The organism is Saccharopolyspora karakumensis (genome assembly GCF_004349225.1).
In the GTDB taxonomy this organism is placed as follows: Bacteria; Actinomycetota; Actinomycetes; order Mycobacteriales; family Pseudonocardiaceae; genus Saccharopolyspora; species Saccharopolyspora endophytica.
Window position 1 is genome coordinate 57672 of the sequence record NZ_SMLA01000015.1, and the last position, 56023, is coordinate 113694.

Annotated in this window: 48 protein-coding genes (1 of these 48 running past the window's edge); 30 read left to right on the forward strand and 18 right to left on the reverse strand. The window is 70.3% G+C overall.

Going from position 1 to position 56023, the window contains the following annotated elements; translation table 11 throughout:
* Window positions 1-65, forward strand: partial view of a LytR C-terminal domain-containing protein gene (locus tag E1202_RS13020; RefSeq protein ID WP_132683285.1) — the end only. 595 nt of this gene lie to the left of the window's left edge; only the last 65 of its 660 coding nucleotides appear in the window; its start codon lies off the left edge, out of view; the stop codon is at window positions 63-65.
* A 187-nt stretch (window positions 66-252) separates the two neighbouring features.
* Here the strand turns inward: E1202_RS13020 and E1202_RS13025 are convergent, their stop codons facing one another.
* The 5 genes from E1202_RS13025 to moeA all read right to left on the reverse strand — a co-directional run bounded on the left by E1202_RS13025 (window position 253) and on the right by moeA (window position 8245).
* Window positions 253-2463 carry an AAA family ATPase gene (locus E1202_RS13025; protein WP_132683287.1) on the reverse strand — a complete coding sequence of 737 codons (2211 nt, stop codon included), beginning with the start codon at window positions 2461-2463 and terminating at the stop codon, window positions 253-255.
* A gap of 134 nt (window positions 2464-2597) precedes the next feature.
* Window positions 2598-3530, reverse strand: a complete 933-nt coding sequence (gene pssA, locus E1202_RS13030; protein WP_132676642.1) for a CDP-diacylglycerol--serine O-phosphatidyltransferase — start codon at window positions 3528-3530, stop codon at window positions 2598-2600.
* Window positions 3527-4240: a phosphatidylserine decarboxylase gene (locus E1202_RS13035; protein ID WP_132683289.1), complete on the reverse strand. Its 714-nt coding sequence runs from the start codon at window positions 4238-4240 to the stop codon at window positions 3527-3529. The genes pssA and E1202_RS13035 overlap by 4 nt, the downstream gene beginning before the upstream one ends.
* A 702-nt stretch (window positions 4241-4942) precedes the next feature.
* The gene (locus E1202_RS13040) at window positions 4943-6901 is read right to left on the reverse strand and encodes a M48 family metallopeptidase (RefSeq protein ID WP_132683291.1); all 1959 of its coding nucleotides are present in this window, start codon (window positions 6899-6901) and stop codon (window positions 4943-4945) included.
* Window positions 6902-7000: 99 nt separating this feature from the next.
* Window positions 7001-8245: a molybdopterin molybdotransferase MoeA gene (moeA, locus tag E1202_RS13045; RefSeq protein ID WP_132683293.1), complete on the reverse strand. Its 1245-nt coding sequence runs from the start codon at window positions 8243-8245 to the stop codon at window positions 7001-7003.
* Window positions 8246-8440: 195 nt separating this feature from the next.
* Here moeA and E1202_RS13050 point away from each other — a divergent pair, with 195 nt between their 5' ends.
* The 5 genes from E1202_RS13050 (at window position 8441) to E1202_RS13075 (ending at window position 14963) form a co-directional block, all read left to right on the forward strand.
* On the forward strand, window positions 8441-9124 hold the full coding sequence (locus tag E1202_RS13050) for a TIGR00266 family protein (RefSeq protein WP_132676650.1): 684 nt from the start codon (window positions 8441-8443) through the stop codon (window positions 9122-9124).
* A 316-nt stretch (window positions 9125-9440) separates the two neighbouring features.
* Window positions 9441-9644 (forward strand): cold-shock protein, encoded by a 204-nt coding sequence (locus E1202_RS13055; protein WP_132623257.1) that lies wholly within the window; start codon window positions 9441-9443, stop codon window positions 9642-9644.
* A 117-nt stretch (window positions 9645-9761) separates the two neighbouring features.
* On the forward strand, window positions 9762-10958 hold the full coding sequence (locus tag E1202_RS13060) for a serine/threonine-protein kinase (RefSeq protein WP_132683295.1): 1197 nt from the start codon (window positions 9762-9764) through the stop codon (window positions 10956-10958).
* 231 nt (window positions 10959-11189) lie between these two features.
* Window positions 11190-12824 (forward strand): chaperonin GroEL, encoded by a 1635-nt coding sequence (groL, locus tag E1202_RS13070; protein WP_132623251.1) that lies wholly within the window; start codon window positions 11190-11192, stop codon window positions 12822-12824.
* 141 nt (window positions 12825-12965) lie between these two features.
* Entirely contained in the window at window positions 12966-14963 is a 1998-nt protein-coding gene (locus E1202_RS13075; protein WP_235878208.1) for a beta-N-acetylhexosaminidase family protein, read from the forward strand.
* Window positions 14964-15204: 241 nt separating this feature from the next.
* Here the strand turns inward: E1202_RS13075 and E1202_RS13080 are convergent, their stop codons facing one another.
* Window positions 15205-15771 carry a suppressor of fused domain protein gene (locus E1202_RS13080; protein WP_132683297.1) on the reverse strand — a complete coding sequence of 189 codons (567 nt, stop codon included), beginning with the start codon at window positions 15769-15771 and terminating at the stop codon, window positions 15205-15207.
* An 86-nt stretch (window positions 15772-15857) separates the two neighbouring features.
* On the opposite strand from E1202_RS13080, the gene E1202_RS13085 reads away from it, so the two are divergent.
* From E1202_RS13085 to E1202_RS13115, 7 genes are all read left to right on the forward strand, one after another.
* On the forward strand, window positions 15858-16721 hold the full coding sequence (locus E1202_RS13085) for an AAA family ATPase (RefSeq protein ID WP_132683356.1): 864 nt from the start codon (window positions 15858-15860) through the stop codon (window positions 16719-16721).
* Window positions 16722-16874: 153 nt separating this feature from the next.
* The gene (locus E1202_RS13090; RefSeq protein WP_132683298.1) at window positions 16875-18023 is read left to right on the forward strand and encodes a vWA domain-containing protein; all 1149 of its coding nucleotides are present in this window, start codon (window positions 16875-16877) and stop codon (window positions 18021-18023) included.
* 57 nt (window positions 18024-18080) lie between these two features.
* Window positions 18081-19196 carry an XdhC family protein gene (locus tag E1202_RS13095; RefSeq protein WP_132683300.1) on the forward strand — a complete coding sequence of 372 codons (1116 nt, stop codon included), beginning with the start codon at window positions 18081-18083 and terminating at the stop codon, window positions 19194-19196.
* Window positions 19197-19307: 111 nt separating this feature from the next.
* Window positions 19308-19874 carry a (2Fe-2S)-binding protein gene (locus E1202_RS13100; RefSeq protein WP_132683302.1) on the forward strand — a complete coding sequence of 189 codons (567 nt, stop codon included), beginning with the start codon at window positions 19308-19310 and terminating at the stop codon, window positions 19872-19874.
* Entirely contained in the window at window positions 19871-22303 is a 2433-nt protein-coding gene (locus E1202_RS13105) for a xanthine dehydrogenase family protein molybdopterin-binding subunit (protein WP_132683304.1), read from the forward strand. Before E1202_RS13100 ends, E1202_RS13105 begins: the two co-directional genes overlap by 4 nt.
* Entirely contained in the window at window positions 22300-23154 is an 855-nt protein-coding gene (locus tag E1202_RS13110) for an FAD binding domain-containing protein (protein WP_132683306.1), read from the forward strand. Before E1202_RS13105 ends, E1202_RS13110 begins: the two co-directional genes overlap by 4 nt.
* 215 nt (window positions 23155-23369) lie before the next feature.
* Window positions 23370-24164: an SRPBCC family protein gene (locus E1202_RS13115; protein WP_132683307.1), complete on the forward strand. Its 795-nt coding sequence runs from the start codon at window positions 23370-23372 to the stop codon at window positions 24162-24164.
* Between the two features lie 5 nt (window positions 24165-24169).
* On the opposite strand, the gene E1202_RS13120 is transcribed toward E1202_RS13115, so the two are convergent.
* From E1202_RS13120 to E1202_RS13130, 3 genes are all read right to left on the reverse strand, one after another.
* Window positions 24170-25150: an o-succinylbenzoate synthase gene (locus tag E1202_RS13120; RefSeq protein ID WP_132683309.1), complete on the reverse strand. Its 981-nt coding sequence runs from the start codon at window positions 25148-25150 to the stop codon at window positions 24170-24172.
* 147 nt (window positions 25151-25297) lie between these two features.
* Window positions 25298-25891 (reverse strand): suppressor of fused domain protein, encoded by a 594-nt coding sequence (locus E1202_RS13125; RefSeq protein ID WP_132683311.1) that lies wholly within the window; start codon window positions 25889-25891, stop codon window positions 25298-25300.
* Between the two features lie 120 nt (window positions 25892-26011).
* Window positions 26012-27673: a DNA repair helicase XPB gene (locus tag E1202_RS13130; RefSeq protein ID WP_132683313.1), complete on the reverse strand. Its 1662-nt coding sequence runs from the start codon at window positions 27671-27673 to the stop codon at window positions 26012-26014.
* 342 nt (window positions 27674-28015) lie between these two features.
* On the opposite strand from E1202_RS13130, the gene E1202_RS13135 reads away from it, so the two are divergent.
* The 3 genes from E1202_RS13135 (at window position 28016) to mdlC (ending at window position 30939) form a co-directional block, all read left to right on the forward strand.
* Window positions 28016-28567, forward strand: coding sequence for a DUF4334 domain-containing protein (locus E1202_RS13135; RefSeq protein ID WP_132683315.1), 552 nt, complete (start codon window positions 28016-28018; stop codon window positions 28565-28567).
* Window positions 28568-28625: 58 nt separating this feature from the next.
* Window positions 28626-29270: an LppU/SCO3897 family protein gene (locus E1202_RS13140; protein WP_132683317.1), complete on the forward strand. Its 645-nt coding sequence runs from the start codon at window positions 28626-28628 to the stop codon at window positions 29268-29270.
* A 73-nt stretch (window positions 29271-29343) separates the two neighbouring features.
* Window positions 29344-30939, forward strand: coding sequence for a benzoylformate decarboxylase (mdlC, locus tag E1202_RS13145; protein ID WP_132683319.1), 1596 nt, complete (start codon window positions 29344-29346; stop codon window positions 30937-30939).
* A 263-nt stretch (window positions 30940-31202) separates the two neighbouring features.
* Here the strand turns inward: mdlC and E1202_RS13150 are convergent, their stop codons facing one another.
* The 5 genes from E1202_RS13150 to E1202_RS13170 all read right to left on the reverse strand — a co-directional run bounded on the left by E1202_RS13150 (window position 31203) and on the right by E1202_RS13170 (window position 36222).
* Window positions 31203-32024 (reverse strand): ABC transporter ATP-binding protein, encoded by an 822-nt coding sequence (locus E1202_RS13150; protein WP_132683321.1) that lies wholly within the window; start codon window positions 32022-32024, stop codon window positions 31203-31205.
* Between the two features lie 5 nt (window positions 32025-32029).
* On the reverse strand, window positions 32030-32836 hold the full coding sequence (locus E1202_RS13155) for an ABC transporter permease (protein ID WP_132683323.1): 807 nt from the start codon (window positions 32834-32836) through the stop codon (window positions 32030-32032).
* A gap of 88 nt (window positions 32837-32924) precedes the next feature.
* Complete coding sequence (locus E1202_RS13160) at window positions 32925-33692, reverse strand: ABC transporter permease (protein WP_132683325.1); 768 nt, start codon at window positions 33690-33692, stop codon at window positions 32925-32927.
* A gap of 7 nt (window positions 33693-33699) precedes the next feature.
* Window positions 33700-34713, reverse strand: coding sequence for an ABC transporter substrate-binding protein (locus tag E1202_RS13165; protein ID WP_235878220.1), 1014 nt, complete (start codon window positions 34711-34713; stop codon window positions 33700-33702).
* 495 nt (window positions 34714-35208) lie between these two features.
* Window positions 35209-36222: an ABC transporter substrate-binding protein gene (locus E1202_RS13170; RefSeq protein WP_132683327.1), complete on the reverse strand. Its 1014-nt coding sequence runs from the start codon at window positions 36220-36222 to the stop codon at window positions 35209-35211.
* A 598-nt stretch (window positions 36223-36820) separates the two neighbouring features.
* Between E1202_RS13170 and E1202_RS13175 the strand changes: the two genes are divergently transcribed.
* The 4 genes from E1202_RS13175 to E1202_RS13190 are packed head-to-tail and all read left to right on the forward strand — an operon-like array spanning window position 36821 to window position 41957.
* Window positions 36821-40129 carry a sensor histidine kinase gene (locus E1202_RS13175; protein ID WP_132683329.1) on the forward strand — a complete coding sequence of 1103 codons (3309 nt, stop codon included), beginning with the start codon at window positions 36821-36823 and terminating at the stop codon, window positions 40127-40129.
* Between the two features lie 20 nt (window positions 40130-40149).
* On the forward strand, window positions 40150-40557 hold the full coding sequence (locus tag E1202_RS13180; RefSeq protein WP_175548002.1) for a roadblock/LC7 domain-containing protein: 408 nt from the start codon (window positions 40150-40152) through the stop codon (window positions 40555-40557).
* A 31-nt stretch (window positions 40558-40588) separates the two neighbouring features.
* Window positions 40589-41377: a DUF742 domain-containing protein gene (locus E1202_RS13185; protein ID WP_132683331.1), complete on the forward strand. Its 789-nt coding sequence runs from the start codon at window positions 40589-40591 to the stop codon at window positions 41375-41377.
* Window positions 41358-41957: a GTP-binding protein gene (locus E1202_RS13190; RefSeq protein WP_132683333.1), complete on the forward strand. Its 600-nt coding sequence runs from the start codon at window positions 41358-41360 to the stop codon at window positions 41955-41957. Before E1202_RS13185 ends, E1202_RS13190 begins: the two co-directional genes overlap by 20 nt.
* Before the next feature lie 203 nt (window positions 41958-42160).
* Here E1202_RS13190 and E1202_RS13195 read toward each other — a convergent pair whose 3' ends face one another.
* On the reverse strand, window positions 42161-44413 hold the full coding sequence (locus tag E1202_RS13195; protein WP_132683335.1) for a helicase-associated domain-containing protein: 2253 nt from the start codon (window positions 44411-44413) through the stop codon (window positions 42161-42163).
* Window positions 44414-44679: 266 nt separating this feature from the next.
* On the opposite strand from E1202_RS13195, the gene E1202_RS13200 reads away from it, so the two are divergent.
* The 4 genes from E1202_RS13200 to E1202_RS13215 all read left to right on the forward strand — a co-directional run bounded on the left by E1202_RS13200 (window position 44680) and on the right by E1202_RS13215 (window position 48200).
* Window positions 44680-44865 carry a hypothetical protein gene (locus E1202_RS13200; protein WP_132683336.1) on the forward strand — a complete coding sequence of 62 codons (186 nt, stop codon included), beginning with the start codon at window positions 44680-44682 and terminating at the stop codon, window positions 44863-44865.
* 265 nt (window positions 44866-45130) lie between these two features.
* Window positions 45131-46585, forward strand: a complete 1455-nt coding sequence (locus E1202_RS13205) for an NAD-dependent malic enzyme (RefSeq protein ID WP_132683338.1) — start codon at window positions 45131-45133, stop codon at window positions 46583-46585.
* A gap of 150 nt (window positions 46586-46735) precedes the next feature.
* Window positions 46736-47221 (forward strand): cyclic pyranopterin monophosphate synthase MoaC, encoded by a 486-nt coding sequence (gene moaC, locus E1202_RS13210; protein WP_132683340.1) that lies wholly within the window; start codon window positions 46736-46738, stop codon window positions 47219-47221.
* Window positions 47222-47273: 52 nt separating this feature from the next.
* A complete protein-coding gene (locus E1202_RS13215) occupies window positions 47274-48200 on the forward strand; it encodes a molybdenum cofactor biosynthesis protein MoaE (RefSeq protein WP_132683342.1) in 927 nt (308 codons plus the stop codon).
* A gap of 353 nt (window positions 48201-48553) precedes the next feature.
* On the opposite strand, the gene E1202_RS13220 is transcribed toward E1202_RS13215, so the two are convergent.
* The 3 genes from E1202_RS13220 to moaA all read right to left on the reverse strand — a co-directional run bounded on the left by E1202_RS13220 (window position 48554) and on the right by moaA (window position 51266).
* Window positions 48554-49156: a LysM peptidoglycan-binding domain-containing protein gene (locus tag E1202_RS13220; protein WP_132683343.1), complete on the reverse strand. Its 603-nt coding sequence runs from the start codon at window positions 49154-49156 to the stop codon at window positions 48554-48556.
* 737 nt (window positions 49157-49893) lie between these two features.
* Window positions 49894-50202: a MoaD/ThiS family protein gene (locus E1202_RS13225; protein WP_132683345.1), complete on the reverse strand. Its 309-nt coding sequence runs from the start codon at window positions 50200-50202 to the stop codon at window positions 49894-49896.
* A 5-nt stretch (window positions 50203-50207) separates the two neighbouring features.
* A complete protein-coding gene (gene moaA, locus E1202_RS13230) occupies window positions 50208-51266 on the reverse strand; it encodes a GTP 3',8-cyclase MoaA (RefSeq protein ID WP_207918610.1) in 1059 nt (352 codons plus the stop codon).
* 160 nt (window positions 51267-51426) lie between these two features.
* Between moaA and E1202_RS13235 the strand changes: the two genes are divergently transcribed.
* From E1202_RS13235 to E1202_RS13260, 6 genes are all read left to right on the forward strand, one after another.
* Window positions 51427-51828 carry a TOBE domain-containing protein gene (locus tag E1202_RS13235; protein ID WP_132683347.1) on the forward strand — a complete coding sequence of 134 codons (402 nt, stop codon included), beginning with the start codon at window positions 51427-51429 and terminating at the stop codon, window positions 51826-51828.
* Window positions 51829-52584: a molybdate ABC transporter substrate-binding protein gene (gene modA, locus E1202_RS13240; protein WP_132683348.1), complete on the forward strand. Its 756-nt coding sequence runs from the start codon at window positions 51829-51831 to the stop codon at window positions 52582-52584.
* Window positions 52581-53375, forward strand: coding sequence for an ABC transporter permease (locus tag E1202_RS13245; RefSeq protein WP_132683349.1), 795 nt, complete (start codon window positions 52581-52583; stop codon window positions 53373-53375). The genes modA and E1202_RS13245 overlap by 4 nt, the downstream gene beginning before the upstream one ends.
* Window positions 53372-54463 (forward strand): sulfate/molybdate ABC transporter ATP-binding protein, encoded by a 1092-nt coding sequence (locus E1202_RS13250; RefSeq protein WP_132683350.1) that lies wholly within the window; start codon window positions 53372-53374, stop codon window positions 54461-54463. Before E1202_RS13245 ends, E1202_RS13250 begins: the two co-directional genes overlap by 4 nt.
* 26 nt (window positions 54464-54489) lie before the next feature.
* Window positions 54490-55254 carry an HAD-IIA family hydrolase gene (locus tag E1202_RS13255; protein ID WP_207918615.1) on the forward strand — a complete coding sequence of 255 codons (765 nt, stop codon included), beginning with the start codon at window positions 54490-54492 and terminating at the stop codon, window positions 55252-55254.
* 109 nt (window positions 55255-55363) lie between these two features.
* Window positions 55364-56023, forward strand: a 660-nt coding sequence (locus tag E1202_RS13260; protein WP_165943847.1) for an AMP-binding protein, incomplete at its 3' end; no start/stop codon positions are given.

Below are 56023 nucleotides of genomic sequence, written 5' to 3' on the forward strand. Positions count from 1 at the left end.
ACGCCACGCCGGGCCTGATCGCCATCATCACCAACGACTACAAGGGTCCTTCAACAGGAAAGTGATCTTCGGTCGTGTGGCGTGGCGGAACCTGACACGCCGCCTGGACTCCGTGCGCCACTCCTGATGCACGCCGATGCACGGCGTCGCGGCGTACTCGCCAGAGGACGTGTCAGAACCCGCGGCGGCGGTGCCGGTTGCCCGGGTGGGGCGAGGAGGAAGCGGCTCCGCCGCTTGGCGGTCGCCGACCCGTCAGCGGTGGTTCTCGGCGTAGGCGGCGAGGGTGTCGAGCTGGGCCTGGTCCAGGGACGGGCGGACCGCCTCGCGGGCGGTGGCGAGGTGAGTGGCGGTGACCTCGGCCGCGGTGATGGATTCCCGCATGGCCGTGAGCGCTGCCTCGCGGACCAGGGCCGTGCAGTCGGCGGCCGAGTAGCCGTCGAGGGTTCCGGCCAGCTCCGCGAGGTCGACGTCGTCGGACAGCGGGGTGTTCTTCGCCGCCGCGGTGAGGATGGCCTGGCGGGCCTCGGCGTCCGGCGGCGGGACGTAGACGAGGCGTTCCAGGCGGCCGGGGCGCAGCAGCGCCGGGTCGATGAGCTCCGGGCGGTTCGTGGCGGCCAGCACCACGACGTCGCGCATCGGTTCCACGCCGTCGAGCTCGGTGAGCAGGGACGCGACCACCCGGTCCGACACGCCTGAGTCCGAGGACTGGCCGCGTCGCGGCGCCAGCGCGTCCACCTCGTCGAGGAAGACCAGCGCGGGCGAGGCGCCCCGGGCGCGCAGGAACAGCTCGCGGACGGCGCGCTCGGACTCGCCGACCCACTTGTCCATCAGCTCGGCGCCCTTGACGGTGAGCACGTTGAGCCGGCCGCTGCCCGCCAGCGCCCGCACGAGGTAGGTCTTGCCGCAGCCGGGCGGGCCGTAGAGCAAAACACCGCGCGGAGGCTCGACTCCCAGGCGCGTGAAGGAGTCCGGGTACTGCAGCGGCCACAGCACCGTCTCGGTGAGGGCCTGCTTGACCTCGGTCATGTCGCCGACGTCGTCGAAGGTGAGCCCGCCGGTCTGCAGGTTGTCCGATGTGGACATCGAGATCGGCCGCACCGAGGTCAGGGCGTCCAGCAGGTCCTGGCGGCGGATTCGCGGGTCGGCGGGGTCGTCTCGGTGCCGCAGCGCGGCGCCCAGCGCGGCTTCCCGGCCCAGCGCCAGCAGGTCGGCGGCGACGAAGCCCGGTGTGCGCTCGGCGATTTCGGCGAACCGGATGTCCTCGTCGAGCGGGGCGCCGCGCAGCAGCACGCCGAGCAGGTCGGCGCGGGTGGTGTCGTCGGGCAGTCCGATGGTGAGCTCGCGGTCGACCAGGCCCGGTTCGCGCAGCCGCGGATCGACCGACTGCGGGTTCGAGCTGGTGACGATCACGGCCAGCTCGTCGCGGCCGATGGCGTCGCGGATCGTCTCCAGGGCGACGGTGGCCAGCGGCGGCGGGTCGGACTCCGGCAGCAGCGCTTCGACGTCGGTGAGCAGCAGGACCCCGTCGCCGGAGGCGGCGGTGGCGCGGTCGACGGCGTCCCGCAGCCGGGTGGCGGCGGTGCGCGCCTCCAGGGCGGCGATGGTCGGGGCGGCGACCTCGACGAGCTCCGCGCCGATCTCAGCGCACACGGCGCGCACCAGCGTGGCCTTGCCGACTCCGGGCGGGCCGCTGATGAGCGCGCCCAGCCGGGGTTCGGCGCCGAGCCTGCGCAGCAGCTCGGGCTGGTCGAAGGCCAGCCGGAGCCATTCGGTCAGGCGGCGCGCGGTGTCGCGCGAACCCACCAGGTCGGTCACCGGCACGGGGGCGTGCGGCTCATCGGCGGGCTCGGGTGCCGGGGACTGCGCTGGGGACTCGGTTGCGGCGGAGTTGTTCTCGGACTTCGCGCCGTCGATCCACTCGACCACTGTGGACGATTGGACGGCCACGGCTCCGGCGGGCTCGGTCGCGGCGACGGTGATCAGCTCGTTGGTCCAGGTCAGGCCGATGGCGGCGGACATCTGGCGCCGCACCTCACCTGCGCGGGACGAGGAGGACGGGGAGAGGTCCTGCGGCAGCAGCGACACCGCGTCACCGAGGGAGAAGACCTTGCCGGTCAGCGCCAGCCGGGCGGTCTCGGGCGAGACGGTCGCTCGCGCCATCCGCGACCCGGTGATCGAGACCCGCTTGGCGACCTCCACCTGCGCCGGTGCGACGGCCACGGACGAGCCCTCGGTGACCCCGAGGTTGAGCAGCGCGACGTCGTCGAGCAGCAGGAACCCGGTGGGTGAGGTGCTCTCCGCGGCGGCGGCAAGGGCGACGGTCTCGCGCGCGCCGGTGAGGCGCACCGCGCTCCACGGTCGCAGGTCCAGGGCGTCCAGCACCTCGGGGTGCAGCCGCACGACCCCGCGCCGGGTGTCGCGGGCGGACGTGGAGACGCGGGCGGTCAAGCTGATCGAAGCCACCCCACCGACCCTAGCCGCTCGCAGCGGAAGACGACGGGGTCAGCGGTGGTGGGGCGAGGGGCGGTTCTGGTCCGAACCGCCCGTGATCGATGTTCTCGTCGCCTGGGCGGTTCGGACCGGAACCGCGGCGTGGCTCAGTAGTCGTCGCGGTTGCGGCGGAGTTCGAGGCGGCGCCAGCTGCGCCGCGGGTGCCCGGGTCCGGTGGGGCGGCGGGGGAGTCGCACGCGACGCGCGGCACCGGCCACGCTGCGGCGCAGCGGAGGGCGGATGCCCAGCCGGCGCTGGGTGTTGCGGCGGATCGCCCGGCGCTCCCGGGGAGCGGCGTCCCACGCCTCCGGGTGCCGCGAGAGCCACTGGTAGCGGTAGACCGCGTAGGGCACGTGCAGCAGGTACAGCACCATCGCGACGGCCAGCGAGATCAGCGGGAACACCACGACCAGAGCGGCCAGCAGCGCGACGCCCACCAGCAGCGGGGCCACGAACTTCGGCGGGACCTTCACCGTCTTCAGCGACAGCGTGGGCACCCGGCTCACGGCCAGCGCGGCGATCAGCACCATCCACACCATGACCACGCTCTGGTTGGCCCACCAGCCCGGGTAGCCGAAGTGCGCGGTCAGGGCGAGCGGCAGCAGCGCCAGCAGCCCGGCCGCGGGGGCGGGCACGCCGACGAAGAACTCCTTGGTGAACGGCGGCTGCTCGGCGTCGTCGAGCAGCGTGTTGAACCGGGCGAGCCGCAGCACCATGCAGACCGCGAAGATCAGCGACACCACCCAACCGGCCCGGTTGTCCTGCATGTGCCAGGCGTAGAGCGTCAACGCCGGGGCCACGCCGAAGGACATCGCGTCGGCCAGCGAGTCCAGCTCGGCGCCCATCTTGGAGGTGGCGTCGAGCAGCCGGGCGATCCGGCCGTCGAGGCCGTCGAGCACCGCGGCGACGGCGACGGACCCGATCGCGAAGGTCAGCTGCCCGTTGAGGGCGAACTGGATCGCGGACAGGCCCGCGCACATGGCCAGCACGGTGATCGCATTGGGCAGCAGCCGGACGCCGGGGGTGGTCCGCATGCTCATCGGTCGCGCTTCCCCCTGGGCAGTTCGGCGAGCGGGGTCTCGCCGCCGATGGTGCGCTGGCCGGGCTCGACCAGGACCTTGCTGTCGGCGGGGACGTAGAGGTCCACGCGGGAGCCGAACCGGATGAGGCCGTAGGTGTTGCCCGCGGTCGCGGTATCGCCCTCGGCGACCTCGCAGACGATGCGGCGGGCGACGAGCCCGGCGATCTGCACGACGGCGACGCGGGTGCCGTCCGGGGTGCGGATGGCCATCGAGTTGCGCTCGTTGTCCTCGCTGGCCTTGTCCAGGTCGGCGGAGAGGAACTTGCCCGGCCGGTAGACGATCTTGTCGATCTCGCCGCTGACCGGGACGCGCTGGACGTGCACGTCGAAGATGGTCAGGAAGGTGCTGATGCGGATCATCGGCGTCTCGCCGAAGCCGAGCTCGGCCGGCGGGACGGCGCTCTCGACGTGCGCGACGGCGCCGTCTGCGGCGGCCACGGCCAGGCCCTCGCGGGCCGGGGTGGTGCGGGCGGGCTCCCGGAAGAACCACGCGCACCAGGCGGTGAGCACGGCGCCGATCACGCCCAGCGGGCGCCAGATGCGGCGGAGCACCAGCGTGGCGACGGCGGCGCCGATGACGAACGGCCTGCCTGCCGGGTGCATCGGCGGAACGGTGTCCTTGGCCAGCGCGATCAGGTGCGCCAGCGGGCTCTCTTGGGTGCTGCTCATCGAGGTAGTCGCGCCCCTGCGTCGGAGGTCATGTCAGCGCGGCGCGGTAGTCCTGCCTGCGCCGCAGACGTACAGCATCGCGGACGCCTCGTTCCCACCGTCGCCAGGGGGCGCAGTCGATCAAGAACAACCCACATGACCTGCACGTATCTCAAACGGAATGCTACCGCCCGCCCGACCAAGGGTCACACGTACGGGTGAAGCATCCCAACCGTCGGGCAAGCGGCGAAGCCGCTTTCTCCTCCACCACCCTCGCAGTCGGCACCGCCGGGGTTCTGAGCGGCTTCGTGGCGAGCACGCCGCGACGCCGCCGTGCATTGGCCATACATCAGGAGTGGCGCGCGGAGTCCACGGAGCCGCTCAGGTTCCCCCACCCGCACCGCCAAGCAGTAAGGACCAGAACCCCTACAAGAGAACAAAGAGGCCGTTCGGCGCCTCCCCGTAGGTGCCGAACGGCCTCTTTGATTTCGGGTCCGTGCGCCCCCCGACGGCGCACGGCCCTCTTTTCGCGGTCCGCGACACCCGGCAAGCGAGGGTGCCGTTGCGGACACGAAGGAGACGGAGGTGATCAACGTTTCGTGACGCGGTTTCTAGTGTAATTGAGTTCACAGCATCTCCGTAGCCGCTAACGGAGGACGTTGGGAACGCATTCAGTAACTCCGCGTCAACAAGACGCCTGGGGCCTCCACGTCAGGGTGGCGGTCATTCCAGGGGCAGGGCGGGCTCGTCCAGCTCCATGCGGGCTCCCATCAGCTCGTCCAGCCCGTGGTACGGATCTCCGTGCTCGACGCCGTCGGCGGTGCTGTGCAGGGTCAGCACGGACACGCCGTCGTCGTTGCCCGGGGCCACGCGCACCTCGTCGAGCGTCGACATCGCGTACTCGTCGAGGTAGAGGTCCATCTCCAGCGACCAGCCGGCCTTCTCCTGGTGCAGGCGGGCGCTGGCCACGTCGCGGCTGTCCACCCACTGCGCTCCGGAGCGCTCCAGCAGCTCGTTGACCGGCTGCGAGGCCAGCTCGCTGAGCTGCTCCTGCTCCGCCTCCCTGAGCCGGGCCAGGGTGCCCGCGAGCAGCCGCTTCGCGGCGCTGGCGTCGCTGGGCAGCAGCAGCAGGCCGCGGTCGCTGACCAGCAGGTCGTAGGCCTCGCCGGAGCACTGCACCGGGCTGACGATCCCGGCCAGCGAGGGTTCCGGCTCCTCGGCCGGCTCGCGGGTGTGGTGCAGCGGGACGCCCAGGTCGACCAGCACCCGGTGCAGCCCGGGGATGAGCCGCGGGTCGGCGACGGCGGGGCGGACCAGGCGGTCGGGGTCCAGCGGACGCCCGTTGGCCAGCCGCACCGCGGGCGGGCCGCCCCAGTCCAGCTCGTGGTGGGCGCGGCGGGCGCAGATCAGCGCGTCGATGACGGTGCATCCGAGGAGTTCGGTGAGCGTGTCCTCGGCGGTCTGGTCGATCATCGACGGGTGCAGGCCCGGGTTGAGCACGGGGTTGATGAGGTCGCGGCCGTGGCCGCGGTGGATGGCGGCGAGGATGCCCTGGATCGTCGGGTCCGCGCCCAGCCCGCACTGGTGGGCGGCCGCGCTGAGCTGCGCGGCCTTCTCGGCGGCCTGCGCCGCTCCGGCCTGCCGGACGACCTCCGGCCACTGCATCCGGGGCCCGAGCGAGTCGACCAGCAGCCGGTCCTCCAGCTCGGGAACGGCGTGGCGCGGCTTGCGCAGGATCGCGAACGCCGGGCGTTCGTCGGCCTCCTTGTCGGCGGCCTTGAGGCGCTTCATCAGCTCGACCCTGGCGCGCACCGGCAGCTCGCCGCGCTCCTCGGCGATGGTCTGCTTGGCGCGCTCGGCCAGCGCGGGCTTGCGCGCCGGGTGGTCCATGAAGCTGCGGAAGCCCAGCAGCACGTCGGGTGCGTGGCCGATGCCGGCGGCCATGCTCAGGTACGCGTCGGCGTACTCGCGCCAGCCGATCTCGACCGCGACGGACTTGCGCAGCGCCATCACGGCGGTCCGCTTGCCCGCGACGCGCACCGCGGCGGCGTCCCCGGCGAGCACGAGCTCCTTGGTGGTGGTGACCGCGATGGCGGTGAACAACCGCGCGTACCCGACGAACAGCCACTTCACCGGGCCGGTGGTGAGCCCGTCGACGGTGCGCTGGACGCTGGCCAGCACCCGATGAGCGGTCACCGTCAGCTTGCTGCGGCCGGTGAGGCGACCGACCGCGTGCGCCAGCGACGCACCCAGTTCGGAGGTGGTCAGCGCCGCCAGCATCGGCAACCCGATCTCCAGGTACCGGGTGCGGGTGCGCAGTCCGAGCAGCGCGGTGTTCTCGCGGATGGCCACACCCGGCTCGGAGGTGATGCGGATCTCGTCGGGCAGCGGGGAGTCGGTGGCGTCGACGAGCTGGTCGATCGTGCGCCACAGGTTGGGTTGGGAGACCCGGTCCACGGGCACGCCGCGCGGGCGGACCCGGTTGCGCAGCACCGCCCGCAGGCCGATGACGAAGATCGCGCCGACGACGACGGCGGCGATGGCGACCTTCAACCCTCCGACGGTGTCGCGGCGGAAGGTCATGCCCGCCATCATCAGCAGGCCGGCGACCAGGCCGAGGGACACGACGAAGAAACCGATGTGCAACGCCAGCGCCAAGGCGGCGCGCCAGGGGCCACGCACGTGCAAAACTCCGGAGGGGAAGTGGAAGGTCGGACTCGCAGTCTTCGCGACCGGAAGTCGAACCGTCAACGATGGTGGGACAAGCGATATCGACTTGATCTAGTCCAGCAACACCACGTCCACAGTGGACCCAGCGGGCATTTCGGTCACGTCCTCCGGGATCGCCAGCAGGCAGTTCGCCCTCGCGAGGCTACCCAGCAGGTGTGAACCCGGAGCTCCCTGCAGGCTGACCTCGCCCGATGCCGGGTCGAACACCCCGCGCCGGAACTGCCGCCTGCGCGAGGGAGCGACCAGCGACTCGGCCAGCACGGCCTGCCGCCGCTGCCGCGTGGTCGTGGCGTGCCCGGCCGCGGCCAGCATCGCCGGGCGCACGAAGACCTCGAACGAGACCATCGAGCTCACCGGGTTGCCGGGCAGCGTGACGACCGCGAACGCGTCCCGGTAGCGGCCGCAGCCCTGCGGCATCCCCGGCTGCATCGCGACCTTGGTGAACTCCACGCCGTTGCCCGCCAGGGCGTCCTTGACCACCTCGTACGCCCCGGCGCTGACGCCTCCCGAGGTGATCAGCAGGTCGGCGGAGTCCAGGTGTGCCTGCAGGACCTCGTGGAAGGCGTCGACGTCGTCGGGCACGAAGCGCAGCATCGTCGGCTCACCACCGGCCTCCTGCACGGCGGCGGCGAGCATCAGCCCGTTGGACTCGTAGATCTGCCCGAGCTGCAGCTCTTCCCCGGGCGCGACCAGTTCGGAGCCGGTCGAGAGCACCAGCACCCGCACCGGCCGGTGCACGGGCAGCTCGGCGATGCCGACGGCGGCGGCCACGCCCAGCTGCGCGGCGCCCAGCCGGGTGCCCGCGGTGAGCACGGTGGTTCCCGCGGCGACGTCCTCGCCCGCGCGGCGCACGTGGGCGCCCGGCTGCACGGAACCGAACAGCGCCACCGTCTCGGTGCCCGCGTCGGTGCGCTCCACCGGGATCACCGCGTCGGCGCCCGGGGGCAGCTGCGCGCCGGTCATGATCCGGTGCGCGGTGCCGGGCTGCAGCGGCGGCACGTCCACGCGGCCGGCCGGGACGTCCTCGGAGACCGGCAGTTTCACCGGCTCGTCCTGCGTCGCCTCGGTCAGATCGACCGAGCGGACCGCGTAGCCGTCCATCGCGGAGTTGCTGAACGGCGGCAGCGAGATCGGGGCGACCAGGTCCTCGGCCAGCGCGAGGCCGAGGCAGTTCTGCAGCGGACGGGTCTCGACCGGCGTGCGGGTCAGCAGCGAAGCGACCTTCGCCCGGTGATCGGCGACCGACGTCAGCTCGTGGGCGGGGTTGTTGGACGACACGCACGCATCATCTGTCATGAGCACCCGTCGTGTCGCCATCGGCGTGGGATTGGTCGCTCCGCGGTGCGATGGCACAATGCCCGGTTCGCCCGACGCCCGTGCCCTCCAGCGCCGGTTCTCCGCGTGGTGGCGCGGAGATCCCCGGTCTCGGTGCCACCTACATAGAATCGCCGTGCCCGCGCCGACCGGTGGGGCCCTGAAGGGGGTTGTGCTGTGCAGGTCCGTACTCGTCACACGCCGTCGTACGGGGTCGCCCGGTTGATGCTGGCACCGGGGGAACCGGTGCGGGTGGAGTCCGGTTCGATGCTGGCCACCAGCTACGGGGTGACCGTCGAGTCGCGCGCGCAGGGCGGTTTCTTCAAGTCGCTGGCCCGATCCGCGCTGGGAGGGGAGTCGTTCTACGTCTCCACCTACACCGCGCCGCAGCAGGGCGGCTGGGTCGACGTGGCGCCGACGCTGCCCGGTGATCTCAACGTGCTGGAGCTCGACGGCCGGGTCGGCTGGTGCGTGACGAAGGGCTGCTGGCTGGCCTCGGCGAGCACGGTGCAGGTCGAGACCCAGTGGGGCGGCTTCCAGAACCTCTTCGGCGGCGAGGGCGGGTTCCTCACCCGGCTCAGCGGGCACGGCTCGGCGGTGGTGGCCTGCTACGGCGCGCTGGACGTGGTCACCCTGCAGCCCGGCGAGTACATCACGATCGACACCGGTCACGTCGTCGCCTACGCCGACACGGTGCAGAGCCAGCTGCGGCAGATGAACCAGGGCGTGGCGCAGTCGCTCAAGAGCGGCGAGGGCCTGGTCTTCGACTTCGCCGGGCCGGGACAGGTGCTGACCCAGACCCGCAACCCGCGCGGACTGGTCGGCTGGTTGCGCGCGAATGGTCTCGGACCGCGTTCCTGATTCGCTCGGTGGAAACGATCGCGCATTGCGCCGGACACAATTGGTCTGACCCAGTCGCCGCGGTCGTGATCGCGAGCGGGTTTCTCGTCCGGCGCATTCGTCGCCGGTTTTGATCGGGGTTTGAAAGCGATTGCGGCAGTCGGGGGAATTAGCACCCGTTGATGACGGAACGTGTCCGGAGCGGCCACCCGTTCGGCCCAGCGTTTAACGGAAAAGTCGTATTGCCGGACCCGCGACGAGCCCGATTTTCCGGAGTAGTGTGGCCGATGCTCCAGCGGCGCTAGCGTCGTGCATCACATTTCTTGAGGAGGACGCCGTGGCGGTCGGCACGGTCAAATGGTTCAACTCGGAGAAGGGCTACGGATTCATCGCGACGGACGGTGGATCCGATGTGTTCGTCCATTACTCCGCAATCGACATGTCTGGTTTCCGCACCCTTTCTGAAGGGGATCGGGTCGAATTCGAGGTGAAAGCCGGCCGCGATGGCCGAACTCAAGCCGACGGCGTTCGCAAGGTCTGAAGAGAACTTCGCACCAGGTCGTCGTGCGGCCCGGTTCTCCTGGCGGGGGACCGGGCCGCAGCGCGTCATCCCGCGAAACCTGCACCCGCAGGTGATCAGCCGGTTAGGCTTCGGGACGTGTCGGAAGATTTGACCGGTCGTAGGCTCGGCCACTACAAGATCGACGGCGTGCTCGGTCGCGGTGGGATGAGCGTGATGTACCGCGCCACCGACGTCCGGCTCGGCCGCAAGGTCGCGTTGAAGGTGATGGGGGAGCACATCACCGGCGACGCGGAGTTCCGCGAGCGCTTCGTCGACGAAGCCCGCAACACCTCGGCGATCGACCACGCGAACATCGTGCCGCTGTACGACTTCGGCGAGGTCGACGGCATGCTGTTCATCGCGATGCGGCTGGTCGAGGGCACCGATCTGGCGGGGCTGATCTCCGACGGGCCGATCTCGCCGAAGCGCAGCCTGGAGCTGCTCGGGCAGATCGCCGAAGCGCTGGACATGCTGCACGAGCGCGGTCTGGTGCACCTCGACCTCAAGCCGGCCAACGTGCTGGTCACCTCGCGCGAGTCCTCGCACGAGCACGTCTACCTCGCCGACTTCGGGCTGACCCGGCGCGGCGCGACCGGCCACCGCACGTCCTCCGGGGACTTCCTGGGCTCGCCGACCTACGCCGCCCCCGAGCACTTGCGCGGCGAGCCGGTCGACGGCCGCACCGACCAGTACGCGCTGGCCTGCATGCTCTTCGCCTGCCTGACCGGGCGTCCGCCGTTCCCGGGCTCGGTCCAGGAGGTCATCCAGGGGCACCTGGGTGCCGAGCCGCCCACGCCCGGATCGCTGGTGCTGCTGCCGCCGCCGATCGACGAGGTGCTGCGCCGGGGCATGTCCAAGCGCGGCGACCAGCGCTACGCGAGCTGCCAGGACCTGATCGCCGCGGCCCGCGCCGCGCTCGGCCCGGCCGCCGGGGAGGCGCCGGCGCCGCCGCGCGTCGCGCAGCAGCCGGTGCCGCAGCCCGCGAACCCCGCGTCCCAGCCGTTCCCGCAGCAGATTCCCCAGCAGGCCGGGCCGTACCCGCAGCAGTCGTACCCCGGCTACCAGCAACAGCCGGTGCGGCTGCGCCCGCCGATGCCCGCCGGGTCCTCGTCGTTCACCAAGACCTCGTCGGGCGGTGCGGCGAAGTGGATCGTGCCGGTGCTGGTGGGCGTCGCGCTGCTGGTGATCGTGCTGCTGTTCGTGGCGATGGCCACGTCCGGGAGCGGTTCGAGCTCCGGGAGCACGCCGTCGACGGCCGAGCTGCCCACGTCGGTGCCGACCGCCGGAGGGTGAGACCGAGGCAGGTCGCTTGCACTCGCCACCGGTGAGTGCTAAACACGGTACTGGCACTCATCAAGGTTGAGTGCCAGGTCGGGACGGTGAGGTCGTTCCGGCGGCGCCACATGACGGCGTCGTCGCGCGATCGTCCGTCGCGGGCACCGAGCCTGGCCGAGCAGAGTCCTGCCGTCGTGCACGCCCCAGTGTGCACCGTCGGCGTCCAGACAGGTGGAGGACCACACCGCAATGGCCAAGATGATCGCGTTCGACGAGGACGCCCGCCGCGGTCTTGAGCGCGGCATGAACACCCTCGCCGACGCCGTCAAGGTGACGCTCGGCCCCAAGGGCCGGAATGTCGTGCTCGAGAAGAAGTGGGGCGCGCCGACCATCACCAACGACGGCGTCTCGATCGCCAAGGAGATCGAGCTCGAGGACCCGTGGGAGAAGATCGGGGCCGAACTGGTCAAGGAGGTCGCGAAGAAGACCGACGACGTCGCGGGTGACGGCACCACCACCGCCACCGTGCTCGCCCAGGCCCTGGTTCGCGAGGGTCTGCGCAACGTCGCGGCCGGCGCCTCCCCGATCGCTCTGAAGAAGGGCATCGAGAAGGCCACCGAGGCGATCGCCGAGCAGCTGCTCAAGAACGCCAAGGAAATCGAGACCAAGGACCAGATCGCCGCGACCGCCGCGATCTCCGCCGGCGACCGCCAGATCGGCGAGCTCATCGCCGAGGCGATGGACAAGGTCGGCAAGGAAGGCGTCATCACCGTCGAGGAGAGCAACACCTTCGGGCTCGAACTCGAGCTCACCGAGGGCATGCGCTTCGACAAGGGCCTCATCTCGATGTACTTCGTGACTGACACGGAGCGCATGGAGGCCGTCCTCGACGACCCGTACATCCTGCTGCTGAGCAGCAAGATCTCCAACGTCAAGGACCTCCTCCCGCTGCTGGAGAAGGTCATGCAGGCCAACAAGCCGCTGCTGATCATCGCCGAGGACGTCGAGGGCGAAGCCCTGTCGACCCTGGTGGTCAACAAGATCCGCGGCACCTTCAAGTCCGTCGCCGTCAAGGCCCCGGGCTTCGGCGACCGCCGCAAGGCGATGCTGCAGGACATGGCCATCCTCACCGGTGGTCAGGTCATCAGCGAAGAGGTCGGCCTCAAGCTGGACACCGCTGACCTGAGCCTGCTGGGCCAGGCCCGCAAGGTCGTGGTGACCAAGGACGAGACCACCATCGTCGAGGGTGCCGGCGACGACGAGCAGATCGCCGGCCGGGTCAACGAGATCCGCGCCGAGATCGAGCGCTCGGACTCCGACTACGACCGCGAGAAGCTGCAGGAGCGCCTGGCCAAGCTGGCCGGCGGTGTTGCGGTCATCAAGGCCGGTGCGGCGACCGAGGTCGAGCTCAAGGAGCGCAAGCACCGCATCGAGGACGCGGTCCGCAACGCCAAGGCCGCGGTCGAGGAGGGCATCGTCGCCGGTGGTGGCGTGGCTCTGCTGCAGGCCGCGCAGACCGCTTTCGACGGCCTCAAGCTCGAGGGCGACGAGGCGACCGGTGCCAACAGCGTCAAGCTGGCCGTCGAGGCTCCGCTCAAGCAGATCGCGGTCAACGCCGGTCTCGAGGGTGGCGTCGTCGCGGAGAAGGTCAAGAACCTCACCTCCGGCCACGGCCTCAACGCCGCGACCGGCGAGTACGAGGACCTGGTGCAGGCCGGCGTCATCGACCCGGCCAAGGTCACCCGCTCGGCGCTGCAGAACGCCGCGTCGATCGCCGCGCTGTTCCTGACCACCGAAGCCGTGGTCGCGGACAAGCCGGAGAAGGGCGGGGACGCGGCTGCCGCCGCCGACCCGACCGGTGGCATGGGTGGCATGGGCTTCTGAGTCCAGCCCCGAGCTGAGGAGGGCCGTCCCCGTCGGGGGGGCGGCCCTCCTGCTTTGCCTCAACCGGGCAGGTGACCCGGTCGGGTCATCTCCCGGTGTGTTGAACTGGGGTCGTCGCCGGTGGATTGGATGGGGAGCTCGATGCGCGGTTTGTCCAGGTCGTTCGCGGTGTGCGTGGCCGGGATCATGGCCTTGGCCGGGTGCACCAACACCGCGCCTCCACCGGAGCAGCCGGCCCCGCAGAGCTCCGACGCGCTGCCCGGTGAGGGCGTGCCCTCGGTGGTGCCGCAGCCGGAGCTGATCGACAGGCTCGGCGACGACGTCGCGGTCCGCGGCAAGGTCGAGGTCGTGGTGGACCCGCTGGTCGACCAGCAGACCAAGGACCTCGCCAAGCAGGTGCTCGAACTCGCCGGGGCCGATGAGGTCGCGATCCGCGAACCCGGCGCTCCCGCCTCGGATGCCTCGCTGCGGGTGCGGATCGGCGAGCGCACCTCGCCGACCGTGGTCAAGGGCCTGCAGGAGACGGGTATGAACGCCCCGGTTCCGATGGACGAGGAGGCGTACGTGCTCGCGGTGCGCCCGGACACCGAGTTCGAGGTGTTCATCGGCGCCTCCGACCCCGCCGGGGCCTACTACGGCGTGCAGACGCTGCGGCAGCTCATCTCGCCCGGCCGCATCGCGGGCGTGACCGTCCTGGACCGGCCGGCGATGCCGCTGCGCGGTGCGATCGAGGGCTTCTACGGTCCGCCGTGGACGCACCAGGAGCGGATGGACCAGCTGGCGTTCTACGGCGACGTCAAGCTCAACACCTACATCTACGCGCCCAAGGACGACCCGTACCACCGCGAGAAGTGGCGCGAGCCCTACCCGGCGCAGGAGCTCGGGGAGGTCCGCGAGCTGATCCGGCAGGCCGGTGCGCACCACGTGAAGTTCACCTTCGCGCTCTCGCCCGGCAACTCCATCTGCTACAGCGATCCGCGCGATTTCCAGGCGCTGCAGGCGAAGTTGCAGGCCATGTACGACGAGGGCATCCGCGACTTCTCGCTGCCGCTGGACGACATCTCCTACACGCGCTGGAACTGCGCGGGTGACGAGCGCGCCTACGGCCGTCCCTCGGAGGGCTCGGCCGGGCGGGCGCAGGCCGACCTGCTCAACAAGGTCCAGCGCGAGTTCGTCGACACCCACCCCGGGGTGGCGCCGCTGCAGTTCGTGCCGACCGAGTACTCCGATGTCGAGGACTCGGAGTACAAGACGGCGATCCGCGAAGCGCTGGACCCGAGGGTGCTGGTGATGTGGACCGGTGACGGCGTGATCCCGCGCCAGATCACCGTTTCCGACGCCAAGCAGGCCGAAACCGTGTGGGGTCGCAAGGTTTTCCTGTGGGACAACTACCCGGTCAACGACTTCAACGGCTCGCGCGGCCGGATCATGCTCGGCTCCTACGACAAGCGCGAGCGCGGGCTCAGCGATCAGCTGGCCGGTGACGTGGTCAACCCGATGAACCAGGCGGCGGCGAGCAAGGTCGTGGAGATCGGTGCGGCCGATTTCGCCTGGAACGACGAGGACTTCGACCCGCAGCGGGCCTGGCGGGCCGCCGCCGAATACCTGGCGGGCAAGCGGCTCGCCGGTGATTCCCCCGGCGTGCAGGCGGATCCGGCGACGGTGGAAGCGCTGCTGGCGTTCTTCGACCTGGAGCACATGGCGCCGGTCGCCAACGGTTCGGCCTGGCTGCCGCCCGCTCCGGAGCTGTCCCGGCGTCTCGACGCGTTCCGCGCGGCGTGGGCGGGTGGCGACCGCCGCGCGGCGGTGCGCGACCTGCGGGCCTACGCGGAGCTCGTCGCCAACGCCCCGGAGCGGATTCGCGCGGGGGCGCCGAGGGACTTCGTCACCGACACCGATCACTGGCTGACCGCGACCGACCAGTGGGGTCAGGCCCTGCTCGCGACGGCCGACGGACTGCACGCCCGGGCTTCCGGCGACGAGGCGCTGGCCAACGCGCGCTTCGACGAGGCGCGCTGGGCGGTGGACGCGGCCAAGCGCATCCGCTCCACGACTGCGGAGGTCCGCCCGGCGGGTCAGGTCCTGGTCGCCGACGGAGTCCTGGACACGTTCCTGGCCGAGGCCCCCGGCCTGCGGTAGGTGCCGACCCGTCCGCGATCAACCCGGTCGGTTCGGACGAAGGGCTGTTCACGAATGAGGCGGAGCCGCTGTTTCAGGTGTGGGACTCAGCTCGCACCGCCGCAGGTTCTTCAGCGGTTTCGTGGCGAGTGCGCCGCGACGCCGTGTATTGGCGTACATCAGGAGTGGCGCACGGAGTCCGCGGAACCGCTCCAGGTCCTGCCACCCGCACCGCTACGCAAGACAATTCCTCAACAGCTTCCTAGAACTGGCCGCTGCCGGCATCGTCTCGGTAGATGTCGACCAGGTCTGTTCCCCGGGCTTCCCAGCGGTCGTAGAGGGCGTCGCGGCCGAAGCGCGCCACGAGCTGCGACTCCGCGCGGGTGATCGGGACGAGCGTGATCAGCTGCAGGACCGGCACGCCCTCGTCGAGCAGGACGTCGAACTCGTCGCCCAGGTACGGGTGCGGTGCGGCCATCGCGCCCGCGATCGCCGTGTCCGGCAGCAGGATGCGGTCGTTCATGATCAGCGCGCCGTAGCCCACGCGCGCCTGCGATTCGGTGAGCAGCTCGGCGACCACGCCCACCAGGTGCTTGGCGTAGACCTCCTGATCGCGGCGCAGCGTGCACAGCAGCTCCTGCGGCAGCGGTGCCCCGGCGGTGTGCTCGCGGAGCCCGCTGGTCAGCACGGTCACGTGCGTGCCGTCGGCGTGGTCGCAGTACACGAGGTTGTAGGCCCGCTCCCGCCCACCGGCGCTCCGGCTGTCGGCACCCCGAATGCGTCCGACGTGCTTCTCCACGTGCGCCGGGAACCCCTTGAACCTGCTCATGCCCCACCTCTAGTTCGACCGACGCGCATCCTATGGGGTCGGTGCGTCCGGTCGAATAGGCTCGGGGGGTGGCTGACGCTCTCGAGATGAAATCACCGGCCGAGGTCGCGGCGGCGCTGGACGAGACCGGTTACCTGCCGGACGACGGGATCGCGACCGCGGCCTTCCTGGCGATGCGGATGCGTCGCCCGCTGCTGACCGAAGGCGAACCGGGCACCGGCAAGACGGCGCTCGCGCAGGCCCTGGCGGCGGCGCTCGGCGTGAACCTGATCCGCTTGCAGTGCCACGAGGGCATCGACGCGGCCCAGGCGCTCTACGACTGGGACTTCCCGCGCCAGCTGCTGCACCTGCGCACCCTGGAAGCGGCCTCCGGCGGCGAGCTCGACGCCGACGCCGCCGAGTCGTCCCTCTACACCCCGCGATTCCTGCTGGCCAGGCCGCTGCTGCGCGCCTTGCAGGAGGCGCCGTGCGTGCTGCTGGTCGACGAGATCGACCGCGCCGACGACGAGTTCGAGGCGTTCCTGCTGGAGGTGCTCTCGGAGTACGCGGTCAGCATCCCGGAGTACGGCGAGGTCCGGGCCGAGGAACCGCCGATCGTCATCCTCACCTCCAACCGCACCCGCGAGGTCCACGACGCCCTCAAGCGCCGCTGCCTCTACCACTGGCTGGAGCACCCGGACCTGGAACGGGAGGTCGCCATCCTGCGCCGGCGCCTGCCGGGCGTCGACGGACGCCTGGCCGAGCAGGTCGCGGCATCCCTCCAGCGGATGCGCCAGATGGAACTCCTCAAACCCCCGGGCGTCGCCGAAGCCATCGACTGGACCCAAGCCCTCCAAGCTCTGGGCACGGAGTCCCTCGACACCGAGACCGCCGCTACCACCCTCGGCGCGGTCCTCAAGTACCGAGAAGACGCGGAACGAGTTCGCTCAGCAGGCATCCTCACCCCCTGATCGAACCTCAGCGGAACCCGGAAACCGGACTTCAGCGGAACCCGTACCCCCGATTTCAGTGGAAGTCCGGTTCCCGGTTTCGGTGGAAGTGGGGGACCGGGTTTCCGATGAAGTCCGGTGGAGGGGTGGTGACCTGCGTTGGGAGGTGCGGTGATGGCGGAGACGGTGACCGGGCTGGTGGGGTTCGCGCGGGCTCTGCGGCACTCGGGGATGGCCGTGGGGCCGAACCGGGTGCAGAGCTTCCTTGCTGCGGTGGAGCAGGTGGGACTCGACGAGCGGGAGGGCGTGTACTGGGCCGGGCGGTTGACCTTGTGCTCCGAACCCGATGACGTCGCGCGCTACGACGCCGCGTTCGAGACCTGGTTCAGCTCGGAACCGATGCAGGTGGGGCAGCCGGGGAAGCCGGTGTCGCGCCCCGCGAAGATCGCGGCGCTGACCGCCGAGACGTCCGACGGCGAGGGCGAGGGGGAGTCCGAGGACCCGCTCGCGGCGGCCGCCAGCACCGCGGAGGTGCTGCGCAACCGCGACGTCACCGAGCTCAGCGCGGCCGAGCGCGACCACCTCCGGCGGATGCTGGCCGTGCTGCGCCCCGAACCCCCGACGCGCCCGGCGTTGCGGCGCCAACCCGGCAAGCGCGGAGCGCTGAGCCCGCGCGCCACGCTGCGCGCGATGCTGCGGTCCGGGGGCGAGCCGGTGCGCCTGCCCCGCCAGCACCGCTCGCGGCGGGCTCGCCGCGTCGTGCTGCTCATCGACGTCTCCGGCTCGATGAGCCCGTACTCCGACGCGCTGCTGCGCTTCGCGCACGTCGTGGTCCGCCGGGCTCCGGCGAGCACCGAGGTCTTCACGCTCGGCACCAGGATGACCCGCGTGAGTAGGCAGTTGCGCCAGCGCGATCCGGAATCGGCGTTGCAGGCGGCTTCTCGCGCGGTCCCCGACTTCTCCGGCGGCACCCGATTGGGCGAGACTCTCCGAGTGTTCTTGGACAGGTGGGGGCAGCGCGGCATGGCGCGCGGCTCCGTGGTGGTGCTGTTCTCCGACGGGTGGGAGCGCGGCGACGCCACCGACCTGGCCGAGCAGATGCGCCGGCTGCGCAGGTTGGCTCGCGGCGTGATCTGGGCGAACCCGCACGCGGGCCACGACGGATATCAACCCGTGCAATCCGGAATTGTGGCGGCCCTCCCGCACGTTGACCGAATGGTGGCCGGTCACAGTCTGCGGTCGCTGGAGGACATCTGGTCATGGGTTCGCAGACTGTCCCGGTCCGGGGAGCAGCTCCCCGGCGTTCCGGTCGGTTTCGCCTGACGCCGACCCGGGTGGATGCTTGGAGGGGCCAGGACGGCCCGTGGAGGTAGGTGCACCGTGCGTGACGTGTTGGATGACTTGACCAAGCGCTGGGAGGCCGGCGAGTCCGTCGGGCTGGGCACCGTGGTGGCCACGTTCCGCTCCGCCCCCCGCCCGCCGGGTGCGTCGATGCTCGTCACGCAGGAGGGCGAGGCCGTGGGCAGCGTCTCCGGTGGCTGCGTCGAAGGCGCGGTCTACGAGGAGGGCTCCACGGTCCTGCAGGGATCGGATCCGGTGCTGCGCCGCTACGGCGTCAGCGACGACGATGCCTTCGCGGTGGGCCTGACCTGCGGCGGGATCCTCGACATCTTCGTCGAGCGCATCGACCGCGAGACCTTCCCCGACCTCGACGAGGTCGCCGCCTCGGTGCGCGCGGAGGAGCCGGTGGCGGTCGCGACCGTCATCGAGCACCCCGAGCAGACCAAGGTCGGCACCCACCTGCTGATCTGGCGCGAGCGGGTGCGCGGCACCCTCGGCGCGTCGCGGGTGGACGACGCGGTGATCGACGACGTGCGCGGCATGCTGGCCAGCGGTCGCAGCGGCGTCATCGAGTACGGGCCGGAGGGGCAGCGCCGCGGCGAGGGCATGCGGGTGTTCGTCAACTCCTTCGAGCCGCCGCCGCGGATGCTCGTCTTCGGCGCGATCGACTTCGCCGCCGCCATGGCCCGGATGGGTGCTTTTCTCGGCTACCGGGTGACGGTCTGCGATGCGCGTCCGGTGTTCGCCACCACCAGCCGGTTCCCGGGGGTCGACGACGTCGTCGTGGACTGGCCGCACCGCTACCTCGCCCAGGAGGCGGAGGAAGGGCGCCTCGACGAGCGCACGGCGGTCATGGTGCTCACCCACGACCCGAAGTTCGACGTGCCGGTGCTCAAGGAAGCCCTGCGCATGAACGTCGGCTACATCGGCGCGATGGGTTCGCGCCGCACGCACGAGAACCGCTTGACGCGGCTGCGCGAGGAGGGCGTCAGCGAGGAGGAGCTCTCCCGCGTGTCCTCGCCGATCGGTCTCGACCTGGGTGCCAGGACCCCGGAGGAGACCGCCGTGTCCATCGCCGCGGAGCTGATCGCGCTGCGGTGGGGCGGCCGCGGTGTGAGGCTCTCGGACGTGGAGGGCCCGATCCACCACGACTGAGCCCGCTTGCTCTCGCCGGGACGGAGTAGGACCCTCTAGCGGAGTGACATCCGTCACTCGGCGGATAGTCGTGTTCCCGAACGTCCGCGCTCCTGGCGAGGAGGCCGTTCCATGTCCCGCATCACCGTCAACGTAGACGGCACGAAGTACACCGACGAAGTGGAACCCAGAACGCTGCTCGTGCAGTACCTGCGCGAGCGGCTCGGCAAGGTCGGCACCGTGGTCGGCTGCGACACCAGCAACTGCGGTGCCTGCACCGTCCACATGGACGGGCACAGCGTGAAGTCGTGTTCGGTCCTGGCGGTCCAGGCGGACGGCCACGACGTGACCACCATCGAAGGACTGGCCCAGGACGGCAAGCTGCACCCGATGCAGGAGGCCTTCCACGACAACCACGCGCTGCAGTGCGGTTTCTGCACCCCCGGCATGATCATGCAGGCGCTGGACCTGCTGGCCGAGGACCCCGAACCCGACGACCAGGCGGTCCGCGAGGGCATGGAGGGAAACCTCTGCCGCTGCACGGGCTACCAGAACATCGTCCGAGCGGTGCGCGACGCCGCCCAGCGCATGGAACCCGGCGCCGGGCCCGCGGCCGAGCACACCGATGACACGCCCATGCAGCGCAAGCCCGCCGACGAGCGGACCGGCGCCGAGGCCACGGGAGGTCGCCAGTCATGACCGCTGTGGCAGAGCCGGAACTCGGGCGTTCCCGCAAGCGCAAGGAGGACGCGCGGCTGATCACCGGCCGCACGCGCTGGACCGACAACCTCGCGCCCAGCGGAACGCTGCACCTGGCGATCCTGCGCTCACCGATGGCCCACGCCAAGATCACCGCGATCGACACCGAGGCCGCCGAGCGATCTCCCGGCGTGGTCGCGGTCGTCACCGGCCGCGACATCGCCGACGTCCAGGGCAGCCTGCCCTGCGCGTGGCCGATCACCGAGGACATGAAGGCACCGGCGGCCCCGGCGATGGCCGTCGACGAGGTGCGCTTCGCGGGTGAAGCGGTGGCGATGGTCGCCGCCCGCTCGGCCGCCGAGGCGCGCGACGCGATGGACGCCATCGACGTCGACTACGAGGACCTGCCGGTCGTGCTGGACATGCCCTCGGCGATCGAATCGGGATCACCGCTGGTCCACCAGGACCTGGGCACCAACACCAACGCCGTGTGGACCTTCGACTCGGCCGAGGCCGGCACCGGCGGCGACGTCGAGCAGGCGCTGTCCGGCGCGGAGGTGCTCGTCGAGCGGACCTTCCGCCAGCAGCGGCTGATCCCGGCGTTCATGGAACCGCGCTCGGTCGTCGTCGACCCGACCGGTGAGCAGATCACCGTCTGGTCGGCCACGCAGGTCCCGCACATCCTGCGGGTCATGCTGGCCATGACGCTGGGCGTCGCCGAGAGCAAGATCCGGGTCATCGCGCCCGACGTCGGCGGCGGTTTCGGCGGGAAGCTCCAGGTCACGCCGGAGGAGGTCCTGTCGTTCCTGATGGCGCAGCGGCTCGGCCGTCCGGTGAAGTGGACCGAGACCCGTTCGGAGACCATGGTTTCGGGGCACCACGGCCGGGACCAGATCCAGAAGCTGTCGATGGCGGCCACCCGCGACGGCCGGATCACCGGGCTCAAGGTCGAACTCCTCGCCGACATGGGCGCCTACCTGCGGCTGGTCACCCCGGGCGTGCCGATCCTGGGCGCGCTGATGTTCAACTCGATCTACAAGATCCCGGCGTACCACTTCAGCTGCACCAACGTGTTCACCAACAAGACGCCGACCGACGCCTACCGCGGCGCCGGACGACCGGAGGCCACCTTCGGCATCGAGCGGATGATGGACGAACTGGCCGCCGAGCTGGGCATGGAACCCATGGAGGTGCGGCGCGAGAACTGGATCGCCCACGACGAGTTCCCCTACGACACGGTCGCGGGCCTGACCTACGACTCGGGCAACTACGAGGCCGCCACCGACAAGGCGATGGAGCTGTTCGGCTACACCTCGCTGCGCGAGGAGCAGGAGCGGCGCCGTCGCGAGAACGACCCGGTCCAGCTGGGCATCGGCATCTCCACCTTCACCGAGATGTGCGGGCTGGCGCCCTCGCGGGTGCTGGGGTCGCTGTCCTACGGCGCGGGCGGCTGGGAGCACGCGGCGATCCGCATGCTGCCCACCGGCAAGGTCGAGGTCGTCACGGGGTCCTCCCCGCACGGGCAGGGGCACGAGACGGCGTGGAGCCAGATCGTGGCCGACCGGCTCGGCGTCGCCTTCGAGGACGTCGAGGTGCTGCACGGCGACACCCAGGTCTCCCCGCGAGGCATGGACACCTACGGTTCCCGCTCCCTGACCGTGGGCGGCATGGCCGTGGTCGCCGCGGCCGACAAGGTCATCGACAAGGCCCGGCCGATCGCCGCGCACATGCTCGAATGCGCCGAGGAGGACCTGGAGTTCTCCTCCGGCCGGTTCGGCGTGCGCGGCACCGATCGGGGCGTGGCGATGGGCGAGGTCGCGCTCGCGGTGTTCGCCGCGCACGACCTGCCCGACGGGGTGGAGCCGAACCTGGACTCCGACGCGACGTTCGACCCGGAGAACTTCTCGTTCCCGCACGGAACCCACCTCTGCGCGACCGAGGTGGACACCGAGACCGGGCACGTGAAGATCCGCAAGTACGTGTGCGTGGACGACATCGGATCGGTGATCAACCCGCTGATCGTGGAGGGCCAGGTGCACGGCGGTCTCGCGCAGGGCATCGCGCAGGCGCTCTACGAGGAGGCCGTCTACGACGAGGGCGGGACGCTCACCACGGGCACGCTGGCCGACTACCTGGTGCCCTCGGCCGCCGACCTGCCGGAGTTCACCACCGATCGCACCGAGACCCGCGCGACCTCGAACGCCCTGGGCGTCAAGGGCGTGGGGGAGGCCGGAACGATCGCCTCCACACCCGCGGTGGTGAACGCGATCGTCGACGCGCTGCGGCCGATGGGCGTCAACGACGTCGAGATGCCCTGCTCGCCGCAACGCGTGTGGCGGGCGGTGACCGGCGCTCGCGCGTCCGGGAAGACGGCGCCGGAGGCCGGCGGCGGACTCGGCTCGATGAATCCCCATGGAGGTGCCCGGTGATCCCGGCCCAGTTCGAATACGTCGCGCCCTCGACCGTGGACGAGGCCGTCGCCGCCCTGGCGGCGGCGGGCGAGGACGCCAAGGTGCTCGGCGGCGGGCAGAGCCTGCTGCCCGTGCTGCGGATGCGGATGGCCGATCCGAGCACGATCGTCGACGTCGGTCGCATCCCCGAGATGCGGGGCGTCCGCGAGGACGGCGACAAGCTCGTCGTCGGCGCCATGACCACCCACCACGAGGTGCAGCGGGACCCGCTGATCCAGCAGCACGCCGAGCTGATCACGCTGGCCACCCGCACCGTCGCCGACCCGCAGGTGCGCCACCGGGGCACCTTCGGCGGTTCGCTGGCGCACGCCGACCCGGCCGGTGACCTGCCCGCCCCGGCGCTCGCGCTGGACGCGGAGATGGTCATCGCCGGTCCCTCGGGCCGGCGCACCGTCCCGGCGTCGGAGTTCTTCGTCGACTACTTCACCACCGCGCTGGAACCCAGCGACCTGCTGGTCGAGGTGCGGATGCCGAAGTGGACCGGCTGGAACGCGCACTACGAGAAGTTCAACCGCGTCGCCCAGGCGTGGTCGATCGTCGGAGTCGCCGCTGCGGTGCGGGTTTCCGGCGGCGCCATCGCCGAAGCGCGCATCGCGCTGACCAACATGGGCGCCACCCCCATCCGCGCGAGGGGCGTGGAGCAGGCGCTCGTCGGCCAGCAGGCCACGGCCGACGCGGTCCGCGCGGCCGCCCGGCACGCGACCGAAGGCACCAGCGCGACGGGCGATTCCAGCGCTGATGCCGACTACCGGGAGCACCTCGCCGAGGTGCTGACCGGACGTGCGGTGCTGGCGGCGGCAGGCGGCTGATCCGCTCCGGCGAAGATCGGGTCTGGCGGTGTTCCAGCGGAATTGCCGCCAGACCCGAATCGTTCTTGTGGGCGGGCGGTCCTTCCCGCTGAGCCGATCGGGCTATCGGCGCGCCGTCCGGCCTGGGAGGCTGGTGGGTGGACTGCGTTATAGCTTCAGACGGAAACGATGGCTCTGCGCCTGAGCCGAGCACGGTCAATCAGGAGGACCTTCCAGTGGAAATGCAGCACACGTTCAGCGTTCCGGTGCCGATCGATGCGGCGTGGAAGGCGATGACCGACCCCGAGCGGGTCGCTCCGTGCATGCCCGGCGCCACGCTCACCAAGGCCGAGGGCAACGAGTTCGCCGGATCGGTGAAGGTCAAGCTCGGCCCGGTGACGCTGCTGTACAAGGGAACCGGTGTCTTCAAGGACATCGACGAGAAGAACCGCCGGCTGGTCATCGACGCCAGCGGCAAGGACTCGCGCGGCAGCGGTACCGCCGCCGCGACGGTCGTGGTCACGCTGACCGACGAGGGCGGCACCACCTCCGGCACGGTCGACACCGACCTCAAGGTCACCGGCAAGCCCGCTCAGCTGGGCCGCGGCCTGATCTCCGAGGTGGGCGGCAAGATCCTGAACCAGTTCGCCGACAACCTCGCCGCGAAGCTGGAGTCCGAGCAGGAGGCCCCGGCCGCGCAGGAGAAGGCGTCGGCCGAGCCGCAGAGCACCGAGACCCCGGGTGGTGCCAACGGCAACGGCGCCGCCGCGGCAGCGGGTTCGGCGGCCGCGGGCGCCGCCGTCGGTTCGGCCCGCAAGGACACCAGCTGGCGGGTCACCCCGGCCAGCGCCGACTCGCCGAGCCCGACCACCGTCGCCGAGCCGGCCGCCAACGACGAGGCCATCGACCTGCTGGGCACCGCGGGCGCACCGGTCCTCAAGCGGGCCGCCCCCGCGGTGATCGGTCTGCTGGTGGCCTTCATCGTGCTGCGCCGCTTCAAGAAGCGCCGCGCCCGCAAGCGCGCCTCGTAGGGGGCTCAGTCCCGCAGGAGGGCTCCGACCCGGCCGAGCCGGTCGAGCCACCACCGCTGCACGTCGGCGGGGGGAGTGGCGGCCGCGACCAGCGCCGGGTCGGGCTCCGGGGGCTTCGACGGCACCGGCAGGTATCCCTGCTCGGGCAGCAGCGAATCGGCGACCACGTCGCCGTCGAGCAGCGCCATGGTGCCCAGCCCGCACGCGAACGGCAGCTCGGGCAGCGCACCGGCCAGCGCCAGCTGCGCGGACAGGCCCACGCTGGTCTCCACGGCCGAGGACACCACGCACGGCAGACCGCACGCCTCGGCGACCTGCAGCGCTCGGCGGACTCCGCCCAGCGGGGTCGCCTTGATGATCGCCACGTCGGCGGCTCCGGCCACGGCCACGCGCATCGGGTCCTCGGCGCGGCGGATGCTCTCGTCGGCGGCGATGCGCACGTCGACCTTGCGCCGCACAGCGGCGAGCTCCTCGATGCTCGGGCACGGCTGCTCGGCGTACTCCAGGCCCCGGGCGGCGGCGTCGAGCTCGCGGATGCGGGTGATGGCGGTGTCGACGTCCCACGCCGCGTTGGCGTCGACCCGGATCGCGCCGTCGGGTCCGAGCGCGTCCCGCACGGCGGCGACCCGCTCCAGGTCGTCGGCGGCGGTCTGGCCGGGATCGGCGATCTTGACCTTCGCGGTCCGGCACCCGGAGCGCGCCACGATCTGCGCGGCCTTCTCGGCGGACACGGCGGGAACGGTGCAGTTGACGGGGATCCTGTCCCGGACGGGCGCCGGCCAGTGCTCACCGCACGCCTCGAACGCCGCCTTCAACCACGGAACGGCGCTGGCGTCGTCGTAGTCCTCGAACGGGCAGAACTCGCCCCAGCCGGAAGGACCGGACATGAGCACCCCGCGCCGCACGCTGATCCCGCGAAACCGGTTGCGCATCGGCAACGCGTACACCCGCACGGCGTCCAGTTCCGCAGGATCGAAGCTCGCCATGACCCAATCCTTTCAGCCCGAACCCACCTCCGCGCCCCCGAGGTGCACCGATTTCAGTGGAAGTCCGTTCCCCGATCTCCACTGAAATCCGGTTCCGGACTTCCACTGAAATCGGGTTGAGGAGTGATCGGACGGCCTCGGGTGGGGTCAGGCGACGCTGGGGCGTCCGAGGTCGAAGACGTCCACCTCGAAGCGGGCCCATTGCTGGCGCAGGGAGGTGACGCCGTGGTCGAGGATGTAGTTGAGCTCGCCCAGCGTGACCGGGAGGAGGGTGAAGACCTGGAGCTGCTCGGTGCCCTCCGGGTCGGTGAAGCGGGTGAACTCCGACGGGAAGATCGGATGTCCGCTGGCCAGGACGCCGTGGAACTCGGTGCCCGGCAGCAGCGGCTTCTCGTTCGGGACGATCTGGTCGGGGACCAGGAAGGTGCGGTTCTGCACCAGCAGTTCCGAGGTGAGGTCGACCAGGTGGCGGGCGGCTTCGGCCTGCTCCCGGTAGACCGTGCAGGCCAGCTCCTGGGCGGGGTGGACGCCGAGCGGCTGGAACCGCAGGCCGCTGCTGATCACCGTCGTCAGATGGAGTTCCTCGAGGTGGAAGAACACCAGGCCGTAGCCGCGGTTGGTGCCGTTCACGTTCGGCGGCTCGGCTCCCGTGGGGGCGCCGGCGTAGCGCTCGAGGTTCTCCGCGAGGCCGACGAAGCGGTGCGCACCGCCCATCGCCGGCCGTTGGTGCTCGGTTTCCATCCGATCTCCAGTGTCTTGCAGCTCAGACGCTGCGTTCGTTCATCGCAACGGTAGCTGCAAAGCAGCCGAACGCGGACCCCTTTTGGGTGACAGCTATCCAGGGCTCACCCGGAGTTTCCGTCACCCCGCGTCCGGGAGGGCCGGACCGAGCAGGTCATCGGCGTCCACGATCCGGTAGGCGTAGCCCTGTTCGGCGAGGAAGCGCTGGCGGTGCGCGGCGTAGTCGGTGTCCAAGGTGTCGCGCGAGACGACCGAGTAGAAGTGCGCCTGCTTGCGCTCGGCCTTGGGCCGCAGCAGCCGGCCGAGCCGCTGCGCCTCCTCCTGCCGGGACCCGAAGGTGCCCGACACCTGCACGGCGACCGAGGCTTCGGGCAGGTCGATCGAGAAGTTGGCGACCTTGGACACGACGAGCCGGTTGATCTCGCCGCGCCGGAACGCGTCGAAGAGCTCCTCGCGCTCCTTGTTCTTCGTCGAACCCTCGATGATCGGCGCCTCCAGCGCCTCGCCGAGCTCGTGCAGCTGCTCCAGGTAGGCGCCGATGACCAGGGCGGGCTCGTCCGGGTGCTGGTCGAGGATCGCCTTGACCACCGGGGCCTTGGTGCGCGCGGTCGCGCAGAGCTTGTAGCGCTCCTCGGCTTCGGAGGTGGCGTACTGCAGGCGCTCGTTGTCGGTCAGCGTCACCCGGACCTCGACGCACTCGGCGGGTGCGATCCAGCCCTGCGCCTCGATGTCCTTCCACGGGGCGTCGTAGCGCTTGGGGCCGATCAACGAGAACACGTCGCCTTCCCGGCCGTCCTCGCGGACGAGGGTGGCGGTCAGGCCGAGCCGGCGGCGGGACTGCAGGTCGGCGGTCATCCGGAACACCGGGGCGGGCAGCAGGTGCACCTCGTCGTAGACGACCAGGCCCCAGTCGCGGGAGTCGAACAGCTCCAGGTGCTTGTACTCGCCCTTGGAGCGGCGGGTGATCACCTGGTAGGTCGCGATGGTGACCGGCCGGATCTCCTTCTTCTCCCCGGAGTACTCGCCGATCTCCTCCTCGGTCAGCGAGGTCCGCTCGATCAGCTCGCGCTTCCACTGGCGGCCCGCGACGGTGTTGGTGACCAGGATCAACGTGGTCGCCCCCGCCTCGGCCATGGCCGCCGCGCCGACCAGCGTCTTGCCCGCACCGCAGGGCAGCACGACGACGCCGGAGCCACCGGCCCAGAACGACTGCACGGCCTGGCGCTGGTAGTCGCGCAGGTTCCAGCCGTCCTGCTCCAGCTCGATGGGGTGCGCTTCGCCGTCGACGTAACCGGCGAGGTCTTCGGCGGGCCAGCCGACCTTGAGCAGCATCTGCTTGAGACGTCCGCGCTCGCTGGGGTGCACCACGACGGTGTCGTCGTCGATGCGAGCGCCGAACATCGGGGCGATCTTCTTGTTGCGCAGGACCTCTTCGAGCACGGCGCGGTCCACGGAGACCAGCACGAGGCCGTGCGCGGGATCGTTGGTCAGCTGCAGCCGGCCGAAGCGGCCCATGGTCTCGACGATGTCGACCAGCAGCGGCTGCGGCACGGGGTAGCGGGTGAAGCGGACCAGCCCGTCGACGACCTGCTCGGCGTCGTGCCCGGCGGCGCGCGCGTTCCACAGCGCCAGCGGCGTGATCCGGTAGGTGTGCACGTGCTCCGGCGCGCGCTCCAGCTCGGCGAAGGGTGCGATGGCGGTGCGCGCGTCGTCGGCGAGGTCGTGATCGACTTCGAGCAGCAACGTCTTGTCGGACTGGACGATCAGAGGTCCGTCGGTCAAGGTGAGCGCTCCCTCGGGGATCGGGTGGAGTTTCCGCAGGTGATCAACACTGTCGGCAGCCACCGGCAGGACTCCCGGCCCAGTATTCCACCCGGGCAACACCGCCCCCGCCGGGTCCAGTCCCAGCGACGGCCCGAAGTGACTCAAATCGCCCGCTCGCTCGGGCGGGGGGTTGGTCGCGGTTCGAACCGTCCGCGATCGATGTCCCTTTGCCCTGGTCGGACCAGATCCGCCCACGAGCCCGGTCGCGCCAGGAGGTGCCTCGCCCGGCGGTTGGGGGATTGTGGTGGTGACGGGGCGGTGGGAGCGTTTCGTCGATCTTGTTCGGGCGCGAGGAGTGACATGGCTGCGGAGAGCGCGGGGGAGCGGTTGCGGGAGTTGGAGCCCGGCGCCCGCCCGGAGGACGTGCTGGAACTGTTCGACTCGCTGCCCCCGGTGCGTGTCGAGGAACTCCCCGGCACCTGGCGGGGCAACGGGATCAACACCGGGAACCCGTTCGACGGGCTGCTGGAGCGGTTCGGCTGGTACGGCAAGCGCTTCGGAGGCCCCGACGACGCCCACCCGCTGCTGTTCGCGGCCGGTGGTGGTCGCGTGGTGAGCATCAACCCGGCGTTCATGCCGGTCGGACTGATGCTCGGCATCGCCGACAGGCTCGACAACCGCGCCGTGGCGAAGCTGTTCCGGGTCCTGATGCCGCTGATGACCACGAGCGAGCCCCGCGCGCGGCTGCGGATGGTCGAGTACCGGGGCGTGTCCTCGGCGGCGATGGTCTACGACGCGCTGCCGATCCACGACCCGTTCCGCAAGGTCGACGACGACACGCTGCTGTGCGCGATGGACCTGCGCGGCATGGACGCGCCGTTCCTGTTCGTGCTGCGCCGCGATGCCGCGTAGGAACGCGTTTTCCCTGGCTGGGTAGATTGCTGGTGGCGAACTCGACCACGGAGGACTTGTGACCTACCCACCGCGACCGGATCCTCACGGTGCGCAGTCCGGGCCGTATCCGGGCGGCTGGCCCGGTCAGCACCCGCAGCAGGGCTACCCGTACCCGCAGCAGGGCTCCGACGCGTTCTGGCGCCAGGTCGCGGGCGCCCAGCAACCACCTCCGCCGCCGAAGAAGAAGCGCACCGGTCTCATCGTCGGGCTCGTGGTCGGCGGCGTGCTGCTGCTGGCCGGGGGCATCATCGGGATCTCGCTCGCGGTGGTGGCCGGAAACCGGATCGAGGCCGGCGACTGCATGGAGCTGCTCGACGAGCGCGGTGGCTCGATGACCCCCGCCGACTGCGGTTCGGCCGAGTCCGACTACGAGGTCGTCGACGTCCAGGACCGCGGGCTCGCCGAGTGCGGCGACGACTACGTCAACTACTCCGAGGGCAAGGCATACTGCGTCGTCCTCGACGTCAAGGTGGGCGACTGCCTGACGCCCTTCCAGGAGGACGAGGGAGTCCTGCCGTTGAAGATCGAGTGCTCCCGGTCGGAGGACCAGGTCACCAGGGTCGTCGGCGGGCAGGACCCGGAGTCCGCGTGCGGGGAGAACGAGGGCTACTACGTCTTCACCCGCAAGACCGTGTGCTTCGGGGACGTCCAGGGCATCTGATGTTTACTACCGCTAACGAAGCCGGTCTGCTGTGATGGAGCACGACGATCGGTGGGGCGAGGAGGCAGTACGAATGGGCAGCGAAGATCGCACGGTTCGCGACATCACCCGGGGTTTGATGCGTGAGCTCGGGCTGACCACGGTGTTCGGCAACCCGGGCACGACGGAGGTCCCCTTCCTGACGGGATGGCCCGACGACTTCCACTACGTGCTCGGGCTGCAGGAGTCCGTGGTGGTCGCGATGGCCGACGGCTACGCGCAGTCCCGCCGCGAACCGGTGCTGGTCAACCTGCACTCGGCCGGTGGTGTCGGGCACGCGCTGGGCGCGGTGTTCACCGCCTACCGCAACCGCACCCCGATGATCATCACCGCTGGTCAGCAGACCCGCAGCCTGATGTTCAACGAACCGTTCCTGGGCGCCACCGAGGCGCCGAACTTCCCCAAGCCCTACGTGAAGTGGAGCTACGAGCCGGCCAGGGCCGCGGACGTCCCGGCCGCGCTGGTGCGCGCCTACCAGATGGCCACGACCCCGCCGTACGGTCCGGTCTTCCTGTCGGTGCCCGCCGACGACTGGGACGAGCCCGGCGTCGAGGTCCCCGCGCGCCCGCGCACGCCCGGCTTCGCGCCCGACCCGCAGGCCATCGCCGGGCTCGCCGAGGCGCTGCGCGACTGCGAGCGGCCCGCGTTCGTGACCGGCCCGGCGGTCGACGCCGACGGCGTCGTGGACGAGATGGTGCGGCTGGCCGAGAAGACCAAGGCCGCCGTGTACGCGCCGCCGATGTCGCCGCGCTGCTCCTTCCCGGAGGACCACCCGTGCTTCGCCGGGTTCCTGCAGCCCGAGCAGCGGTTGCTCAGCCAGGAGCTCTCCGGCTACGACCTGGTCGTCGTGTGGGGCGCTCCGGCGTTCACCTACCACGTCTACCGGGGTGAGGCCGAGGTCGCGCTGCCCGAGCTGTTCCTGGTCAACGACGACGCCGACGTGCTCGCCCGCGCCCGCTCCGGGCGGGGCGTGATGGGCACGATGGCGCACGCGGTCCCGCAGGTCAACGCGCTGCTCGACGACCTGGACCGGTCGGCGCCGACGACCATGGCCCGGCCGGAGAAGCCCGTCGCGAGCACGCCGATGACGGCCTCCTACGTCTTCGACACCCTCGTCGGCCAGCTCCCGGCCGACGCGGCCGTCGTCGAGGAGACCCCGAGCCACCGCAACGACCTGCACGAGTACTTCCCCGTCCGCTCCACCGACGGCGGGTTCTTCACCGGCTTCTCCGGCGCGCTGGGCTACGGCGTCGGCGCCGCGGTCGGCGTCGGCATGGCCAACACCGCCCGGCGGACGGTGGCGCTGCTCGGTGACGGTTCGAGCATGTACGGCATCCAGTCGCTGTGGACGGCCGTGCGCGAGCAGGCACCGGTCACCTTCGTGATCATGGACAACTCGCGGTACGCCGCCGTGGCCGTGCTGGGCGAGGCCGCCGGTGGCAGCAAGCTGCCGGGCGTGGACCTGGGCGGGATCGACTTCGTCTCTCTCGCCGGCAGCCTCGGCTGCCCGGCCAAGCTCATCCAGACCCCGGAGGAGCTGTCCGAAGCCCTGCCCGAGGAGTTCGCCGGCAAGCAAGGCCCGAGCCTGCTGCACATCAAGATCGACCCGGGCCAGCGCTTCCTGTACTGAGCGGGAACCTGTCAGTGGTCACCCTGCTCAGCGGTGCGGGTGGCGGAACCTGACGCGCCGCCTGGACTCCGGGCGCCACTGCCGATGCACGGCGTCGCGGCGTCCTCGCCAGACGACGTGTCAGAACCCGCGGCGGCGCGGGTTTCTCGGCTGGGGTGAGGAGGAAGCGGCTTCGCCGCTTGCGCGTACGTGGCAGTGGTCCTCAACGACGAAGAGGCGGCCTCGACCAGTTGTGGTCGGGGCCGCCTCTCGGCTTGCGCAGATCAGAAGACCTGGGTGGTCTCCGCTGCTGGTGCGGGAGCGGTGCCTGCGCTCTTGACGTCGAGGAGGCGGGCCACCTCGCTGCGCAGGTGCACGAAGGCCTCGGACTCGCGGGTGGTGATCTGGTCGCGCTCGGTGCCGAGCGGGATCTCCAGGTCCTTGACGATCGTGGCCGGGGACTTCGACAGCACGAAGACCCGGTCGGAGAGGTAGATGCTCTCGTCGATGTCGTGGGTGACCAGCAGGACCGTGCTGTCGAACTTCTTGCGGACCCGCAGCAGCAGGTCCTCCAGCTCGAAGCGGGTCTGGGCGTCCACCGACGCGAACGGCTCGTCCATCAGCAGCAGCGCGGGCCGGCAGGCCAGGGCGCGGGCGATGGAGACCCGCTGCTGCATGCCGCCGGAGAGCTGCCACGGGTACTTCTTGGCCGAGGCCGACAGACCGACCCACTCCAGGACCTCGTCGGCGCGCTCGCGCCGCTCGGACCGGCTGACGCCGCGGGCCTGCAGCGGGAACTCGACGTTGGCGCGCACCGACTTCCAGGGGAACAGCGAGCGGCTGTAGTCCTGGAACACCACGGCCAGGTCGCTGGGCACGCCGTCGACCGCCTCGCCGTGCAGCCGCACGTCACCGGAGGTCGGCTTGATCAGGCCGGAGATGCCCCGCAGCATCGTCGACTTGCCGCAGCCGGAGGGGCCGACGATGCACGCCAGCTCACCGGTGCGGACCTCGAAGGTGAGGTCGGCGATGGCCTGGTGCCCGTTCGCCCCGCCGTAGCGGTGACCGAGTCCGGAGACTTCCAGCATCGTGTTCGTTCGGGTCATTTCGGTCAGCCTCCGACAACTTGGTCAGCCGACGCCTGCGAGGGCTGCCAGCTCAGCGCACGGCGTTCCACCACGAGCAGCAGGGTGTTCAGTACGTATCCGAGGATGCCCAGCAGGACGATCCCCGCCCACATCGCCGGGAAGTCGAACTGCCGCTGGTCGAACATCAGCCGGTAGCCGATGCCGTTGGTGGAGCCCACCAGCTCCGACACGACCATCAGCACCAGCGACAACGACAGGCTAACCCGCAGCCCGGCGAAGATCTTGGGCGTCGCCGCCGGCAGCACCACGCCGGTGATCCACTGCGCGCGCGGGATGCGGAACGACCGCGCGGTGTCGATCTTGACCTGGTCCACCGAGCGGACGCCGTCGACGGTGTTGAGCAGGATCGGCCACACGACGCTGAACACGATCACGGTGATCTGCATCGACGAGCCGATGCCCAGCAGCACGATGAACACCGGGACCAGCACCGGCGAGGGGATGGCGCGCATGAACGCCATCAGCGGCCCGACGTAGTCCAGCAGGTTGCGGGACCGGCCGAGCAGGGTGCCCAGCGCGACGCCGATGACCGCGGCCAGCACCCACCCGAAGGCGACGCGGCCGAGGCTGGCGAACAGGTCGCCGGTGGCCTCGCTGGTCAGGAAGAGCGATTCCGGAGGTCCGGAGAACCACTTCTGCCCGGCGGTGGCGAGGATCTTGCTCGGCGTCGGGAAGAACGGGTGCTGTGCGAGCTGGGTCACCAATTCCCACAGCAGAACCGCGATGATGAGCACGAGCCATTGGCGGAGGAATTCACGCGTTTTCTTCACAACGCACCCCGCAACCCGAAGTTGAATTCCAGTGAATTCACGATGTCAATTCCCGCGAAATCGTGAACGCCGGGAAAAAGGTGGCCCGTCACACTGCCTCCCGATCGACCGCGCTCCACGCCAGGCCGCGCTTGTGCACCGTTTCCAGCGCCTCGTTGATGAGGTAGCCGACGATGCCCGCGACGATCGTCCCGGCCAGCACGAGGTCCATCCGCCCGGCACCGGTCGAGGCGTCCAGCACGAAGCTTCCGAGCCCGCTGCCGCCTCCTGCCAGGAACTCGGTGCTGACCACCAGGATCAGCGCCACCGAGGCCGACATCCGGATGCCGGTGAGCACGAACGGCGCGGCGTTGGGCAGCATCACGGTGAACATCGTGCGAACCCGGCCGAAGCCGAAGGACCGCGCGGTGTCCACCATCACCGGGTCGACCTCGTCCAACGCGTAGATGGTGTTGAACAGGATCGGCCACACCGCCGCGTACACCGCGAGGGCGATCTTGGTCTCCGGGCCGGACCCGACCAGCACGATGGCCAGCGGGATCAGCGCCACGGAGGGGATCGGCCGGAGGAACTCGATGATCGCGCGGGTGGCCACCCGGATGCCCCGCACGCTGCCCAGCAGCAGCCCGGCGGGCACGGCGATGGCGATGGAGATGCCCAGCGCGATGGCCCAGGCCAGCACGCTCGCGATCAGGTCGAGCAGGAAGGAGGGGTCGCCGAGGAGCTCGACGAACCTGGTCAGCACCACCGACGGCGGTGGGAAGTACTGGGGGTCGACGAGTCCGGACCTGCTGAAGGCTTCCCACAACAGCAGGAAGCCCAGCAGTCCGAGCAGACCCCGGAGTGTTCTGGTCATGTCCCGATCAGCTCTGCGGCGGCTTGATGATCATGCTCGCCACGTCGACGTCCTTTGCGATGTAACCGAATTCCAGCATCAATCGCGGAACGCGCTGCAAGCGGGTGGCATCTGCGCGCGCGTTGAGCTTCAGCAATGTGATGATGGACGCAGTTTCCTTGTCGATCTTGGCGAATTTCGGCAGCAGCGGCTCGATCTTGGCGCGGTCCTGCGCCTCGGCCACCGAGGCGGTCATCGCGCGCTGGAAGGCGGCGACGGTCTTCGGGTTCTGCTCGGCGAACTCGGAGTTGGAGACGTAGCCGCCCAGCGGCAGGTCCTCCAGCGGGCCGGCGGTGGTGTCGAGCACCGGCACGGCGTCGGCGTCGCGCGCGGCCAGGGTCAGGAAGGGCTCCACGACCATCGCGGCGTCGACCTGGCCGGCCTTGAGCGCGTTGGGCATGTTGATGAAGCCCAGCGGCACCATCTGCACCTTGTCGAAGGGCACGTCGTTGGCCTTCATCGAGGCCTTGACCAGCAGCTCGGAGATGGTGCCGGGACCCGAGATCGCGATCCGCTTGCCCGCCAGGTCCTGCGCGGTGCGCACCCCGGAGTTCGGCCCGGACATGATCAGGCAGCTGTTGGGCACCGCTGACATGCAGTCGGCGACGATCTTGAGGTTGGCCACGCCCTTGGCCTGCGCGGCGAAGATCGGCACGTAGCTGGAGAAGGTGATGTCGAGGTCGCCGCCGATGGCGCTGTTGAGCGCGGCGCCGCCGTCGGAGGCGGGGACGATCTCGACGTTGAGGCCCTCGCGCTGGAAGTGCCCGGCTTCGGCCGCCAGGTACAGCGGGGCGAGCTCGGCGGTGGGCAGCGCGCCGACGCGCAGGTTGGCCTTCTCCACCTGACCGTTCCCGGACGACTGCTGCTCCGCGCCGCCCAGCAGCCCGCACCCGCTCGAACCCATCAGCGCTCCTGCGGTGGCCACACCGCCGGCGATCTTGAGCAGGTCGCGGCGGGCTATCGGGCGGTTCTTCGGACGCATGGCGTTTCCTCCTGGCGTGGCGGGGTGTGGGCCTGTGCGGGCCCTGGCGGCTGGAGCGACTTGCGTGGACCGAGGCCGTTGCGGCCGGGATGCGGGACTGCGTGCGCGGGCGCGTTGGCGGTCCGCTGCGCACGTCCCGTGTCCTCGGGATCACCGACTGCATCGGTGCGCAGAACTCTAGATACCTGATCAGGGGGCGACAACAAGACGTAATGGGCTCGTTGTGTCCATTACTCGAATGTGTGTCTCCGGTCACTCATTGGCAAAAGCAAACATCACGGAGAGTGGTGTCCATAGCCCGAACGGGTGATCATGCGCCAATAACGTGAATCCACGGTGAGAAAAACGACAAAAGCCGCAGATGCCTCGTTCGTGACGAAGCACCTGCGGCTGGGTTGGACCCGCCGGGGGTCCGGGTGCCGGGCCGGCCGATCCTGCCCAGCACTTCGGCTGATCGGATCGGCCCGCCCCTCAGTCCTGGGGCTGACGCGAGGGTCAGCCCTGCGCCGGCTTGACGATCATCTTGGACACGTCGATGTCCTTGTCGAGGAAGCCGAAGTCCTTCATCAGGCGCGGAACGCGCTGCAGGCGCGTCGCGTCGGCCCGCGAGTTGAACTTCAGCAGCGAGATGATCGCCGCCGTTTCCTTGTCGATCTTGGCGAACTCCGGCAGCAGCGGCTCGATCTTCGAGCGGTCCTGCGACTCGGCCACCGCGCGGTCCATCGCGCGCTGGAAGGCGGCGACGGTCTTGGGGTTGTCCTGCACGAACTTCGCCGTGGCGCCGTAGCCGGTCAGCGGCAGGTCCTCCAGCGGACCGGTGTTGGTGTCGGCCACCGGGACCGCTCCGCTGGCGCGCGCGGCCTGGGTCAGGAACGGCTCGGTCAGGATCGCCGCGTCCACCCGGCCCTGCTGGAGCGCGGCCGGCATGTTGATGAACGGGATGGCGGTGAACTCGGACTTGGAGAAGTCCACGCCGTAGGCCCGCATGGTGGCCTTGACCAGCAGTTCCGAGATGGTGCGCGGTCCGGAGATGGCGATGGTCTTGCCCGCCAGGTCCTGCGGGGTGCGCACCTTCGAGGAGGGCGAGGTCATGATCGTGGTCGTGTTCGGGGCACCCGCGCCGCAGTCGGCCACGATCTTCAGGTCCGCCACGCCCCGGGCCTGGGCCGCGAAGAAGGGCACGTAGCTGGCGTAGGTGATGTCGTAGTCGCCGCCGATGGTGCTGGTCAGAGCCGCGCTGCCGTCCGAGGTCGTGACGATCTCGACGTTGAGGCCCTCCTGCTGGAAGATGCCGTTGCGCACGGCCAGGTGCAGGGGAGCGAGGTCGGTGACCGGCATGGCGCCGACCTTGATGTTGGGCTTCTCGACCGTGCCGTCACCGCTGCCCGCCGATTCGGAGCCGCCCAGCAGGCCGCATCCGCTTGCGCCCATCAGCGCTCCGGCGGTAGCCGTTCCACCTGCGAGTTTGAGCAGACCTCTCCGCGACATAGCGCGACTGGCCAGGGTCATCGAGTCCTCCTTGCAACAGCACGACATGGGGCGCGCCGGGCGCTGCGTGAGCTTGGCTGGCTCGGCGCGGACAACCCCGAGTAGGGTCCGGCAGTTGCGTCTGTGCACTGTGGACTTGGCCACGACCTTCGTGGGAGGCACCGGCGCGGGCCGGGCACACGCGCGATGGCCGTGACGGGTGGGGCGCAAAAAGGACTGTAAAGGTTTGAACTATCGGGTTACAACCAGGCGTAACTAACTATGGGTCACACGTTCGGCCCAGCTGTTGCCAAAGGCACTCTGAAGAGTGACGGCGACCCGTATTGGGGGCCTGACTTGTGACGCCGGGTTAAGTATAGTCTCGCCCGTCGAGGTGACCGGCCTCTGCTTCGGGGGAATGCACGTTGTGACCAGGGAGTGTGATGGCAAGCCCGGCTGACAGAGTCAGGGTCTGCGGAAGCTCGATCGCTGAGGTGACGTGGGCCCGCTCGTGGGAACCCGACGCGACAGCGCCGGTTCGCGGGCGCATTCCCAGCACGATGATCTCCACTGCCACGGCACGGAAGGGCAGCTAGCCGTGGCGGTTCCGCACATGTCCGCCGCAGCGCAGGAAACAGGGATGCTCAACAACGACCCCGCGACCGCACCCGGCCCAGCCGATCCGGCTGCCGCCCGGACCAAGAAGTGGTGGCTGCGCAACTGGCGCCTCCGGTACAAGATGGCCGCCGTTCTGCTCGTGCCGACCCTGGCCGCGCTGGGCGTCGGTGGCGTTCGCATCTACGACGGTCTCAGCAGCCAGTCGCAGATGCAGACCATCGTCGACCAGGTCGAGTTGGCGCAGCAGACCTCCAACCTCACCCACGAGCTGCAGCGCGAGCGGGACTTCGCGATCGTGCTCACCACCTCCAACGGCGGTAGCGCGGGCACCGACTACCAAGCTCAGGGCCGCCGGGTAGACGCGGCCGTCCAGCAGGTCCTCGCGTTCGACCCGCAGATGGCCGGCTTCACCCCCGAGGTCCGCTTCGCCTTCCAGAGCGCCGAGCACCGGATCGGCAGCCTCGGAGCGCTGCGCGGCACCGTCAACGGCGGCTTCACCAGCCCGCAGACGATGATCGCCTACAACTCGGTGATCGACACCCTGCTCTCGATCAACAACCAGGTCGCCAACTCCGCGGCCAACACCGCGACCGCGCAGACCGCTCGCGCGGCCGACTCCCTCGGCCAGGCCAAGGAGCAGCTCGCCCGGCAGCGCTCGATCCTGCTCAGCGCGTCGCTGCGGAACCAGTTCCTGACCGGTCAGCCCGACCAGATGCGCGCCGCGGACGCGCGCTACGAGGCCGCCTTCGGCGAGTTCGAGGCCGCGGCCACCCAGGAGCAGCGCGCCCTGTTCGCCGAGCGGGTCGCCGGTGCGGCGGTCGACCGCAGCGAGCAGCTGGAGCAGAGCTCGCTGATCGCCTACGACAACGATCAGCAGGACCAGAACCTCGGCGTCTCCCCGGCGGACTGGGGACAGCAGTCCGGGCAGCGCACCGACCTCGTCCGCGAGGTCGAGTCCGACGTCCTCGAGGACCTGCACTCCGACGCCACCTCGCTGGCCGACTCCGCGACCTGGACGCTGGTCCGCGACACCGCCCTGGTGTTGCTGCTGCTGATCGTGGCCTTCGGCGTGGCGACCTTCATCGCCCGCTCGATGCTGCGGCCGCTGCGGACCCTGCGCTACAGCGCTCTGGAGATCGCGCAGCAGAGCCTGCCGGACGCGATCACGCAGGTCACCGAGAACCCGGGCTCCTCGCACCAGACCACGGTGCCGACCGTGCCGGTCTACACCGACGAGGAGATCGGGCAGGTCGCCCGCACCTTCGACGCGGTGCACCAGCAGGCGCTGCGGCTGGCCGTCGAGCAGGCCATGCTCCGCAACAACGTCAACGACCTGTTCGTCAACCTCGCCCGCCGGTCGCAGACCCTGGTGCAGCGGCAGCTGGCCCTGATCGACCGCCTGGAGCAGGACGAGCAGGACCCGGACCAGCTGTCCAGCCTCTTCGAGCTGGACCACCTGGCCACCCGCATGCGCCGGAACAACGAGAACCTGCTGATCCTCGGCGGCACCGACCTCACCCGGCGCACCATGCGACCGGTCCCGCTCAACGAGGTGCTCGGCGCCGCCGTCTCCGAGGTCGAGCAGTACGCCCGGGTCGCGGTGGTCGACGCCCCCGAGCTGGCCCTGCAGGGCCGCGTGGTCAACGACTTCGTGCACCTGGTCGCCGAGCTGCTGGAGAACGCCACGGTGTTCTCCAACCCGGACACCGAGGTCACGGTCCGCACCGCCTACCGCCGCCAGCAGCTGGTCATCGAGATCCGCGACCGCGGCGTGGGCATCGACGCCGGCGAGGTCGACGAGATCAACGAGCGGCTCGTGCGGCCGCCGGAGATCGACGTCGCCGTCTCCCGGCGCATGGGTCTGTTCGTGGTCGGTCAGCTGGCCCGCAGGCACAACATCGAGGTCGAGCTCGGCAACAACGAGGGACTGGAAGGCGGTGTCACGGCCACCGTCCGCCTCAGCGGCGAACTGGTCGTGCAGCTCACCCCGGACGGCCCGGTGCCGATGCCCGACATGCCGCGCACCATCCAGCCCGAGGAGCGCGGTCAGCTCGGCGAGACCGGCACCCAGCTGGGCCTGGCCGCGGCCTTCGGCGGTCGTGCCGCCGCGGGCAACAACGGTCAGCACCCGGGTCTGGACGCGCCGACCAGCCGCGCCGAGCTGCCGAGCTTGAGCGGTTCCGAGCCGCCGACCTCGTTCACCTCGATGAACCAGGCGGCGATGGACGCCGACAACGGTTCGTCGTTCAACGGTCACGGATTCGCCGACGAACCGGGCGACCACGACTCGGAGCTGCCCGCGCAGTACTCCGTGACGATGTCCTCCGGCGATTCGTTCGGAGCGACGAGCGTCCCCCAATGGGAGGATGACGACCGGGCGCCCCACGACGACGGTGTCGGGGCGGAAGCCTGGCCGGATATCGACCCGGGCTTCGACGGGCAGTGCGGTGCACCGTCGGAGACCTCGTCGACCGACCTGTTCCACAGCCCGTTCGAGGCGGAGAAGACCAAGAACTTCGCCCCGTCCCAGCCCTTCGGCGCCGACGAGCACCGGAACGGCTTCAGCGGTGGCGGCCTGAACGGGAGCGAGCACGACAGCGGCTCCCTGAACGGCAGCGGCCTGAACGGCAGTGGAATCGGTGCGGCATTCGGTGGCGGTCAAGAGGGCGCCCCAGGAAACGAAAGCCGGCCGGAGCCGGCGTCGGAGCCCTGGGAGTCCGAGAACGCATCCCTGCGCAGCACTCCCGGCCTGGAGCACCCGGGCTTCGACGGCGGATCGCCGGCACGCGCCGACGACGAGCCGAGGGAGTCCTGGGACATGGACGATGCGCCTACCCAACGCCTGCCGATATACGAAGCCGTGCTCTCGCAGTGGTTCCGGGAGTCCGATGTCGAGGACTCGGCCCCGGCCGCTGCCGACCCCAAACCCGCCGAGCCGGAAACCGCCGCGCCCTCGACCCCGTCGAGCTCCGCGCCGGAACCGGTCGTCGACGAAGTTCCGCGAACCACCACGCCCGACCCGGGCTGGGGGCAAGCGGATGTCGGTTGGAAAGCCGCCGAGGCCCTGCTGCAGACCCACGAGGTCCAGGAGACGACCGCGGCCGGACTTCCCAAGCGGGTCCCGAAGACCAACCTCGTGCCCGGCTCGGCAGCACCCCGATCCCCGCAGACACCTCGCCGCAAGCCCGCCGCCCCGCGCTCGGCTGATGCCGTTCGCGGACGCATGGCGAACTTCCAGCAGGGCGTCCATCGGGGCAGGCACGCCAAGGCCGAACCGGTTTCCACCGAACTTCCCCGCTCGAATCCGAGCCGTCCCGAGGAGCAGGAGTGAACGGGTCCGTGCAGCAACCGATGAGCAGCAACAGCTTCAGTTGGCTGATCACCGACTTCGTGCGTCGGGTACCCGGCGTGGCGCACTCGGTGGTCGTGTCCGCGGATGGTCTGCTGCTGGCCGGTTCCCAGGGCTTGCCGCGTGACCGCGCCGAGCAGCTTTCCGCCGTCGCGTCAGGTCTGGTCAGCCTCACCCAAGGCGCAGCGCGCTGCTTCGAAGCAGGCGAGGTGACCCAGACCGTCGTCGAGATGGAGCAGGGCTACCTTTTCCTGATGTCGATCAGCGACGGCTCGTGCCTGGCCGTGCTCGCCGCGCCCAACGCCGACATCGGCCTGGTCGCCTACGAGATGACCCTGCTCGTCGAGCGGGTCGGTCGTCAGCTCACGCCTGAGCTGCGCGCGCAGCTGCAGGGCATGGGACGCCGGTGATTCCGGCTGGGAGAGCTGAGGGGAGCTGACCATGAACGCCGGTTCCGAGCCCAGCTGGGACGGTGACCTGTTCCGCCTCTACAACAAGCGGCTGAGCGCGGAGTCCTGGCAGGACGACTTCGTCGACGACACCCCGTCCGGACAGGGCGGTGATGCCATCGGCGGGTACGACCGCGCGCTGTTCGGGGGACCGGGCGCCGACCTGTTCGGGTCGGGCGGATATGGCGACGCCTCTTCGGCCGGGCAGAACAACGCCCAGCAGGACGGTTGGGGCAAGCAGGACCCCCGCGCCGCTGCGGACAACTGGGGCTCCCAGGACCGCGGCACCCCGGCTCCGCGTCCGCGCCCGGACAGCGGACCGCCGTCGGTGTCGATGCCGTCCATCTCGCAGTCGATGTCACCGATTTCCCAGTCCATGCCGTCGATTTCCGGCTCGATGCCGGCGATCCCGGCGATGGACGACATGGAAGCAGAGGACAGCGGGGGTTCACTCGTTCGGCCGTATGCCCGCACTCGGGGGCGTACCCGCACCGATTATGATCTTGCTATCGAGACGTTGGTAAGCACCAGCGAACGAGGTCGCAACCAGGCGACCCAATCCCGGCCCGAGCACCGCTCGATCTCCGAGCTGTGCCAGGAGGCCCGTTCGGTCGCCGAGGTCGCCGCTCACATGCGGCTGCCGCTCGGCGTGGTGCGGGTGCTGATCGGCGACATGGCCGACACCGGGCTGGTTCTGATTCATGACAGTGGCATGGTCGTCGGTGATCGGCCGTCCATGGAGTTCTTGGAGAGGGTGCTCAGTGGGCTTCGCAGGCTCTGATCCCCGGTCGCAGCAGCCGAGCAACCAGAAGACTTCGACGAAGATCGTGGTTGCCGGTGGTTTCGGCGTCGGGAAGACGACGTTCGTCGGTTCGGTCTCCGAGATCGTGCCGTTGACCACCGAAGCGGTGATGACCGAGGCCAGCGTCGGCGTCGACGACCTCACCGCCACGCCGGGCAAGGTCACCACGACCGTCGCGATGGACTTCGGCCGCGTCTCGCTCGACTCGGACCTGATCCTCTACCTGTTCGGCACGCCCGGCCAGCACCGGTTCTGGTTCATGTGGGACGACCTCGTGCGCGGTGCGATCGGCGCCGTCGTGCTCGTCGACACCCGGCGGCTGGCGGACGCGTTCGCCTCGATCGACTTCTTCGACGACCGGGGACTGCCCTACATCGTCGCGGTCAACACCTTCGACGGCCTCACGCACCACCGCACGGAGGACGTCCGCGAGGCCCTGACCATCGCCGAGTCGGTCCCGATGATCACCGTCGACGCCCGCGACCGGGAGTCGACCAAGAAGGCGCTCATCACGCTCGTCGAACACGCCATGCGCCAACGCCTCGCGACTTCGCATTAGCTGTTTCGTGGCCGCTTTCCCTATCGGTGAGGGTGGCGGAACCTGACACGCCGCCTGGGCTCCGGGCGCCGCTCCTGATGCATGTCCAATGCACGGCGTCGCGGCGTCCTCGCCAGACGACGCGTCAGAACCCGCGGCGGTGCCGGCTGAGTCCCACACCTGAAGCAGCGGTTGCGCCGTGTGGATTTTCAGCGCCCTCTGCGTCAGTCCTCGACCAGGGCCACTGATGTGATGCGGTGCAGGGGGAAGTTGCCGAGTTCGTCGTTGGCCGCGTCGACCCCCTGCAGGACGCCTCCGCCGACGCTGACCGGGCGCACGACGTGCTGGCTGCGGACGCCGTGGGTGTCCACGAAACCCAGCCACACGCTGCGCTTCTCGGTCGCGGCGTCGCGCAGCAGCGCCAGCGTCGCCTCGGCGCTCGGACGCCCGCGCTCGGGCACCACCGCGCGGCCCCGGCGGGCCGAACCGGCGATGTCGTTGGCGCGCAGCTGCGTCACCATCGCCCCCAGCTGCTCGGCGCTGGGCACCGGCGGACCGTAGGACGTGCGCTGCCGGGTCTTGCCGCGCGTGCGGCGCCCACCCGCGCGCAGGTCCAGCACGTTGCCGTCAGGACCCTCGGCGACCGGCGCGAAACCGGCCGCGCGCAGCCCTTCCACCAGGTCCGCCAGCGGCAGCGGGCTGATCAGCACGGTCGGCGCGATGCGCCGCAGCTCCAGCTCCTCGCTCGCCGGAGTCGCCAGCACCTCGGCCAGCACGACCGGGTCGTCGCAGCGCAGGAAGGCCGCCGCGGTTCCGGCCCGGAGCTTGCCGTGGCGGCGCGCCACGTCGTCGATCAGGTACGTCAGCGCCTGCGGGATGGGCGTTTTCGACCGGTCCCGGAACAGCGCGTGCAGGTCGTCGGCGGTGTAGCCGGCGTCCAGCGCCCGGCGCACGCTGCCCTCGCCGACCCGGTAGACGGTGGCGCTGCCCGCGGACTCGACGTCGGCGACGAGCTTCATCTCCGCCGCCAGGTCCGGTTCCAGCCGTCCCGGCGCGACGACCGTCAGATCCGCCTGCACCAGCACGTGGTCCAGCGGATCGGGCAGCACCTCGCGGAGCCGGTGGCCGGCCTCGGAGGGGCCGTCGAACAGCAGCGCGCGACCGGCGGTGGTCATCGCGTCCAGCGCGACGACGCCCAGCGCGGTCGCCTCGGACAGCGTCCAGCGCACCAGGTCGTCGCGCAGCCGACCGGCGTGCCGGGGCGCGCGCCAGGCCAGCACTTCTGCCACGTCGTCCGGGCGGGCACCGCAGCCGCCGGGGAGCTCGTCGAGGTAGTCGAGGATGCGGCGGCGGTCCTTCGGCGCCAGCGGGCGGCTCAGCTCGTCCGACAGCGGCCCGATCAGCCGGTCCTTCTCGTCGCGCGCACCGGTCAGCCCCGGCAGCCGGGGGAGGTCCAGCCACGCGGCGGCCAGCACGGCCCAGCGGTGCTCGACGGGGGAGGCCAGCCAGGTGTCGGAGGAGATCGTCGGCAGCCAGCGCGGTTCGGCGTCCTCGGTTCGGTCCAGCAGACCCGCGGCGACGGCCACCTCCACCAGCAGCGACATGTGCTGCTCGTCGACCTCCAGGGCCTTGGCGGTGCGGCGCACGTCGCGGATGCCGATCCCGCCCGAGCGCAGCACGTCCGGCGGATCGGTCTCCCACGCGAGCAGCAGTTCCTCGACGTGCCGCAGCAGTTCCAGCGCAGCGCCACCGGCGGTGCTGTCCACCCGCTCGCGGTCGGTCTGGGTGAGCTCCGGGGCGGGTTCCTCGGGTTCGATCCGGCCCATCGGCTGATCCCCGCGCACCGCGAGCGCCAGCTGCCGGGGCAGCTCCACGGTCTCGGTGTCGCGGCGCAGCAGCAGTCCCCTGGCCAGCAGCCGCTGGACCGGATTCGTCGCGCGTTCCAGCGGCACGTGCGCGGACGCGTCCTTGGTGCGGCCGATGGGGGAGCCGTCGGCGAGCTTGCCGACCAGCCGCCGCTCCTCCTCGTCCAGCTCGGCCAAGGCCGCCTTGGCGGTGACCTCGGTCAGGTCGTCGGCCGGTCGCCCCAAGCCCCCGGGGAACGTCGGCAGCACCTCGCGAGCGGTGCCCGCGATCTCCAGCGAGTCGTCATCGCCCCACACCAGCGCCAGGTCGCGCAGCGCGTTCACGGTCCGGCGGACCCGCTGCGCGGTGACCTCGCTGCCCAGCAGGTCGGCCACCGCGTCCAGCCCGACGGGCTGCTCGTCGGCGTCCAGCAGGACCAGCGCCTCCATCACGCTCAGCGCGAAGGAGTCCAGCTCCTCGCAGGCGCGGGCGACCGATGATCGCTGGGCGACCCGGGAGCCGAGCACGGACAGGTCGGCTGGTGGCGGAGTCGCCAGATCCGGGCGCGCGCGCAGCAGGGCGACGAGCTGCTCGTCGCCGCGGTCGCGGAGCCAATTCCCAACTGGAGGCATCACGCCCACGATACCCAGTAGTCGTCCCCCACTCCCCGTGCTCACCGTCCACCACCCCTCCCAACGCCCACCCCGGGAGGTGACCGGATCTCAGTGGAAATCCGGTCGCGGACTTCGGTGGAAATCCGGTCGGCTCGGGTCCGGGCGTGGCGCGGCCCGCGTGCGCAGGGGAGGAGAGGTGCAAGCTGCGACACCCTTGGGTGAGTTCGGTCGCCCGTATCCGGCAAACTGGAGTTGCCCGTAGCCGGAATGCACAGGAGGACGACGTGGCCGGCAAGACCAAGAAGGACCGTATCGACCCGACCTGGCCGCAGGCCGGTGCCGGAGAGCACCCGGTCAGCGAGCTGGTGGCCGACAAGCAGGGCGCCCTGTCGCCGTTCGGGGACACCACGTTCCCGCTCAACGATGACGCCATCCCGTACGAGCACCCGGTCACGGTCATCAACAAGTGAGACCCCTGTCGCCGGACCGGCCAGGTGCCGGTTCGGCGTCGAAACCGGTCCCCGGCGAACGCGGCGTGTCAATACTGACTCGCGAGTAACCCACCGGATCTAGCTCACAGTCGGGAAAGTTTTAGGCTTTTTCGTGCTGGGTGAAGTTCCGGTCGCTTAGCGGGCCAGAATGGCTTGCGTGCCGGGTAGGCGATCTGCTTCGGCGCTCGGGCCGCCGGAGGACGGCACCCACGTCCATAGCCGTTCGCTCGACAGGGGTGTGCCAATGCCGGTTCCAGGTCCTGGTTACTCGATCACCGTTCGCGTCGAGGCTCCGCCGTCGACGACCGCTGCGGGTGATCTGACGAGCGCAATCGGGCGCGCGGGCGGGGTGATCACGGCGTTCGACGTCGTCGAGTCGCACGCCGACCGCATCGTCGTCGACATCACCTGCAACGCGCTGTCGGCCGATCACGCCGGTGAGGTCACCGAGACCCTCGAAGCGCTGCCCGGTGTGCGCGTCCGCAAGGTCTCCGACCGGACCTTCCTGGTCCACCTCGGCGGCAAGATCGAGGTCAACTCCCGCGTCGCGCTCGCCAACCGCGATGACCTCTCCCGCGCCTACACCCCGGGTGTCGCCCGGGTGTGCACCGCGATCGCCGAGAACCCCGACGACGCCCGCCGCCTCACGGTCAAGCGCAACGCCGTCGCCGTGGTCACCGACGGCTCCGCCGTGCTCGGCCTGGGCAACATCGGCCCGGAGGCCGCGCTGCCGGTCATGGAGGGCAAGGCGGCGCTGTTCAAGAAGTTCGCGGGCGTCAACGCCTGGCCGGTCTGCCTGGACACCCAGGACACCGAGGAGATCATCCGCGCCGTCGAGCTGATCGCCCCCGTCTACGGCGGCATCAACCTCGAGGACATCGCAGCTCCGCGCTGCTTCGAGATCGAGGCGCGGCTGCGGGAGAAGCTCAACATCCCGGTCTTCCACGACGACCAGCACGGCACCGCCATCGTCGTGCTCGGCGCACTGCGCAACGCCCTGCGCGTGGTGAACAAGGACATCGCCGACTGCCGCATCGTGGTCTGCGGTGTGGGCGCGGCGGGTTCGGCGATCATCCGGCTGCTGCAGAACAAGAAGCCCGCCGACATCATCGCCGTCGACATCAACGGGATCGTGCACAGCGGGCGCGGCGACAGCGATGAGAACCTGCGCAACATCGCCTCCAGCACCAACACCGAGGGCCGCACCGGCACGCTGTCCGACGCGGTGCGCGAGGCGGACGTGTTCATCGGTGTCTCGGCGCCCAACCTGCTCTCCGCCGACGACGTGGCGAGCATGAACTCCGACGCGATCGTGTTCGCGCTGGCCAACCCGGACCCGGAGATCGACCCGCTGGAGGCCCAGCAGCACGCCACCATCGTGGCCACCGGGCGCAGCGACTACCCGAACCAGATCAACAACGTGCTGGCCTTCCCGGGCGTCTTCCGCGGGCTCCTCGACGCGCACGCGCACGAGATCACCGACGACATGATGCTCGCGGCGTCCAACGCCATCGCCGACGTCGTCGACGGCGAGCGGCTGAACTCCTCGTTCATCGTCCCCAGCGTCTTCGACAGCGCGGTCGCCCCGGCCGTCGCGGACGCGGTCAAGAAGGCGGCGCTGGCGGCCAAGCCCGCCGAGACCGCTTCCCGAGGTGGCTCGTCCATGCCTTGGAGCATGGCCGAAGACCTCGACTTCTAAGCACTCTCGAGGCGGCTCCGCCGCATTCCTCGACGGGGGACGACGTCGGCCGACGCCGTTCGCGGGGGGACGTGATCACGACCGTGATCGCGTCCCCCGTTGCGCCTTCCCTCCACCTGGCCGGAGACGGCGGTCCTCTAGGCTTTCGGCATGGCGCAGGATGAACTGACCCACGTCGACGCGGCCGGTGCCGCGCGCATGGTCGACGTGTCCGAGAAGGACGCCACCGCCCGCAAGGCCGTGGCCAGCGGAGTCGTGCGCACGACGGCCGAGGTGATCGCGCTGCTGCGCCGCGACGGCCTGCCCAAGGGCGATGCCATCGCCACCGCCCGGCTCGCCGGGATCATGGGCGCCAAGCGCACCCCGGACCTCATCCCGCTGTGCCACCCCATCGCCATCTCCGGCGCCAAGGTCGAGCTCGAACTCGGCGACGCCGAAGTCCGGATCACCGCCGCGGTCAAGACCACCGACCGCACCGGTGTCGAGATGGAGGCGCTGACCGCGGTCGCCGTCGCCGGGCTCGCACTGCACGACATGATCAAGGCCGTCGATCCCGGCGCCGTGCTCGACGCCGTCCGCGTCGAGCGCAAGGAAGGCGGCAAGACCGGTCTCTGGGAGCGAACCGAAGCGGACTAATCCGCCGCTCGCCGTCGTTGCACCAGAACCGGGCCATTCACGGGAGGTCTCCATGACGAGGACCGCGCGAGTCGTCGCCGCGTCCAACCGCGCCGCTGCCGGGATCTACGAGGACCGCACCGGTCCGGTGATCGTGAAGTGGCTGCGCGACCGCGGCTACGAGACCCCCGAACCGTTCGTGGTGCCCGACGGCGACCCCGTCGGCGATCAGCTGCGCACCGCCGTCAACGCCGGCGTGGACGTCGTGATTACCACCGGTGGCACCGGCATCAATCCGACCGACCGCACTCCCGAGGTCACCGGGCAGGTCCTCGACCACCAGATCCCGGGCCTCGCGGACGCCATCCGCGCCGCCGGACTTCCCGAGGTCCCCACCGCCGTCCTCTCCCGAGGGCTGGCCGGGGTCAGCGGGCGCACGCTGATCGTGAACCTCCCGGGCTCCACCGGCGGGGTCAAGGACGGCCTCGGAGTCCTCGCAGGCGTCCTGGACCACGCCGTCGATCAGCTCCACGGAGGCGACCACCCCGGATCGGCGACAGCACCGGCGCACGCGCCCGCCGAGGTCCTGCGGGCCGACGTCGTCGACGAGCACATCGACGTCGAGTCGCTGGCCCGGTCGGTCGAGCACAACGCGGCCGGAGCCGTGGTGACCTTCGGCGGGGTCGTGCGGGACCACGACGGTGGCCGGGGAGTGCTGGAACTGGAGTACACCGGGCACCCCATCGCCCAGAGCGTGATCCAGGAGGTCGCCGCCGACATCGCCGGGCGGTTCGAAGGCGTTCGCGCCATCGCCGTCTCGCACCGCGTCGGCATGCTCAAGATCGGTGACGTCGCGCTCGGCTGCGCGGTCGCCGCGGAGCACCGCAAGCAGGCCTTCAACGCCTGCTCCGAACTCGTCGACGAGGTCAAGCGCCGGCTGCCCATCTGGAAGCGCCAGGTCTTCGACGACAACACCGAAGAATGGGTCAACTGCCCGTAGCTTCTGTGAACTGCTCTGTCGTCGTGCTTTGCGGTGCGGGTGGCGGAACCTGACACGCCTTCTGGCTCCGGGATCCGCGACTTTGAGTATGTCGAGTACGCGGCGCTGCGGCTGTCCTCCCCAGAGGACGTGTCAGAACCCGCGGCGGTACCGGTTGCTCAGGTGGGGCACTGAGAAAGCGCCTTCGGTGCTTGCCTGACGAGCTTCCGCTCCCCTCCAGACGCAAGAAACCCCTCCACCGCTAGGGGGCATTGCGGTGGAGGGGTTTCTCTGGCGGAGCACGTGCCGTGTCGGGGGAGACGGCGCGTGCTTCCTTGCCGGTCGGCGTTGGGGGATGCCTGACCGTGCAGGTCTTACTTCACGTCGAGCTGCTGACCCGGGAAGATGAGGTTCGGGTCGCTGATCACGCTCGAGTTTTTGGCGGCGATGTCCTGGTAGTTCACGCCGAACTGCTGGGCGATCTTGCCCAGGGTGTCGCCCGCCTTGACGGTGTAGTCCGCGCCGTCCGCCTTGACCGTGGACTTGGTCTTGGTGGTGGTCGTGGTCTTCTTCTTGGGCGTGGTCTCGGTCTTGGTGCTCGACTTGGTCGAGCCGCTGGTCCAGTTCAGCTTCGCGCTGCAGCCCGGCCACGCGTTCTTGCCCTGGGAGGCGAGAACCTTCTCCGCGACGGCGATCTGCTGCTCGCGCGTGGCGTTGTGTGCGCTGCTGGCGTACTGGGTGCCGCCGTAAGCGGCCCAGGTCGACGGGGTGAACTGGAGGCCGCCGTAGAAGCCGTTTCCGGTGCTGGCGCTCCAGTTGCCGCTGCTCTCGCACTTGGCCAGAGCGTCCCAGTCCGCGGCGTTGGCGGGTGCGGCGATCGCGATCGGGGTGGCGACCACAGCGCCGGCAACGGCGATCCGGGCGAAATTGCGCTTGGTACTCGAAGGCTTGCGGTGCTTGCCCTTGTAACTGGACATGTCCCTCTCTCCTACCGCGCCTCGGGTCGAACCCTGGTCTGGCTCCTTCGGGTGGAGCCGGGTTCGCGCCCGCCGGTCTCGGGGGAGCCGGCGGCGCCTCGGGGCTTTCGGGGGGCCCTGAGACGTCCCTCGTTCCTGTCCGGTTTCTGTTTCGTTTTCGGGGTGAGAGCCCGCTGGACAGGTTCGGCGCACGGGCTCTCGAGTTCCTTGCTGATCGGTTCGGGGCCGACCGAGGAGCGACACTACGTAACCAATCCGAAGATCGGAAATCTTGGAGCATGTGACGCTGGTCACAGTAACACCGGCGAAACGGGTGGCGATCCCGATCATTTTCGCTGATCAGAGCGTCGTTATCGGACCGTTTCCGGGCTGATATCGATCACCGTAAGTGAGGCCTGGGTCACCACGATGCTCCCACTGGGGAACCCCCGTCACGCGGTTACCAACCGTCGAGCGGGCGTGGATCACGCCGGGGTGTGGGGACGCGGATGGCCGAGCGCGAACGCGATTCGTGTTCACGAGAACACGGAGCGTGGATGGACCAGTCGCTAGATCGGGTGGCTCTCAGGCGGTCGAGCGGCGGGCTCGGACGGCGTCCTGAAAACCAAGATCGAATGAGGGAAAAATCAACCGAGAAGTCACCTGAACGAGGCTGTACGACACGCCAGGGAATGTTGTATTCGCGCACCCGCACGCACGCGCGCAGAGGACACAGTGCACCGTCCTCAGCGGGCGGTTCAGCCGCCCGCGAACGGAGGCAGGACGTCGAGGGTGGCGTCGCCGGGGATGCGCGTGCCGCGGTCGCGCACGGCCACGCCGTCGAGCAGGAAGCTGCACGCGGGCAGCACCTTGGCCAGCTTCTCGTCGTGCTGGTTCAACGCCGCCGCGATGACGTCGGAGACCGTCGGAGCCGCGCCGTCCGGGCGGTTCAGCCGCACCGTCTCCTCGCGAACGCCGGCCGCGGCGCGAGCGCCTGCGAAATACCGGACCTGCACCGACACCGAACTCCTCGCCGGACCGGCGCTCTGCTCCGACACCGCGGTCATCTCCGCTAACCCCCGATTGCGCTCATCGGCCTTGATGGTTGGGCGAACTCGCCGGAGTCCATCCCGTGACCGGCGGCCTTGGCCCACATCTCGCCCTGCCACAGCCGGATCAGCTCGGCGTCGGTGGCGCCCTCGCGCATGGGGCCGCGCAGGTCCGTCTCCGTCGTCGAGAACAGGCACGAGCGTAGCTGTCCGTCCGCGGTCAACCGCGTGCGGTCGCACGCCGCGCAGAACGGCCGCGTCACCGAGGCGATCACGCCCACCGTGGCCGGGCCGCCGTCGACCAGCCAGCGCTCGGCCGGTGCCGAGCCGCGCTCGGCGACGTCCGGGGTGAGGGTGAACTCCTCGCCCAGCATCTCCAGGATCTCGTCCGCGGTGATCATCGCGGAGCGCTCCCAGCCGTGCTGGGCGTCCAGCGGCATCTGCTCGATGAACCGCAGCTGGTAGCCGCGCTCGATGCAGTACCGCAGCAGTTCGGGCGCCTCGTGGTCGTTGACCCCGCGCATCAGCACGGCGTTGACCTTGACCGGCTCCAGTCCCATCGTCTTGGCCGCGGCGAGCCCGTCGAGCACGTCCTGCATGCGGTCGCGCCTGGTCAGCTCCTTGAACACCGCTCGGTCCAAGGTGTCCAGCGAGACGTTGACCCGGTTGAGCCCCGCCGTCACCAGCTTCTCGGCGAAGCCGCCGAGGTTGATGCCGTTGGTGGTCAGCGAAGTCGTGGGCCGGCTGGGCAGCGACGAGGTGGCCGCGATGACGTCGACGAGGTCCTGCCGCAGCAGCGGTTCGCCGCCGGTGAAGCGGACCGTGGTGACACCGAGCTCTTCGACCGCGATGCGGATCAGCCGGTTCATCTCGTCGGTGTCGAGCATTTCGTTGCGCTTGAGCCAGGGCAGCCCTTCGGCGGGCATGCAGTAGGTGCAGCGCAGGTTGCACTTGTCGATGAGGGAGACGCGCAGATCCGTCGCCACCCGGCCGAAGCGATCAACCAGGTACGGCGTGTCCGGCCTTTCGGAGGAGTCGATCGTGCGGCGCACGAACGGAACTCCCAAGTCCACCGCGTTCACAACTCGACCCTATCTCCTCGGACCGACGCTTTTCGATCGCGAGCGGCAATTCAGTCAGTGCGAGATCCCTGGTCAACAGCGGTGCGACAGGTGTTGACGATCCTGGTTCGCGGTTTGCGGGCCTTGGTTTACCCGCACCTGCGGACGTATTGTTCTTCCCGTGCCGCAATATCGGATCGCAGAGTCCGCCTCGCTGCTCGGCGTCAGCGACGACACCGTTCGCCGCTGGGTCGACGGCGGGCAGTTACCCGCGGAGCGCGACGCAGCCGGACGGCTGGTCGTCGACGGAGCCGCGCTCGCCGAGTTCACCCGCGACCAGGCCCGGTCCGCACCGGACCCGTCGGCCGTCGGGCGCTCGGCGCGCAACCGCTGGGTCGGGCTGGTGACCGAGATCGTCTCGGACAAGGTGATGTCGCAGGTGGAGATCCAGTGCGGACCCCATCGCGTGGTGTCGCTGATGAGCACCGAGGCGGTGCGCGAGCTCGGGCTGGTGCCCGGTTCGCTGGCGGTGGCCGTGGTCAAGTCGACCAACGTCGTGGTGGAGACACCGGGAGAGGGCTGAATGTCGAAGCTCAAGATGATCGCGGGCGGGATGCTCGCGCTGACCCTGCTGGCCGGCTGCGGCCAGGCCGAATCCGGCCAGCAGCCCCCGGCGCAGCAGCGCACGGTGACCGTGCTGGCGGCGGCCTCGCTGACCGAGTCCTTCGACGAGCTGGGCGAGCGGTTCACCGCCGAGCACCCCGACGTCGCGGTCCAGTTCGACTACCAGGGCTCGTCGACGCTGGCCGAGCAGATCAAGCAGGGCCGACCGGCCGACGTGTTCGCCTCCGCCGATGACAAGAACATGTCCAAGGTCGCCGATCTGGTCTCGCCGCCGCAGAGCTTCGCCACCAACCGGCTGACCATCGTGGTCCCGCCCGGCAACCCGGCGCGCGTGACCTCGCTGGCCGACCTCGCCGACAAGAAGCTTGTCGTCTGCGCCCCGCAGGTGCCCTGCGGCGCCGCCGCCCAGAAGGTCGCCGAGGCCGCGAACGTCGGGTTGCGGCCGGTCAGCGAGGAGAACGACGTCAAGCAGGTGCTGCAGAAGGTCGTCGCGGGCGAGGCCGACGCGGGCCTGGTCTACGTCACCGACGCCAAGGCGGCGGGCGACCGGGTGCAGTCGGTCGACTTCCCCGAAGCGCCGCAGGCGGTCAACAACTACCCGATCGCCACCATCGGGGACTCGCAGCAGGCGCAGCTGGCGAACGAGTTCGTGTCGTACGTGCGCGGGCCCGCGGGTCGCGAGGTGCTCGGCGCGCACGGTTTCGACGTTCCATGATCAGGCGTCATCCACCGCAGGTCCCCGCAGTGCTGTGGGTGCCTGCGGTGCTCGCGCTGGCGCTGGTGGTGCTGCCGGTCGCCGGTCTGCTCACCCGCGTCGAACCGGCCCGGCTGCCGGGGCTGCTGCTGAGCCCGGCCGCGCTGGACGCGCTGCGGCTGTCGGTGATCACCGGGTTGATCGCGACCGCCCTGGCGGCGCTGCTGGGGGTGCCGCTGGCCGTGGTGCTGGCGCGCTCCACGCTGCCCGGGATGCGCGTGGTGCGAGCGCTGGTGCTGCTGCCGCTGGTGCTGCCGCCGGTGGTCGGCGGGCTGGCGCTGCTGTACCTGCTGGGCCGGACCGGGCCGCTCGGCGGTGTGCTCGCCGTCGCCGGAATCCGCTTGCCCTACACCACGGCCGCGGTCGTGCTGTCCCAAACCTTCGTCGCGATGCCGTTCCTGGTGGTCGGCCTCGAAGGCGCGCTGCGCACCGCCGGCGGACGCTACGAGCAGGTCGCCGCGACCCTGGGAGCCGGGCCGTGGCTGGCCTTTCGGCGCGTGACGCTGCCGCTGCTGCTCCCGGCGCTGGGGTCGAGCCTGGTGCTGACCTTCGCCCGCGCGCTCGGCGAGTTCGGCGCGACGATCACCTTCGCGGGCAGCCTGCAGGGCAGCACCCGGACCCTGCCGCTGGCCATCTACACCACTGCTCAGTCCGATGTGGACGCTGCGGTGGCGATGTCGCTGATGCTGGTCGTGGTGGCCCTGCTGGTGATCGTGATCGCCAGGCCGAGGGCAGTGGAGGGACGGTTGTGAGCGGCCTGCGGGTGGACGTCGAGCTGCACCGCGCGGAGTTCTCGCTACGTGCGGAATTCGCGGTGGCACCTGGGGAGGTGCTGGCGGTGCTCGGCCCGAACGGAGCAGGGAAGTCGACGCTGCTGTCGGTGCTGGCCGGGCAGCTGGTGCCCGATCGCGGCGTGGTCGAACTCGGCGGGGCGGCTTGGCTGGACACCGCGCGCCGCATCAACGTCCCCACCCACCGGCGCGGAGTCGGCCTGCTCGCCCAGCAGGCCCTGCTGTTCCCCAACCTCACCGCGCGCGACAACGTCGCCTTCGGCCCGCGCGCCGCGGGCACGAGCAAGGCGCGAGCGCGGGAGGTCGCCGCGCGCTGGCTGGCCGAGACCGACGTGGCCGACCTGGGCGGACGCCGTCCCGCGCGGCTCTCCGGAGGCCAGGCGCAGCGGGTCGCGCTGGCTCGCGCGCTGGCCGGCGATCCCCGGCTGCTCATGCTCGACGAGCCGCTGGCGGCCCTCGACGTCGACGCGGCACCCGCCATGCGCGGACTGCTGCACCAGGTGCTGCGCCGCCAGGAGATGCCGACGGTGCTGGTCACCCACGACGTGCTCGACGCCGTCGTGCTGGCCGACCGGCTGCTGGTGCTGCAGGACGGACGCGTCGTCGAGCAGGGGCCGACCAGCGAGGTGCTGTCGCGTCCGCGCGAGGCGTTCACCGCGCGCCTCGCCGGTCTCAACCTGCTGACCGGCACGGCGATCGACGGGGGAGTGCTGATCGGCGAGGAGATCATCAGCGGCCGGGTGGTCGAGGAACTTCAGGCGCGGGAACCGGCGGGGGCGGTGTTCGCGCCGTCGGCCGTGGCGGTGCACCGGCAGCGCCCGCACGGCAGTCCGCGCAACGCGCTGCCGGTGCGCGTCGCGGCCCTGGAACCGCGCGGCGACGTGGTCCGGGTGCGCGCCACGGGCCCGTCGGAGGTCGGGCTGGCCGCCGACGTCACCCCGGCAGCGGTCGCGGAGCTCGGGATTTCCGCAGGTGAGGATGTTTGGTTCGTGATCAAGGCGACCGAGGTGGCCATTCACCCCGTATCCGGAGGATCATCGGGGGCGTGACTGAGCCATCCACCTGGACGTACCTGATGGACATGGACGGCGTGCTGGTCCACGAGGAGCACATGGTGCCCGGCGCGGACGAGTTCGTGGCCGCTCTTCGGGAGAACGGCATCCCGTTCATGGTCTTCACCAACAACTCGATCTACACCCCACGGGACCTGCGGGCCCGGCTACTGCGCAGCGGGCTGGACATCCCGGAGGAGGCGATCTGGACGTCCGCGCTGGCCACGGCGCAGTTCCTGGAGCAGCAGCGGCCCGGCGGCTCGGCCTTCGTGGTCGGCGAATCCGGGCTGACCACCGCGCTGCACAACATCGGCTACGTGCTCACCGACCGGGATCCCGACTACGTGATCCTGGGTGAGACCCGCACCTACAGCTTCGAGGCCATCACCAAGGCCATCCGGCTGGTGGAGAACGGTGCCCGGTTCATCGCCACCAACCCGGACGAGAAGGGCCCGAGCCGGGAGGGCACGCTGCCCGCCACCGGCGCCGTGGCCGCCCTCATCGAGCGGGTCACCGGCCGCGCCCCGTACTACGTGGGCAAGCCGAACCCGCTGATGATGCGCTCCGCGCTGCGCCACCTGGGCGTGCACTCGGAGAACACGCTGATGATCGGCGACCGGATGGACACCGACGTCCGCTCGGGCCTGGAGTCCGGGTTGCGGACGATCCTCGTCCTCTCCGGCATCTCCGACGAGGACACCGCGGAGCTCTTCCCGTACCGCCCCACCAAGGTCGTCCGCTCGATCGCGGACCTCCGGGACCACGTCACGGACCCCTTCCAGGCCTGACCAGGCGTTTCCCCGAGGCACCTGCCTCGGGGGCGCTCGTCCGGGGTTGGCCCGATTCGGTGGTGCAGGTGAAGATGGTGACCTGCACCACCGAATTCGGGAGGTTGTCGTGGACACCGAGCCGACACCGCTCAGCTACGACTCCGGTGCGTCCACCGTGGCGTTGTTGGGCGACACGATCGGAACGAACCTGGACCGCACGGCGGCGCGCTTCCCGGACCGGGACGCGCTCGTGGAGGTCGCCACCGGTCGTCGGTGGACGTACCGGGAGTTCGTCGCCGACGTCGATGCGATGGCGACCGGCCTGCTCGACGCCGGCATCACCCAGGGCGACCGGGTGGGCGTGTGGGCGCCCAACCGCTCCGAGTGGACCCTGACCCAGTACGCGACCGCCAAGATCGGCGCGATCCTGGTCAACATCAATCCCGCCTACCGGTCGCACGAGCTGGAGTTCGTGCTCAACCAGGCCGGTGTCCGAATGCTGATCTCGGCGAAGTCGTTCAAGAGCTCCGACTACGTCGCCATGGTCGAGGAGGTCCGGAGCAAGTGCGCGGGCCTGGAGCAGGTCGTGTTCCTGGAATCGCCGGAGTGGGAGAACCTCGTCGGCGCTGCCGCTGACCGGCGCAGGCTCGGCGAGGTCCGGCTGTCGGCGGATGATGCGATCAACATCCAGTACACGTCGGGGACGACGGGTTTTCCGAAGGGTGCGACGTTGTCGCATCACAACATCCTGAACAACGGTTTTTTCGTGGGGGAGTTGTGCGGGTAT

Bases quoted from the DNA above. Each gene is read 5' to 3' on its own strand.
- pssA (WP_132676642.1), bottom strand. From the start codon at position 3,530: ATGAGCATGCGGACCACCCCCGGCGTCCGGCTGCTGCCCAATGCGATC.
- E1202_RS13035 (WP_132683289.1), bottom strand. From the start codon at position 4,240: ATGAGCAGCACCCAAGAGAGCCCGCTGGCGCACCTGATCGCGCTGGCC.
- moeA (WP_132683293.1), bottom strand. From the start codon at position 8,245: ATGACAGATGATGCGTGCGTGTCGTCCAACAACCCCGCCCACGAGCTG.
- groL (WP_132623251.1), top strand. From the start codon at position 11,190: ATGGCCAAGATGATCGCGTTCGACGAGGACGCCCGCCGCGGTCTTGAG.
- E1202_RS13075 (WP_235878208.1), top strand. From the start codon at position 12,966: ATGCGCGGTTTGTCCAGGTCGTTCGCGGTGTGCGTGGCCGGGATCATG.
- E1202_RS13080 (WP_132683297.1), bottom strand. From the start codon at position 15,771: ATGAGCAGGTTCAAGGGGTTCCCGGCGCACGTGGAGAAGCACGTCGGA.
- E1202_RS13085 (WP_132683356.1), top strand. From the start codon at position 15,858: ATGAAATCACCGGCCGAGGTCGCGGCGGCGCTGGACGAGACCGGTTAC.
- E1202_RS13090 (WP_132683298.1), top strand. From the start codon at position 16,875: ATGGCGGAGACGGTGACCGGGCTGGTGGGGTTCGCGCGGGCTCTGCGG.
- E1202_RS13100 (WP_132683302.1), top strand. From the start codon at position 19,308: ATGTCCCGCATCACCGTCAACGTAGACGGCACGAAGTACACCGACGAA.
- E1202_RS13105 (WP_132683304.1), top strand. From the start codon at position 19,871: ATGACCGCTGTGGCAGAGCCGGAACTCGGGCGTTCCCGCAAGCGCAAG.
- E1202_RS13120 (WP_132683309.1), bottom strand. From the start codon at position 25,150: ATGGCGAGCTTCGATCCTGCGGAACTGGACGCCGTGCGGGTGTACGCG.
- E1202_RS13125 (WP_132683311.1), bottom strand. From the start codon at position 25,891: ATGGAAACCGAGCACCAACGGCCGGCGATGGGCGGTGCGCACCGCTTC.
- E1202_RS13135 (WP_132683315.1), top strand. From the start codon at position 28,016: ATGGCTGCGGAGAGCGCGGGGGAGCGGTTGCGGGAGTTGGAGCCCGGC.
- mdlC (WP_132683319.1), top strand. From the start codon at position 29,344: ATGGGCAGCGAAGATCGCACGGTTCGCGACATCACCCGGGGTTTGATG.
- E1202_RS13150 (WP_132683321.1), bottom strand. From the start codon at position 32,024: ATGACCCGAACGAACACGATGCTGGAAGTCTCCGGACTCGGTCACCGC.
- E1202_RS13160 (WP_132683325.1), bottom strand. From the start codon at position 33,692: ATGACCAGAACACTCCGGGGTCTGCTCGGACTGCTGGGCTTCCTGCTG.
- E1202_RS13165 (WP_235878220.1), bottom strand. From the start codon at position 34,713: ATGCGTCCGAAGAACCGCCCGATAGCCCGCCGCGACCTGCTCAAGATC.
- E1202_RS13170 (WP_132683327.1), bottom strand. From the start codon at position 36,222: ATGACCCTGGCCAGTCGCGCTATGTCGCGGAGAGGTCTGCTCAAACTC.
- E1202_RS13175 (WP_132683329.1), top strand. From the start codon at position 36,821: ATGCTCAACAACGACCCCGCGACCGCACCCGGCCCAGCCGATCCGGCT.
- E1202_RS13180 (WP_175548002.1), top strand. From the start codon at position 40,150: ATGAGCAGCAACAGCTTCAGTTGGCTGATCACCGACTTCGTGCGTCGG.
- E1202_RS13185 (WP_132683331.1), top strand. From the start codon at position 40,589: ATGAACGCCGGTTCCGAGCCCAGCTGGGACGGTGACCTGTTCCGCCTC.
- E1202_RS13195 (WP_132683335.1), bottom strand. From the start codon at position 44,413: ATGCCTCCAGTTGGGAATTGGCTCCGCGACCGCGGCGACGAGCAGCTC.
- E1202_RS13205 (WP_132683338.1), top strand. From the start codon at position 45,131: ATGCCGGTTCCAGGTCCTGGTTACTCGATCACCGTTCGCGTCGAGGCT.
- moaC (WP_132683340.1), top strand. From the start codon at position 46,736: ATGGCGCAGGATGAACTGACCCACGTCGACGCGGCCGGTGCCGCGCGC.
- E1202_RS13215 (WP_132683342.1), top strand. From the start codon at position 47,274: ATGACGAGGACCGCGCGAGTCGTCGCCGCGTCCAACCGCGCCGCTGCC.
- E1202_RS13220 (WP_132683343.1), bottom strand. From the start codon at position 49,156: ATGTCCAGTTACAAGGGCAAGCACCGCAAGCCTTCGAGTACCAAGCGC.
- E1202_RS13225 (WP_132683345.1), bottom strand. From the start codon at position 50,202: ATGACCGCGGTGTCGGAGCAGAGCGCCGGTCCGGCGAGGAGTTCGGTG.
- modA (WP_132683348.1), top strand. From the start codon at position 51,829: ATGTCGAAGCTCAAGATGATCGCGGGCGGGATGCTCGCGCTGACCCTG.
- E1202_RS13245 (WP_132683349.1), top strand. From the start codon at position 52,581: ATGATCAGGCGTCATCCACCGCAGGTCCCCGCAGTGCTGTGGGTGCCT.
- E1202_RS13255 (WP_207918615.1), top strand. From the start codon at position 54,490: ATGGACATGGACGGCGTGCTGGTCCACGAGGAGCACATGGTGCCCGGC.